Below are 56,590 nucleotides of genomic sequence, written 5' to 3' on the forward strand. Positions count from 1 at the left end.
CAGGAGAAATAAACGGTGCATACACAAATTTTGGGGCGCCAAAGTTACGGATTAATTAATCTGATCAGGGGTTCGGGCAAGGGTATAACGAAAACGACGGATGAAGAGCTGTGTCTTCATCCGTCGTAGGGAAAATTATTCCGTTATCCGTCGGTTTAGAGGTCACCGGGGACCATTACGGCGTTGATCAGGTGTACTACACCGTTGGTGCCCTGAATGTCCGTAAAGGTAATGTTGACCGTCTGGCCACTCGTGGTGGTAATGGTCGTGCCGGAGAAGCTCAGTTCCTCCCCATTGAGGGTCGGGGCCGAAGCGGGGATGGCGTCAGAACGCACGTTTCCGCTCACGACGTGGTAAAGCAGTACGTCGCGCAGTTGCTCGGCGCTCAGTCCGCTGGGAGCAGCGGCAAAGGCCGTATTATCGGGAGCAAACACCGTGAAGGGACCGTCACCACTCAGGGCGCCGGCAACGGTGGTACTGGCGTCAATGTCGGCGGCAGCACCAATGGCGTCCACCAGGGAAGACAGCGGCGTCACGCTGGCGGCCAGGTCCACTACCGTGGGGGGCAGCAATACGTTGTCAATCACGTGAATGACGCCATTAGAACCTTCAATATCGGCTTCGGTGACGTTCAGTCCGTTGACGTTGATGTCACTTCCCGTCCGCTCCACCAGCAGGGACAGCTGGGTGTCATTCGGACCCGTGGCGTTGGCGCTGGTTACGCTCGTGATGCCTTCCTGAATGTTGTTGGAAGGAAGAATGGCTCCGCTCACCACGTGGTAGAGCAGTACGTTACGCAGCTCATCCGTGCTCAGGGCCGTCAGGTCCACGCCGGAGGCCGTAAAGGCGGCGTCGGTGGGAGCAAAGACGGTGTAGGGCCCGGGTTGATTCAGCGTGAAATCCAGACCGGTGGATTCCAATGCTCCCAGCAGGGTGGTGAAGCGATCGTCGTCGGCCACCAGTTCGGAGAGCGTCTGAGGTTCGTTTACTACGGGGTCATCGTCATCACAAGCGGAAAATCCTAGCACGAAGAGACCGAGGATGGCAACCCATCCAAAAGATAGCTTAGTCATAATGCAGTTGGTTTTTGGGGCGGCATGGTTTCATTTGGTTAATTGGCCGCCTAATGCACAATTGGGTTTCTGCTCCCCTAACGGCCTTACCGGGGGGGAATGTTTGGAGCAAGTTCCACTTTCGCGGCCCGCCAACCAAGCAGTGTTAAAATCCGCCTTTTTGTGAACTTTTTTTCAGACCACCAGACTGGGTGCCTAGTCGTGCTGGAGGGCCGGCCGGTCCCAGTCGTAGCGGTTTTCGTCGCTATTAATGTAGTCCAGTGCCGCCTGGATGGACAGGAAGTGGCGATCCGCCCCCATTCGGGCCATCAGGCCCGATTTGTAGAGCATGTCCCGGACCGGACCGATCATACCGCACAGGTACAGGGGCGTTTTTCTGGCCTGGAGCGTTTCCTGGAACTGCTCCAGCGCAAACAGGCCACTGGTGTCCAGGTCATTGATGGTGTGGGCATCGATGATGACTGCCCGGAGTTCTTCTCCCCGTTGTTCTACGAGCTTTTCCAGTTCCTGCCGGAAGTAATCCGCATTCCCGAAGTAGAGCTCGGCGTCGAAGCGGACGATGAGCATCCGGGGGTCAATCTCCGCTTCGGGAAATCGCTTCCGGTTGCGGAAGGCGTGGGTGCCCGGAATGCGGCCGAGCTCGGCCAGGTGAGGTCTCGCCGCCCGGATGAACGTAAAGATGAGCGACAGCACCACGCCACCCAACACGCCATACTGCAGCCCCGCGAACAGGGTGAACAAACAGGTGATGAGGAGGATGACAAACTCCTTGCGCGACAAATGCCACAGCCGCCGCATTTCCCGCCAATCAAAAAGGTTGCGCACCGAATAAATGATGATCGCCGCCAGCACGGGAATCGGCAGGTACTCAAACAGGGGCGTAAGGAAAAGCAAGACCAATCCCAGTACCATCACCGCCACCATTCCGCTGAGGGGACTCTTCGCCCCGATACTTTCCACGACGGCAGAGCGGCTGAAACTGGCCGAGGTCGGAATCGCCTGAAAAAAGGCTCCCGCCAGCTTGCTCAGGCCCAGTGCCCACAATTCCCGGTTGGGCAGCACCCGGTAGTAATCGTAGCGCGGCCCGAAGGTCTTGCCGATCGAAAAGCTTTCGATGAAGCTAATCAGGGCCAGAACAATCGCCGTGGGGAGCAGCCCCCAGAACAGTCCCGCATCCGCCCGGGGCAGACTAAGGCCCGGAAATCCCGAGGGGACTTCCCCCACCGTAGCGATCCCCCACCGGCCACCGGACCACCACAGCGCCAGGGTCGTCACGGCAATGAGCACCAGCATCGTCGGGAAGCTGGCGGGTAGCCAGCGTTTACCCAGCAGGAGTACCCCCAGGCTACCAAACCCGAGGAACGCCGTGTTCCAGTCAACGGAACCAAGGTTAGTCACCAGGGCCCAAAGACTCTCGTGGAACATTGAACCCGAACCAAGTTCGATGCCCAAAAGGACGTCAATCTGGGAGAGCATAATCAACACCGCCGCGGCGGATACAAAGCCGGAGAGAACGGGCCGACTCAGCAGGCTTCCGATGGCCCCCAGCCGTAGCAACCCGAGTGCCGCCTGAATCAGTCCGGTCATCGCCGCCAGGACGATGGCGTAGCGGAGGTATTCCGTGGAGCCCGGCTCCGCCAGTCCGGAAAGCCCGTTGAGGCAGAGCAAGGACGCGAGGGCCGTTGGCCCGACGGATACGTGCGGCGTACTGGCCAGCAAGGTGTATACCAGCATGGGCACCAGGGCCGCATACAGTCCGTATACGGCCGGCACGCCGGCCAACATTCCGTAGGCCATGGCCTGGGGGACCAATAAAACACTAAGGGTTAGACCGGCGATGAAGTCGGCCCGAAATCCCTGGCGTCCGTACTGATCCGGAAAGGGTAGCCATCGGAAAATTCGCATAATACCAAGATCAGGAAGTGGCCTCCTGGGCCAGAATATCCGCTACCTTATCCTGTACGTTCACAATCTTGTGGTAGCCGCGGGCCTTCAGCAAACTACCGGCAATAGTGGAGCGGTACCCACTACCACAGTGGAGGTGGTAGGTGGTATCCTGATCGAGGGAGCCCATGGCTTCATTGAGGGTCGCCAGGGGAAGTGAGCGAGCGTCTTCCAGATGCCCCTTCTCAAATTCTCCCGGCTTCCGTACGTCGAGTATCGCCTCCACCTGGCCGTTGGCCAGCGCACGTCCGAAATTATCCGCCTTGATGGTCTCCATCGTTTCCAGCTCTCCGCCGTAAGCTTTCCAGGCTTCGATACCGCCTTCCAGGTATCCGAGCGTCTGGTCGTAGCCCACCCGGCTCAGGCGCTCCACGGCTTCGGCCTCCCGGCCTTCCGGGGCCACCAGTAAAATCGGCTGTTGCAGGTCGGGGATCAGCTCACCAACCCAGGGCGCAAAGCTTCCGTCCAGACCGATGAAGATGCTGTTCGGGACGAAGCCCTTCACGAAGTCCGCCTTGTCCCGGACGTCGAGAATCAGCGGTCGGTGTTCATTGGCCTGACGTTCAAAGTCTTCCGGGCTCAGCGCGACGGCCCCGCGGGCCATTACGGTGTCGAAGGATTCGTATCCATCCTTGTTCATGCGCACGTTCTCCGCAAAATAGCCCGGGGGGGGAAGCAGGCCTTCGGTAACCTCCTGGATGAATTCTTCCCGGGTCATGTCGGCGCGCAGGGCGTAGTTGGTTTCCTTCTGGTTCCCGAGCGTATCGGTGGTTTCGCGACTCATCTTTTTGCCGCAGGCCGACCCCGCCCCGTGGGCGGGATATACGATTACGTCATCCGGGAGCACCATGATCTTGCGGCGCAGGCTTTCGAAGAGGAGGCCCGCCAGGTCTTCCTTGGTCAGCTGCCCCTTCTTCTGGGCCAGGTCCGGGCGCCCCACATCACCGATGAAAAGGGTGTCACCGGTAAAGATGGCGTGCGGACGTCCATTTTCGTCCAGCAGCAAATAAGTCGTGCTTTCGAGGGTATGTCCGGGGGTGTGGAGCACCCGGATGGTCACCTTGCCGAGCTTGAATTCCTCGCCGTCGGTCGCCTCGTATTTGTCGTACTTGGTCCGGGCGCCGGGGCCATAAACGATTTGCGCTCCGGTTTGCTTGGCCAGATCCAGGTGCCCGCTGACGAAGTCCGCGTGAAAGTGGGTCTCAAAGATGTACTTAATGGTGTGCCCTTCCTGTTTGGCGCGCTTCACGTAGGGCTCGGGGCTGCGCAGCGGATCAATTACCGCCACTTCTCCTTCACTCTCGATGTAATAGGTTCCCTGAGCCAGGCAACCGGTGTAGATCTGATCAATGGTCATATGCCGAAAATATGAGGATTTCTTCATGTAAATAATTCACGGCACGCAAAATGGTTGATCTGCCCCGTTTTCCCGCCCGGATTATTGACGCTTGTTTAGACCAGGATGGGCCAAGCACTACCCGACCTTATTCCAGGCAACCAGCGTAGGTAAAACTCGTGGGCCCGCGCAGTACGCCGTAGCGGTAGTCCCGCAGGTAAGCGTCGGCATCAAAGGTAGCGGGACCGTAAGTTGGGGGGTACCGCGCCGTGTCCCAGAAGGGGGTTTGTGGCGTCTCCGTGCGGGGGTCTCCCGTTTCCGTCAATCGTCCGTTCAGGCGTTCCCGCAGGATGCCGAGTTGATCCGCGTAGCCGGGCAATGTAGCCACGTTCCGCAACTGCTGGGGGTCGGTGCTGAGGTCATATAATTCTTCCGCCGGACGCTTACCGAAAGCCAGGGAGTAGTAATCGGTTTCGTCGCCGGGGGGATGAACCCCCCGCAAAATGAGCACTTTCCCAATGGAGTTATCCACGTCTCCGTAGGCACCCACGCTGCGCACTACCTCCGGGTCTCCGGCCGGCCAGCGGTCCGGGTAGTAATTCCGGACGTAAAGAAAGCTGTCATTGCGCAGGCCCCGCATGGCGTAGCTGCCGGAGTCCGCCCGCACCTGGGCGTGCCGCTCCCGCTCAATAATGACGTCGGCAAATCCGGGATACCCCTCGTCCAGCAGCTGTGGCAGGAGGCTACGGTGGGTCATTTCCCGGGGGATGGCCAGCCCCGCCGCATCCAGGAAGGTGGGCGCCAGGGCCGCCAGGCTGACGTAGGAATCCCGCCGGGTGCCGGCGGGCACCCGCGCCGGCCAGTGCACCACGAAGGGCATCCGGCTCCCCGCATCGTAGAGGTTTGCCTTGGCGCGGGGGAAGGGCATCCCGTTGTCGCTGGTCACTACGATGAGGGTATTCTCCAGTTCCCCCCGCTCCCGGAGCAGCTCTACAACCAGCCCCACGTGGCGGTCAAACCGTTCCACTTCGGCAAAGTAATCCAGGATGTCGTTGCGGACGCAGGGCAGATCCGGCAGGAAGGGAGGCACCTTGACGGAATCTGGCTTGAGTCCCGTTTTCACCCCCAGGTTGGGTTCGTATACCCGGTGGGGGTCCGAACTCCCGAACCAGAAACAAAAGGGTTGCCCTGCTTCCTTTCCCTCCAGCATCTCCCTAATGTTGGCGTAGCGTTTACCCGCGGGGTTATGCTCCCGCCCGGGTGTTCGCCAGTCGCCCGGTGCCCAGCCTTTCTGGTCGTGCCCGACCAGATAGCCCGCCCGCTCCAGTTCTTCGGTATACGTGACCAACTCCCGGGGGAACTCACTCCACAGGTTCCCGGCCACGCCGTTCTGGTGGGGGTACCGCCCCGTGAGAATACTCGCTCGGGAGGGCGCACAGCTGGGAGCCGCACAGTAGGCATTGGTGAAGAGCATTCCTCCCGCCGCCAGGGCATCAAAAGCAGGGGTTCGCAGCGTGGTGTTCCCGTAGGCACCCGCGTGTGGGTAGGACCAATCATCGGCAATGAACAGTACGATATTGGGCGGAGTACCCGAAGCAGTATCCGCCGGGTCTGATTGTGCACACGAGCAAACCATCAGTACGGAGAATAGTAGAAAAAGACTACGCGGAAAGGAGATGGGTACCATACGGTCAAGACGCCCCGGCAGTCAGTTGCCATTACACCGCCCCCGTTGCCCCTAGGGTACTTCCACCACGTTAAGCACCCGGGCAATAATGTCTTCCTGGCGGATATTTTCCGCTTCCGCTTCGTAGGTGAGACCGATCCGGTGGCGCAGTACGTCTTCGCAAACCGAGCGAACGTCTTCCGGCGTGACGTAGCCCCGCTTTTCCAGAAAGGCATTCGCCTTGGCGGCCAGGGCCAGGTTGATGCTCGCCCGGGGGCTACCGCCGAAGCTGATGAGGGGTTTCAGGTCCGCCAGCCGGTAAGCCTCCGGTTCGCGGGTAGCGAAAACAATGTCAATGATGTAGCGCTCAATTTTATCGTCCATATAAATCTTACGGACGCTCTCGCGGGCCTTCAGAATTTCTTCCGTGGTGGCCACGGCGCTTACCTTTTCAAAACCCTGGCCCAGATTACGGCGAATAATTTCTCGCTCGTCTTCCCGTGTAGGGTAACCGATCTTCACTTTGAGCATGAAGCGGTCCGTCTGTGCCTCGGGTAACGGGTAGGTACCTTCTTGCTCAATGGGGTTCTGGGTGGCCAGCACGAGGAAAGGCTCTTCCAGCCGAAAACTCTCGTCTCCGATGGTCACCTGCCGCTCCTGCATGGCTTCCAGCAGGGCAGATTGCACCTTGGCCGGTGCCCGGTTGATCTCATCGGCCAGCACGAAGTTGGCGAATACGGGGCCCTTCCGGACGGTAAAGTCGTTTACCGACTGGTTGTAGATCATCGTACCTACGATGTCGGCGGGGAGCAGGTCGGGCGTAAACTGAATCCGGCTGAAGTCGGCGTTGATCGTCTTGGCCAGCGTATTGATGGCCAGGGTTTTTGCCAGTCCGGGCAGGCCTTCCAACAGAATGTGACCGCGACTCAGGAGCCCCAACAACAGCCGATCAACCATATACTGCTGACCGACGATCACCTTCCGGGTTTCTTCCTGAATCCGGGTAATCACCTCACTATCGATCCGAATCTGCTGATTGAGGGCTTCGATGTCAATGCTGGCCATGGGGTCTTATTGTTAGTCGGGGGTAATTAAACAAGCGCCGTTACGGGCGGCTAATATCGGTAGTTTTATGAAACTTCTCGGCTGGTGGCCGATTCCGGCTACCGGAACCCTGGCTCGCCGACTAAAAGAAGGCTTGCACCTGCGCCCGGCCGACGTGTACGGTACTGGCCGTACCCGTTTGCCGCCCCTCGTAACTCAGGGTCAGTTGGAGGTACTGTCCGAGTTGGCGGGTGGCCCCAAGATTCCAGAGAAGATTTCTGCCGGGCTGGAGCCCCTGCAGTAACGCAAAACCTACCGGGCTGCGGGCATCTCCCTCCAGGGCAATATCCACCCACCGGAAACGGGCCGTCAGCCACCGCCGGTAATTGGCCTCCAGCTGTAGTTCTAGCCGTTGAGTGTTTTCGCCTTCTCCTTCCGGGAGTACGTTGGTTTCTGTCCCCGCAATGAGCCGAGTGAGTAACCGAAAATTTTTGGGTTGCCAGTTGATACTGGGCTCAATCCGCCGCAGGTCAAACCGGAAGTCCTTGTTGTTGAAAAATTCGGAATCGGCGGACCGCTGCCCCGTGATCAAGGCCGTTTCCAGACTAAGCTGCGTATTGGGTCGGTAGCGGAAGCGCAGCGTCCAGTCGGCGGTCCGGTTCGATTCGTAGCCCGTCGTGAGTACCCGGCGATTACGGCGATCTCCGTTGCTGAGCTGAATGTCGTAGGTCGGACTCGTCCGGTTGAAGAAGAGGCCAATGCGTCGTTGTACGTTCAGGGCCACCAGGCTACTGTCCGGCACCGCCAATTGGAAGGGATTCCAGGACTGCACGGATTCATCCTCCCGCGTTTTCCGATCCACGATGAAGCTACTGTTTACGCTCAGGCGTTTCAGGAATTTTTTCAGCCCGGAAGCCTCCCGCCACAGCCGCACCGGGTCCCAGTTCAGCTTCTGATTCAGGGCCACGTTATTGGTACGGATAAAGTCATTGGTAAACACCGATACCCGCACGTAATCGGCGATATCCGCGAAGGGAGAAATCTCCATTTCGTTGGGCTGAATCTTTCCGTCGTTATTGTACAGGCTGTCCTGCCAGATATATTGCCCCAGGCCGGGGCCTACGTAGAGATACTGAAATTCCACCCGGGGTTCCTGCCCGCTGCCGACCTGATAGGTTGTCTGCCCGCGCAGGCTGCGCTGCAGGGCGTTAAAGCGAACGTCCATCCGCCCCAGGAAGGTCTGATTGGGCACATCATTGACCAGCAGCGGATCCGGTACCGCCAAGTCCCGGTAAGTGAAGTTGCCGCCCAGTTGGAAATTTTTGTTGCCGGTGTAATTTCCTTCCACGGCCACCTCCCGGGCCTCCGTACTGGTGGTCAGGGATTCATCCGAGGGGAGCTGATCGATTCTCTGGTTGGCCGAAATTCGCAGCCGGTACTCGTCGTTCGCCGGGGCACTCAGCCCCAGTCCGTAACGGTCGTACTGGAAGGAGAGGACCGAGAGCGTATCGGTGCCCGCCAGGTTACGAATCGATTGTTCTCCTTCGTAGGCGACGTCCACCGTCCAGCCGCCCAGTTTTTCGAAGGTTTTGTCCAGGCGTAGCCGCGGGCGGCGGAAGCTGCCCGTAGCCCCGGCCTCTTCGTTCGTCAGGAGGCTGATGGCCCCGTTGAGTTTCCAACCGGCGGCCGTCAGTTGGGTGGCGGCGGCGTGCCGCCGCCCCAGGTAACTCCCCCCTCGGGAAAATTGCTCGAAGTCATAGTCCAGCCGGAAGGCCCGACCACGTTCCAGTCCGAAGCCCGCCCCCAGGATACGCTCCCGTTCCCGCTCGGGCAGGCTGGTGCCCAGCCGGTTGCTGAGGTTCCAGTTCCGGAAAAATTCCGGCGAGCGGTAAGGGTTGATGAAGTTGAAGTTAGCGTCCAGCAACTCCAGGTGCCCGCGCGTGCTCAGCCGCCACCCCATAGAATCCACCCCCAGCCGAAACTCCCGATCGGCGTCCAACCGCAGCGCACTGCCGTTATCGTCGGCACTATCCTCCCGGCTGAAGCGGTTACGGTCCAGCCGACTGCGGCTGGCCTCCATGCGGATGCTCCCTCCGGACCGGAAAAGATAAGCTCCGCCCACCGCCAGGAGCTGCTGTTGCTCGGGGGCGACGAGGTCCACTTCGGGCAGAAATCGCCCCAGGGGCTCACAACTTACCGGGTCGCGGCCGACGTACTCGTAGACCCGTCCGTTGGCCTGCTGAGTGGAAAGCAGCACGTATTCTCCTCCTCCCGGACCACGGTCCGTGAAGGTGGCCACAAACCGCCCCGCGGGGTCCAGGCGGAGGAATTGTACCGGACCTTCGCAGGTCACCGTGTCCACCAGGGTGTAAGTTGCCCGTAACTCGGCCCGTCCGTCCAGGGTATCGATGCTGGACACCGCGATGCCGTTGCCGAGAACGTCTCCGGCGGCGGCGAGCGCCGCCCGCTGTTCGGGGGTGAGCTCCAGGTCTCCGGTGGCGGTGCGACTGTCCTGCTGGGAGTAAGCATTGAGGTAGGCCGTGAAGCGCTCGGTTTCGTAGCGGGTGCTTCCGGTGGTGAGGGTGCGCAGGTAGCGCTGGTCGGCAAATTCATATTCGGCGGTGATCCGGCTATCGCGGGTGATCAGGCGGCGGGGTGTGAAGGTGAGCTCGGCCAGGTTGTAGTCGATGACGTAGTCGCCGTCCAGTCCCCGCCGCAACAACTGACCGTCCAGAAAAATCCGTTCGGTCCCCGCCAGGATGATGAGGAATTGCTGACCGCCGTTGCCGGTCAATTTGTAGGGACCCTGATTGCCCTCTACGGGCTGAATTTGCTGGCGGATAAACTGTCCGCGGGCCACCGCAATGCTGGCCTGGTTGGTCCACCTGGCCTCACCCGCAGACTCGGCATCCTGCCCGCCGGGGCCGGGACTTCCGCTGCGCGTCCCGCCCCCCGCTACCGAGGTAAAGGTGGCTCCCTCCAGCTTTTTGAAGAAACGCAGGAAGTAGCCGTCCGGGTGGCGCAGTTCGTAGTCGCCCGCCGTCAGCTGACTGCGGTTCTTCCGCAGCTGGATGAAAATGCGGTCGAACTCCCGCAACTGCTGGGTCGTCCCTTCGGGCTGCACGGGAAGGCTTTCGTCGGTGATGGCCGCCGACACCTCAATGCCGTTGCCCAACTCACCGTCCAGTTGCAGATTAAAGGCCGAGTTCAGTACCAGATCCTGTCGGTTACCGAAACTGATGGCCCGGCTGAAGCTCCCGGCGGTGCGCACTTTGGTGTCGTTATCGAAAATTCCCGAGCGGACGTAATCGTCGTAACCACCGATGACCAGCCCCGCCTCTTCGCTCGTCAGCTGGCTGGAGTCAAGCATCGTCACCCGCCGATCCAGGCGGAAGGGTAAGACGCGGTAGCGCAGCCGGACCGAATCCGGCGGCAACGCCACCCAGCTCAGGAAGCGGCCATTGAGCTCGTAGCGATTGCCGGAGATTCGCCGCCCCGTTCCTTGATCATACACCTCCAGGGTTTTGGGGGCCACGGTCAGGGTATCCACCAGTTGTCCGGCGGGATTGGCCGCCACCACCCGGTCCCGCAGCGAAGAAGCCGGCGCCGTCTGGGCGCCCAGGGTTGCCCCCAGCCCCAGCAGCAGCAAACAGCAAAGCCCAATTGTCCGGGGGTAGAAGTGAATGATGGTTAATTGTTTTCGCCAGCGTAAAGACCGTGATGACCGCTCTCCCAGCCTCCGACCCTAGGTCAACGGAAAGGGAGCACTGATTCGGGATGGTGAAAAAGTCTCGGGGGAAATAACGGCCGAAGCACCTGGTTTGGTTCGTATCCGAGCGTGGGTCCATCGACGGCGGGGAGACGCAACCCGAGTTTTGTACTAGTTAGGATACGGTGAAGGACTAATTTGTGGGCGATCACCGCAGGTGCAATGCAATGGGATCCTCGCGCTCTGCCGGGGTGCAGTGAAATGGAATCCTCGCGCTCTGCCAGGAATTGAAAACCTGGGTCTAACTTTCAACAGCGGCAACCTTATACGTGCAAATTACGTTTTTGCACGTATAAGTAGTTTTATAATGCCAGCAACAAAGCTTACCCTAAGGATGGATGAAGAAGTGATTGAGCTAGGAAAATCCTATGCTAAGTCACAGGGCATAAGTCTCTCAAAATTGGTGGAAAGGTTTATTAAGGAGGCAATTTCGGGTAATAACAATAAACCGGGCAACCTCCATAACGACCTTGAGCTCATGCTGCTTTTTCCTCCCAGGGATCCAGATAATGCTACCATCAGCCAACCTCCATCCAAGGACCTAGAAGATTACTTCCTCGCTCACCAAAACACCTACTACTCAATTGAAGAGGAATGAAAACTGCCTTCCTAGATACCAACATCATCCTGGACTATGTCCTGGGTAGGGTTCCCTTTTATCATGATGCCCTGCAGATTCTCAGTCTGGCAAAAAGCGAACAACTTAGGTGTCTTGCTAATCCGAATTCATTTACCATCGCCTACTTCTACCTAAAAAAGGATGGGCACGACAGCTGGGAAATAAAACACAAGTTTGCACTATTAAGGCAAGTAATTGAATGTGCTTCCATTGACGCTGCTGTTCTTGATTCGGCGCTTACGCTAAAACGGCCGAAAGATTTGGAAGATGGTGTCCAGCTTGCTGCCGCACTTGCGGAAGGCGCAGATGTTCTAATCACCAGGGACGTAAAAGGATTTCCGAAAGACAAGCTATTAATCCAGACTCCCAAACAGTTCCTATCCGATTGGGATTATAGTTAGCCCATCACACCCCATCATCCATCCCGTCATCCTCCCCCAGCGGAAGGCGCGTTTCCATGTCCTGGGTGAAGCGGCACCACTCACAGTCGGGTTCCCCGCAGCCGGTAAATTCCTGATTCTGGATACCCTCCCAGGCGGTGGTCATGATGCCGCGCAGGGCGTCGGTGTCCCGCTTGGTGATGTCCAGTTGTTGTTCGGGTTGTTCGCCGGCGGGATTGACCAGCAGGAAGCTGATTTTCCCGTCCTTAACCCGGCGGAGGTTGCCGGGCTGATGATCGTAGAGGAGCTTGTAGAAGGTAAGCTGCCGCCAGTAGTCGCCGCCGTGGGGTTTGCTCCTGCTCGGCGGCTTGATTTTCGTCTGGTTCCGGGCAGCACTCGTTTTGTAGTCAACCACCCGGACGAAGGCATCGCTCAGGACGTCCACCCGGTCGATCATCCCCACCAGCGGGATGCCATCCACCTCGGCCTTGCCGAGGTAAAGCTCTACCTCCACGTCCGTAGTCCAGCTGGAGCGGTAGCGGTCGTGGTAGGCTCCGAGTTCGCGGATTCCCCGCCGCAGGCGCTGCTCGAAGGCTTTGGGCGTCAGGAGACCGCGGCGCTTGCCCAGCGCCAGTTCGAAGTAATAGAGTAATTCCTCCTTACTGGGGAAGGCCCGGTCGGGGTTTCTTTTCATCCGCAGGAAGTAATCCTGCAGGGCCTCGTGGAGGGCCGAGCCGTAGAGGGTGAATTCCCGTTCGTGGTCGGGAACCCGAAGCAGTTTTTCGTAGAAAAACCGCAGTGGACACTTGAGGTAGGCGTAAAGCCCACTCACGCTCAGCCGGTAGCCCGCGAGCAGCTCGACGATGGTGGCCGCTTCCAGTCCGGGCAGCAGGGAAAGGTCCCTTGCTCCCAGTTGCAGTTCCGTGAGTTCGGCCAGGCTACCGGCGGAGGGCTCCGGGCGCTCAAAGGTCAGCCCACAGCTTTCCACCAGTTCGTCCACGAAGCGCACCCGCTGCTGGGGTTTTCCCCGGGCGTCCTGTTCGGCACAGGCGATGACGACTTCGGACCTGGCCCGCGTCATGGCCACAAAAAAGAGCCGACGCCGGGCTTCCTCTTCGTTCTCGGTGCCCGTAAGCGTCACCGTGGGGGGGAAGGAAAACTTCTTTTGTCCGCTCCGGCCGGTGTCTCCCCAACTCTTTTCGGCGCAGTCCAGCATCCAGACCTTGTCAAATTCCAGCCCCTTGGCACTGTGGGCCGTCACGAGCAGTACGGCGTCGGCCTGCTCCAGGTGGGACCGCAGGGGAAGCTCCAGGCGGTTATCGTCCATTTGCCGGAGGGTTTCCAGCAGGCCGCCGAGCCGCAGGCGAGGCTTGCGGGCCACTTCGGCGAGGAGAAAATCGGTGAAGGTGCCGAGGTGCTGCAGCGCCTCGGCCCGGTCGGGTTGCCGGAGCGTATCGGCCAATAATCCGGAATCATTGAGCACCGATTCCACAAAATCGGGTAGGGTATCGTTGGGGAGCCGGGCGATGGTCGCTTCCAGGAAGTTGGCCGCCGCCACGATGGTTTCGGGTTGGTCCAGGTCTTCGGGCCAGAGGTCCGGTCGCTGGAGGAAAAGGCGCCAGCTCATCAGTTCGTCCGCTTCTCCCTTACGCTTGATCCGCGCCAGGTTGATCCGGGCCAGGTCCTGGGGTTGGGTGTTGAAGTAGCGGAAGTGGAGAATACGGTAGAGGAGGTGCTCCCCGCTCTCGGGCCTCTCCGCCTCGGCCTGCAGGTAGCGTAGCAGGTCCCGCAGCTGCCGGACGGGACGGCTGTCCAGCACGTTGGGCCGGCGCTTGCTGTGGTAGGGGATTTCCGCCCGCTGCAGGGCGTGCCGGAGCAGGGCAGCCTGGCGGTTGCGGGCGTAGATGACCGCCATCTCCGACCAGGGCACGCCCGCGGCGTGCCAGGCCCGGAGGGTCTCCAGCAGGTGGGATAATTCGTGGCGCTGACTGGGAAAGGTCAGTAGGCGAACCGGTGGGCATTGCTTTCCTGCGGCCGTACTTTGCACCCGCCCTCCGGGCCCCAGAGCCGGCACCAAACGCTTGGCCACCTCCAGGTCCTGCAGGCGATTCCCCACGCGAATGGTGTTGCGGGCGATCAGGGCGTTGGCGGCTTCAAGAATCGACGGAACGCTGCGGTAGCTCTCGTTGAGGGTAACGACCGTGCTGCCGGCGTACCGCTGGGGAAATTCCGCCATGGCCCGCAGACGCGCACCCTGAAATTCGTAAATCGCCTGGTCATCATCCCCGACAATGAATACATTGGGGGACTCCCAGTACTCCGTCAGTCGGCGGACGATCTCTTCCTGGGCGCCGTTGGTGTCCTGAAATTCGTCCACCAATAAATACTGAAAGCGCTCCTGATAGCTGCGCAGCAGGCTGGGAAAATCGTGGAAAGCCCGCAGCACCCAGCCGATCATGTCGCCGTAATCGTAGCGGCGGGCGCGCACCAGCGCCGCCTGATAATCGGGGAAGAGCGCCACCGCGGCCGCCAGCTTCTCCATCCGCAGGTTCTCCTGGTCGATGCTCCCTTGCTTCGGGTCCCCCTTGCGGTTGTTGGCGGTATTCCGCTGATAAAGGAAGTCCGGGTTCTCGGGCAAGCCCTCCCGGTACCGGGCGATTTTTTGTTCCAGTTCGTCCGTCGTCCAGTTCTCGGCTTTGATGGTGGCAAAGAGGTGGCGCAGGTGGGGCTCGTAGAAGTACTCCTGCTGCTGCCCCAGTCGCAGGGGGTGGGTTTGGGGCTGCTGGTCTAGGAGGTCACGAATGATGCGAATCTGCTCCAGCTCTCCGAGGGGTTCCATGCCCGGCCGACCGAAATAGTGCAGGTTCTGCTGGATGAGGTTGCTGCAAAATCCGTGGAAGGTGTAGATACCGATGCGGTGAGCTTCGGGGCCAATGAAGCGCAGCAGTCGTTCTCGCATGGCCTTCACGCCGGCTTCGGTGAAGGTCAGGCAGAGGATGTTGTGGGCGCCGGCGTCGGTCTTGAGCAGGATATTCCCGATCCGGGCCGCCAGCAGGTGGGTCTTCCCCGTTCCCGGCCCGGCCAGTACCATGACCGGTCCGTCGACCTGGTCCACGGCGGTGCGCTGGGCCTGGTTGAGGCCCTCCAGGATGCGCTGAAAAGAACGGTGGTAATCCTCGCGATGCATGCTACTTCACAAACAGCGCCGAGATGGATTCGTTGTGGTGAGTGTTCCGGATGGCCGTAGCGAAGAGCTGGGCCGAGGAAAGCACCTTGATCTTGGAGGAGATCTGTTTGAGGGGCACGGCGTCACAAACGATGAGGGTCTCCAGGGCCGATTTTTCAATTTTCTCGTAGGCGTTACCGCTCAGGATGGGGTGGGTGGCGATGGCCCGCACGCGGGTGGCGCCCTTTTCCATGATGAGGTCGGCGGCCCGGCAAAGGGTACCGGCCGTATCCACCAGATCATCCACCAGAATAACGTCGGCTCCTTCCACGTCGCCGATCAGCGTCATACCGGCCACTTCTCCGGCCCGCTTGCGGTATTTGTCGCAGATGACCAGATTCCGCTCGAAGTATTTTGCGTAGGCGCGGGCGCGCTTCACACCACCCATGTCCGGGCTGGCGAAGGTGACGTTGCTCATGTCCTGCTGCTCGAAGTAGGGCATGTAAATGGCCTGGCTCTGGAGGTGATCCACCGGGATGTCAAAGAAGCCCTGAATCTGATCGGCGTGAAAATCCATGGTCATGATCCGGTCCACCCCGGCTTCGGTGAGCAGGTTGGCAATCAGTTTAGCGGAGATGGGCACCCGGGGCTGATCTTTCCGATCCTGGCGGGCGTAGCCGAAGTAGGGAATGACCGCACAGATGTAGCCGGCCGAGGCGCGACGGGCGGCGTCGATCGTCAGCAGCATCTCCATCAGGTTATCGTGAGGCTGAAAGGTGCTGCCGATGATGAAGACGTACTCTCCGCGGATGCTTTGCTTGATGATGGGCTGCATTTCCCCGTCGTTAAAGCGGGAGACCATCATTTCGCCCAAATCCTGTCCGTAGGCGGTGGCAATTTTTTCGGAGAGGTAACGACTGCCGGTGGAAGACAGCAACGTTACGTGATCATTCATCGGAGTGAGGCGCGGCTTGTGGGACATGCTGCGAAGTTAACCCTTTCCCCGTCGGTGGCAAACTTGAAGTAACATTTGGAAAGCCGCCAAACGTCCGACGCGTAATGACCAACACCACAAAAGCATTCCGGCCAGAGGGGCAGAAGATCGGGGCAACGGCGTGCAGGTGCCAAGCTGTTTCGAATTAGAACAGTACCTGGCGCCGCCATCGGCAAGTCAGGGCTGGTCCGAACAGTGGACTCCTACCCCATCCTGCTCGACAAAAAGGATCCTTACAGTATTCGGACGTACTTTTCCTCGGCTACGCCTGCGTAAAACAGACTTCCGACCACTCTCCTGTCCTGGTCGAAGGCCTTTACAATAGGATTTTCAACGCGGTGAGGTTTTCAATGAGATAAATTTTGCTCCTCAGACTGGAAGTCCTCGACCGTACTGTCAATTTAGCGTCGTTTGGATAGGATGTACTCGACCGCAACCAGCAACCCGGCAACCTGCAACCAGCAACTGACTCCTCGGACTGGAAGTCCTCGACCAGGGCCGTGGAGGCCCAACTATAAATTGGCCTTGCCGGACAGGTAAGCCCGCAGGTCTTCAATCTGTTGGTTGCTCATCCGCTCCTCGGTATAGTGGGGCATGTAGGCCCGCTTTCCGGGAATGGGGCTGGTGCCGTATCGGCTGACCTGATAAATCGAATAGCGGGTGTAGCGCGGGAAGTGCTTGGTCATGAAGTTGTAGTCATACTGGGTCTCTCCCAGTTCAAAGAAGCTGTAGCGCTGGTTCTCGTGGCAGTGCAGACAGGCCCGCTCGTAGATCACCTGCCCGACTGCTGGTTGTCCGGGGTCCGTGGGATAGCCCGCCTTCCGGTCTTCGGGCGGCAGCACGAAGGTTGCCGGGCTGGCCAGGGCGTAATACGTCTTCAGCGTATTGATCATGGATCGCTTATTGTCGTCGCCCTGCCGTAGCACGCGATTGATTCTTTCGGCCCCAGGCGCTCCTTCCGGCAGATCGCTCAGGCGCAGGCCGATGGTGTGCAGAAAGGCCAGTACGGACTCCATTTCCAGGTCCGTCAGCGCCTCGCCCTGGGCGCATTCGGTGGCGCAAAGCTGGATGGCTTCCCGCAGGTCTTTACGGGCAGACTTCACCAGATCACCGTACTTTTTTTCGTAGTCTCCGTTGTAGTAGGACTCCCGGTTGACCGCCCCCCAGAGCGTGGTGCCCGGAAGGAAGGGCAGATCATGCTCTTCGGCGTAGGCCAGGCGGGCAGTGGGGTCCAGATCCGTGAGCACCGCATCTTCCCGCTCCAGGTTGTGGCAGCTGGTGCACTTGAAGTGGGCACTCTGCTGCCCGCCCCCGGCGGCGAGTCCCTCGATGACCAGTTGGCGGCCGATATCTGCCGAAGCTCCCTCCACCGGCCGTACCTTGACGTCGCTGCGTTCGGGCGCCCCCAGAGAACGGTAAACTTCGTAGAGGAGCGTATCGTCTTCCACTACGGGAAGGCGGTCCGGCCGGCCGGCAAAGGCCAGCAGGGTAATCAGCAAACAAAGGGTCAGTACATACTTCATTGGTCGCAATTCGTGCTGGTTTGATTAATAACCGTCGGGGCTCTCTCCGGCGCGGTAATCGACGGTGGGTTCGCCAAGCTTTTCGGCGGCGGCGTTCAGGATGGCCACGGTGGCCGTGGCCCCCACCCGGGTAACGCCCAGTGCCCGCACCCGCAGCAAATCGTCGAGGGTACGCACCCCGCCGGCGGCCTTCACTTCCACTTTCGGCCCCGAATGCTTGCGCATCAGCTTCAGGTCATGGTCGGTGGCTCCCCGGTATCCGTAGTGACCGTCCGCGCCCTTTACCATACCGTAACCGGTGGAAGTCTTGACGAAGTCTACGCCCAGGTCGGTGCAGATTTCGCAGAGGCGGATTTTGTGGTCGTCCTCGGGCAGAAAGTCATTCTCAAAGATCACTTTAAGGATGGCACCGTGTCGGTGCGTCATCGCCAGTACTTCGGAGATTTCATTTCGGACGTAGTCCCAGTCTCCGCCAAGTACCCGACCGATGTTGACCACCATATCGATTTCGGTGGCACCGTCCTGGCAGGCCCGTTCGGTCTCCATCACCTTTACGTCCACGCGGGAATTTCCCTGGGGGAATCCAATGACCGTTCCTACCTGAACGTCAGCGCCGGCCAGCCATTGCCGGGCATCGGCCACCGCGTAGGGTTTGATGCACACGGAAGCCACGTCAAAGGCTTTTGCCAACCGGCACCCCTCCCGCAAGTCGGCATCCGTCATGGTCGGGTGCAGCAGGGAGTGGTCGATCATTTTTGCCAGGTCTTTCACGGTCATGTCGGAGAAATTTTTGATGATGCTAGCGGACTAATCAGACGCCCATAAATTGCTTCAAATAATTGTGGCTTTGTCGCAGGGCGGCGATTCGTTTGTCCAGGCTTCCTTCGTAGGCACGGTCCTCTACCTCCACGCAAACGGGCCCATCGTAGCCCGCACTGGTGAGTATGGAAAAGAACTGCCCCCAGTCTACGCCCCCCATGCCCGGTAGCTTGGGCTCATGCCAGAGATTGGGCGGGGCCATGATGCCGTGCTGGTTCAACTTGTGCTGGTCCACCCGTACGTCTTTGGCGTGCACGTGAAACAGCCGATCGCTGAAGTCACGCATGGGGGCCAGGTAGTCCATGTGCTGCCAGATGAGGTGGGAAGGGTCGTAGTTCAGGCCGATATGGTCGCTGTCGAGATCGGCGAACATCTTCGTCCAGATGGCGGGGGTGGTCGCCAGATTCTTACCGCCGGGCCACTCGTCGTTGGTGAACAGCATGGGGCAGTTTTCGATACCAATCTTTACCCCCCGGGATTCGGCGTGCTCCACCAGTGGTTTCCACACCTCCAGGAAGCGGGGCCAGTTGTCTTCGACGGATTTCTTCGGGTCCCGGCCGATAAAGGTATTCACCCGGTCCAGCCCCAGAGTGGCCGCCGCATCGATGACGGCGCGGATATGGTCAATGTAAACCTGACCCTCCTCGGCGTCAGCAACCAACGGATTGGGGTAGTAGCCCAGCCCACTGATGGCCACTCCGTATTTTTCGGAAAGCGCCCGAATGTCCGCAGCCCGGGCCGGCGTGAATTCGGTGACGTCGATGTGGGTAACCCCCGCGTAGCGCCGCTCGGCTTTGCCGCGGGGCCAGCACATGACCTCCACGCAATCGTATCCGATGCTGGCGGCAATCCGGAAAACTTCTTCCAGTGATTGTTCCGGGAGAATGGCCGAGACAAAACCAAGTTGCATAGCGGGTAGAATTATTCGTTGAGGTAAACCCAGCGCTCTTCGCGGTGGCTCTGCAAAATGGCTTCGCAGAGCACCACCTCGTGGTGGCCGGCGTGAAAATCAGCAAACTGAGCCTCGCTGCGGGGGGTGCTGCCCAGAATGACGTCGTAGAAGTCCCGGAAGCACTGCTTGAAGGTATCCGGAAATCCTTCGTTATGCCCCCCGGGGTAATTGACGAAATGACCGACGCCTTCACTCACCAGCGAGGGATCTTTTTTCAGCAACTGGTTGGGTTGGTCCCGGTGACCGATGGACAGCTCGTTCGGGCGCTCGCTGTTCCACTGGTAAAAGGCGTCGGGCGTAGCGATCTCGTACCGCAGGCTGTTCTTCATCCCGGCACTCACCTGAGACACCCAGAGTTGTCCGCGGGCACCATCAGAGAATTTAAACAGGAGGCTGGCACAGTCTTCGGTGTCGATTTTGATGGTTTCCCGTTCCACCGGAGTATCGTCTCCGGAGAAGGATTTGACTTCTCCTTTCGGCCGTTTTCGCTCCTCGTGGATGATGTACAAATCCGCCAGGACGGCCGTGACCGACTGTCCGGTCAGGAAGCTCACCAGATCGATCCAGTGGGTGCCGATGTCGGCTACCGCACGTAATGCCCCTCCCTGATCGGAAAGGACCCGCCAGTTGTAGTCCGTATCGTAGAGCAACCAGTCCTGCTGGTAAGAACCAACGATGGAATAAACGTCTTCTGCCTTGCGCAGGCGCTGGCGGACCTCCAGGCTCAGGGGATAAAACCGCAGGTTATAGCAAACGCCGGCCACCAGGCCGGTGGATGCGGCGAGTGCCACCAGTTCGGCACTTTCTTCGGCGTTCATGGCCAGGGGCTTCTCACACATCACGTGCTTGCCCGCTTGCAGGGCCCGCTTGGTCATGGGGTAGTGCAGTACGTTGGGGACTGCCAGGTGCACGACGTCGACGTCTTTGTCCGCGAGTACGGCATCAAAATCAGGGTAGCTAACTTCAAGTTGAAGCGCCTTCCGGGCGGTCTCGGCTTCTTCCGCCGAGCTGGCGGCAACGCCCTTTACCCGCACGCCCAGGCGCTTAAGGGCTTCTACGTGAACGGGGCCGATGAATCCCGCTCCGACCACGACGGTGGTAATGGTATGGTACATATTAGATAGAGGTGATTAAAGGTTAAACCAGCGGCTGATCGTAAAACCGATCCGAAACTCTCCGTCTCCCCACTGTGTCGTCGTGTAGGGAATAAAATCCGTTTCAAAAATGCCCGTTGCGTTGGTCAGGTTGACCTGGAAGACGTGGCCTCCCGTATCAAACTCAAAGCCCACGCCCAGGGCGGGGCTGTAGCCATTTTCCTGGGTGAGGGTGCTGCTGAAGGTATAGTTATAATCCGCCAGGAGGGCCATCACTTTGGTCACCTGCAGGCGACCGGCCGCTCCCATGCTGAAGACGGTGTTCTCCCCCTCAAAGGGCACCAGATTGCGGTGGGTGATGCCGGGCACCAGTTGCATGCTGAAGGAAGGGGAAAATTTACGCGCCAGGACGAAGCTGCCGTTAAAGGCCAGCCGGTGGCTGAACTTGGGGAAGCTCCGGATGAGGTCGTCATTACCCTCAATTTTCTGGGCGGCACTGAAGGTAGTCGTTCCGGCAAAAGTGAAGGAGAACGGAAAACCGTTTTTCTCCTGGTGCAGCATTCTCAGCTTGATGATGGCGTTGAGGTTCTGCCGCAGTCCTTCCTGTCCGGAGGGCGTGGCCCCCGCGCCCTTAGCGCGGTAAATACCCAGGTTGAAGTTATCGGTGAATCCGTATTCGGCCCCGATGGCCACGTCTTCGGCGACCTCCAGTCCGTAGAAGGTGGGCCAGCCACCGAAGTCGCCCAGAAAGTCCCCGAACCGGTGACTGATCCTTACGTCCAGCTTGCCCTTCGGCAGGGTTTCCACACTGTGGAGGTTGACCACCCGGGTATCCTTAAAGGTGCGGTACACCCTTTCGCGCTGGGCCGAAAGCTGGCTGGTCAGGGCCAACAATAGCAAAATGCCAAGGAGATTTTTCATCGATACTTAATTCAGGGTGGTTCTTGTAAAGTCTGAGGGTGCTTTGCCGACCGGAATATCGGTCTAATCCATTTAGCGGGGGAATCCGGCGTCCAGCCAGCACCGGATCAGTTCGAGTTCCTCCGCGCTGAGGTCCTGAGGATTGGGCGGAGAGGTGTAATTGGGCGGCATGCCGCGCACGGCATCGTCGCGCTGATCGATTACCCGGTTCCGGAAGCTTCCGTTTTGAAGGTCGGGCAGCAGCCCGTCGTAGTCGTTGTAAATTCCCGGCGCTCCGCCCAGGTGGCAGCCTGCATAGGCACAGCTGCTTTCGACGATCGGGCGGATATCCACCTCGTAGGTAATCGTCTGACCGGTACAGGGTTCGCTACTCGGTTCGGGGAGCTGATCCGCCGTACAGGACTGGGTAGCAAGCAGCGACACCACAAAAAGGAATAGGAATAACCGGAATTTCATACTAATCATGCTGTGAGAATTGGGGAAGGCCAACTAAAACCGCTTCCCGCTTGTACCTAAATGCACCCGCTTGCCGGGCAAATCTCGTTAATCCGACGGAGAATCACGGACTTGCCGCGGCGGCTAATTGACAAAACTTTCAAAAACATCAAATATGTACCCGGTCGAACTGACAATTCCCATGGCCAAGGACCTGACCAACTTCGGTTTTACCAGCCTGACATCTTCCGACGCCGTTAATGAGGCCCTCAGCAAGGAAGAAGGCACTACGCTGTTGGTGGTCAATTCCGTTTGTGGTTGCGCGGCGGCCAACGCCCGCCCCGGTGCAAAAATGGCCATTCAGAACGAAAAGAAGCCGGATAACCTCTTCACCGTTTTTGCCGGTGTGGACCGGGAAGCAACCGCCACCGCCCGCGAGCACCTGCTCCCCTACCCGCCCAGCAGTCCCAGCATTGCCCTCTTCAAAGACGGCAAGTTGGTGCACTTCCTGGAGCGCCACCACATCGAAGGCCGTTCCGCCGAGATCATCGCCCAGAATCTCGTGATGGCCTTTGACCGCTACTGCTAGGTAGTGTAGTCCACCCCCAGGGGTAAAAAAAGCCCGTACCGGCCCCGGAACCGCAAGGTTTCGGGGCCGGCGTATTTTTGGACAAATTTTAGGAATCCCCTAACGGTGTTCGTGCATCCAACCCTCAGGCTGCGCGTTTACCTTCCGTCATCCATTTACGCTAAACACCACCGTTTTGTCCATGTTGCTATTGCTCTTCGGCCTGCTTGTTTCCGCTCCGGCACCCCAGACGGTCACCGTCAAAGTAGCCAGTAGTGCCCCCGAAGGTGGTGTGATCTACCTGGCCGTGTACGAGAACGCCGATCAGTTTGACGAGGAAGCGCCCGCCATTGGTTTTACCGAAAAGTCGGCGGCCGGCAAGGCTACCTTTTCGGTCAAACTTCCCGCTTCCGGCCAGTACGCGCTGGCTGCCTACCACGACGTGAACGAGAACGGGAAGCTCGACAAAAACTTCTGGGGAATCCCGACGGAACCCTACGGCTTCAGCGTGCTGCCGGAATCCAAGTGGCGCGCGCCGAAATTTTCCGACGTCTCCCGGGAATTCTCCCCCCAGGATACCCAGGCGAAACTGGAACTGAAGCGCTGGAAGGAGTATTAGGAGTTTCTAGGATTGATCGCGAGTCGTCAGACGAACTTTATATTGACTTCGTCAGAAATAAAGAATTCGTCGGACGACCGCTAAGCGAAAATTAGCAGGTGCATCCTTTGACTTATCACTTAGGATTCAGGATGCTTTCTTAAGCTCTAATCCTAAAGCCTTAATCCTCAGTCCTGAATCCTGATCCGGAGTTCCATAAAACCCGGAGGGCCATTACCTTGGGGCATGGCTGACACGATTTTTTCCACCATCATCGAAGCGGCGGACGTCCGGGACCTGCTTGAGTCGGGTGCCGCTCCGCTCATTTTTGACTGCCGCCATGAGCTGTCTGACCTCCAGGCCGGGCGGGAAGCCTACCTGGCCGGGCACCTGCCCGGCGCCCATCACCTGCACCTGGACGAGGACCTCTCCGGCCCCATCCGGCCCGGGGTCACCGGGCGACACCCCCTGCCGGATATGGACAATTTTGCCCGGCGGATGACCGCCCTGGGCCTGGGCCCAGGGACCCAGGTGGTGGTCTACGACGATAAGGGCGGCGGCATCGCCGCCCGCGCCTGGTGGATGCTTCGCCACCTAGGGCACGAGGCGGTGGCCGTTCTGAACGGCGGCATCGCCGCCTGGACCGCAGCGGGGGGAAGGCTGGAGGCGGGCGATCGCCCGCTGCCCACTGCGGGAACGGAGATCGCCGGGCACCTGGCTCCGGGAGGTATCCTTGGCACCCGCGCCCGCGCCCAAATCAATCGACTCCGCCACGACCCGGAATGGACCCTAGTCGACTCCCGCACCACGCCCCGTTACCGCGGCGAAGCCGAACCGATTGATCCCGTGGCGGGGCACATCGGGGGCGCCATCAACCTCCCCTGGCCGGACAATCTGGAAGACGGTAAACTCAGGCAACCGGAAGCCCTGCGTGCACGCTTTGCCCCCCTGGATCGGGGTGCGGACCACACCGTTTTTTACTGCGGGTCCGGCGTCACGGCCTGCCACAACATCCTAGCCTACACCGTGGCTTTCGGTGACATCCCACTGCTCTACCCCGGCAGCTGGAGCGACTGGATTACGGATCCGGAAGCGGAGGTCAGTACGGTCGTGGAATAGCACTCTGCCCGCCACCAGTCAGGTAGACTTCGCCTCCGGACCACCAGACACCATTTCCCCGATTAGCGCTCCCTACCATTCGCCAATCCTAACCCCCAACGGGATGAGAACACTACTCTACGCCTGGCTTTTCTTTCCCGCCCTGCTGGCGGCCCAGATCAACGAAAGCGATACCCTCGACTTTCGGGCGGACCTGTCCCTCACCGGTTTCTACCAGGGCGGTAACGTGGAAACGTTGATCTTCCGGGCCCAATCGGGACTGGCCTTCAAGCCCTGGAAAAACTGGGTTTTCAAAACCCAGAATTCCTACGTTTACCAGGCCTTTGGCCGGATGAAGGCCGACGAGGACATCCTGAGCCTGAACTTCCTCTACATCAACCCCGAGAAGAAATTCTACCCGCAACTGCTGGGCTTCGTCAGCACTAACTTCCGGCGAGCCATTGCGCTGCGCTACCTGCTGGGCAGCGGGGTCACGTATCGGGCGCTGGGCGAGAAGGACCACTGGCTAAAGGTGTCCCTTTCCGCGGAGTTTGAGCGGACCAACTTTGATCGGATGGACTTCAACCGGTCCGCCTACGACGGCAACGCCACGATCGAGACGGTGCGGGGAACGCTGTGGATGCACGGGCGGTATGCGCTCTTTGACGGCAAGACCATCTTCACCCACGTCAACTACTTTCAACCCTCCCTCCGCCAGAGTGATAACTTCCGCTGGCGGGCGGATTTCAGCCTGGATTTTCCCCTCTGGAAACACGTCAACTTTAAAATCAACTACCTGAGCACCTTCGAGAGCATCGTTGTTGCGGGGCAGGAGCAGCAGGACCGGCAACTGACCTTCGGGTTTACGGTGAAGAGTTACTGATTAGTACTTCCCGGTATCGTTACCGATCGGCATTTTTTGATATTTCAGGGCATAAACGGACTTGTAGCTTTTCGGATTCCGGAACAGCTCATCCAGTTCCTCCCTGGTCGCTACGTCAATAAATGGCATCAGGGGTTGCTCTACCGCAAACAACTTAACGATTGAACGCCGAATTTTTTCGTCCCATTCCTGATGGTAGTCATCAAAGTCCGAAGGTTTGATCTCTTTCCGGCAGTGTGGCTCCCCGCAGACCAGACTCATCGGCTGATCGAGGTTAAAGATCCCGTATTCGTCCGTGATTTGTTCCCCCTTCTTGATGTCCCTGATGGCAATTTCAAAACCGTAACCGGTGCTGATGGAATTGCAGTTGCAGCAGTGGTTGACGTACTTGGCAAAGTCCCAACTGATGATTCGGTCGCCTTTTTCGTCAATGTAGGAGTACTTTTCAATTACTTCCTTCATGTCCTCGGAATGCATCAGGTAATCCGTCGGACTCACCACTAATTCAAGGCTATCCTTCACGTAGACAATCGTTCCTTCCGGGATATCCAAGGTTGCGAAAACACCGTATCCAACCTGTTCACTGATGAACTTTAATTCGGTATTGGGATGTATCATTTTTCTTTTTTGTGTCGGGACCCGGCGCGGGTAAGTGGCCCGTCAAAACCTGACGGCGAAAACACTCCTAAAAAATTATACTTCAGGACATTACCCCAATTTCATTGATTGGTTGTTCGCCCCAATATTTCGCGTCGATCCCAACATCAAAAATACCACTGAATTCAGTAAATATTCCACTTATTTCGTCTGGAGAATGCCGGGTGGTTTTTGAAATTATTTCTCCGCCTCCCGCCCATAGATGGTCGTTTGCATTCCCGCGATACGCCAAGTCCCGTCGACCTTTTCCATCAGTCGGGTTTCCCGTTTTCTGCCGCGCAGGGCATCCCGTTGTTCGTAGGTGACCCAGGCACCGGTTTCGTAAAGGCGCACGTTGATGTCGCTCAGCATCTCCGGAACGGGCTCGGGCTCCGGATGGGAGGCGAAGTAGTCCACCACGAACTGGTTGATGGCTTCCCAGCCGATGGACTCCGAAAAGGTGCTGTCCGCGAAGTTCAGGTAGGTTTTGGTTACGCTGGGGTCATGGACCCACTTCGTTTGCCACAATTCGTAGTCCCGCTGGAAGGCCGCCCGAGTCTCGGCGTTGAGGGTGGCGAGGATGGCGGCTTTTTCCTGGTCGTGCGAAACCGTTACGTCCGCCTGATTTTCGGTGGCATCCGCGCACCCCACCAGAAAGGCCAGGGTGAGGGAGAGGAGCAAGACGGGCAGGGGTTGGGTGGGTTTTTGTGGCATGTTTTGTTTCGGTTGTGCGTAAAATAGCCATTGCCTTCGGCAATGTATCACCATGGTTGACACCTGATGCTCCAAACCATTTGCTTTGGGCACAAAAGCTCAAAAATGCAGCTTCATCCCCGCGTGCGAAGCCCGGAAGCCCAGCCTTTCGTAGAACCTCAGGGCGTCCGGTCGCTGCTTATCCGTGGTCAGTTGCAGCAGGTGGGCGCCCCGGGCTTTTGCCTGGGCGATGGCCCATGAAAACATCGCTTCCCCGATTTGCTGGCCCCGGTAGTCCCGATGAATGCGCACCGCTTCGATCTGCGCCCGAACGCCTCCCCGGTAGGTCAGGTACTGGATGAAGGATAGCTGAAGGGTGCCGATGATTTTTCCGTCCCCGTGCTCCACCACGATCAGTTCCTGGTTTTCGTCGCGCTGAATGTTGTCGAACGCCCGGTAGTATTCTTCCGGCAGGGGGTTTCGGTAGTCTTCCCTCGTGGCGCCCAGCTTATCGTCCGCAATCATCTCGACCAGGGCGGGAACATCCTGCCGCCGTGCTTCCCTAAACGTCATGGCTTTTAGAAGTCAAGGTACGCAGAAAGCCACGGCGGGGTCACTCATCATAATTGATGTCGAATCGCTTCAAATACACTTTTAGGGGCTCCAGGCCCATTTCCGCACGTCGTTCGTTGACGGTTTCGGGGTCCTGCAAATCATACAATTCGCCATTCTTGATTTGAGAACCGTATAGTTGTGGCTCGCCCTGGTCCATGAGGATGCGGTCCTTCATCAGGGCGTATTGGCTTTTGCCCAATTCCCCCCGATTGACGGCCTCCTCAATGAGTGGAAAATATTTTGCCCTAATCTGAGGCCGCGAATGCTGGAGGACCAGCCAAACGGTGTACAGTTCCTTCTTGGAAACCTCCTCCAGGGTGGGCATCCCGCATTTTTCCAGGATGCTCACGACCAGCTCCTGATTTTCGTGGTCCACCTGTGCAAATTCTTTAAAGGGAACCTTTTCTTTTCTAACCCTTTGATCTCGTTCAAAGACTTCTTCCAGCGTTTGTGCCTGTGTAGCGCAATCAACCTCGACAATGTCGATCGACCCTACGTAGGTAAACTTATCTCTATTGACGAAGAGGAATACCGCTAGGGCAGAAAACACGAGAAGTAGGGTAATCAGGAAAATCTTCTTCCAATTCCGGGTGGGGGTAACTTTCATAGTCGGTGTTTTACCCACGGCCTCCAAACTTCATTCCCATTGAGGAAGCCATTACAAAAAATGGAGCTGACATTTCCATGACAATTAGGCTGCTCCTCCGTCTATTTGTCACCAATATGCGGCTCACTACCGTCATTTCTACCGAAAATTGGTCCGGAGGGATTGAGGGAGCCTACGGTACTTCCGGAAATTTGGTCCCCAAAAAATAAAAATCCACTCCAGGCCGGAACACCAAAGAGTGGATTTTCATGTTTGCTGATGGCCGCTGAGCCCAGGAAGCGCTCCTTACTGAATTTCAAACTGCAGGAGGCCATCGGCCGAGCGTACCATGGTCGAACCGCCCGACATCACCACCCCTTTTGGGACACCCAGCAAGCGGGAAATCCGGTCAGACAGCACGAAGCCCTCCGGCATCACGAGTCGATCGACTTTTTGCTTCATCTGAATTTCAAATTGCAGCAGACCATCCACCCGTTTTAGACTGGCCCGGAACGTATTCTTGCCTTCCACCCCGTCCTTCGCCAGGACAATTTTGGTGATCCTGGCGGTTTTCAGTCCCCTGGCTCCAACTTTCACCGCGCTGATGTGGACAAACACGTTTACGGAAGCAGGAGCGGGATCTACCGCAATTTCCGCAGATGATGCGAGGGAAGAATCATTTACGCTGACGAAGGCGGAGCATACCGCGATGAGCGCAAGAGCAAAGAGTAACTGTTTCATGGAGTAAGGCGGATTGTTGGACGACGTGTAATGCCGTCCCTGGTCATTGATCGCCTTAGGGACGCAGGAGGAATACGGATTCCACAGCCACCATAAAAAATCCGCTCCGTAGCAGCACGCCACGGAGCGGATTGAGCTTTTGTATTCGACAAATTATTTAGTCAAACAGCGGACTCGGATAGGTATTCTCGGCCACCAGCAGGGCAAAAGCCTCCTGGACCTTGGGCTTATCCTCCTGATAGGTTACGCCGTACCAGCGGTCGTCGGAGACGAGCACCTTAACCTTGGCGGAACCTTCCTTGATCATACCGTCCACCAGTTCGGGGATGAGGTATTCGGCGCGGGGGTTGTCCTGATTGTCCCGGGCGAAATCCTGAAAGTCGGATTCAATACGGTCGAAGATGGAGGGGTGAAAGCCCCAGAAGTTCATGGAGACCACGGAATCGTCGGCCAGTTCGTAGCGGTGGCCGTCTTCGCCCAGGTAGGTTACCTTATTATCGTCACCGCGCTGAATCTTGAGTCGTTCGTTAACGTCCTGCAGGAGGTAGTCTTCCGCCACGACCGTTACGCCACGGTTCACCGTGCCGTGGTCCGAGAGCGTACGGTGCAGCACGTAGCCCACCATGCTGAAGAGTTCGGGACTGGCTTCGGCAACGAGGAAGGAGGCCATTTTCTGGAAGGCCTTGGTGCCGTAGTAGTCGTCGGCGTTGATGACCGCGAAGGGCTCGTTGACCACTTCCTTGGCCACAAGCATGGCGTGGCTGGTGCCCCAGGGCTTTTCCCGCTTGGTGTGGTCCACGTCAGCGGGCACGTAGCTGTCCATTCCTTGGAAGGCGTAGGCTACTTCGATTTTATCGCCAAACTTACCGTCGAACTTTTCGCGGAAGGGCGCCTCGATGTCTTTGCGAATGATGAAGACTACTTTTCCAAACCCGGCGCGGATGGCGTCATAAATGGAGTATTCAATGATGCCCTCTTCGCTGGGGCCAACGCCGTCAATCTGTTTGAGTCCGCCATAACGGCTTCCCATTCCGGCAGCGAGAATTACTAAAGTAGGTTTCATCTTGTGTGGGTGGTTTTTGGTTCTGTAATCACCAGCAAGTGCCGGCAGCTATTTGTTTGGTTGGCTACGCTGGAACTGATGGGCGTAGCGCTCTGCCCGAAAGTACGCATATCCGTAAGATCCTACCAGCAACAGGAGCCCGATGACCCACAGATCAATGGTGAGCCACTGCATGGCCTCCGTTCCGGCAGGATAAAAATGCTTCACCACCAGCAGGTCCAACGTAATGACCAGGGCCGTCATCAACATACAGAAAATAAAGGACGCCCGGCCGAACTGCAGGGTGGATTTTTGTTCCTTGAACAGCGCCGCCCGCAGAAAACGGACGTAAATTTCTTCTTCCGGACACATCCGGATCAACTCTTGGGCCACGTAGATGGCCGTGTCGTAGTCCTGCAAACGGTAGGCGCTGGCCGCCTTGCGAAACAGGAGATGATGGAAAACGTCCGGTTCGATACCGGGGACCCGACGGATGTTGTGGGCGATGGACGCCTGGATCACCAGATCCACCATCATTTGGTGCTGGCGATATGCCCCCGTGTGGAAGAGGGCATCCACGTAGTAGGTCGTTAGTTCAAAGTGTTCCACCACGTCCAACCGACCGATTTCGGTCTCCTTTTCCTCGTACATGCGGATGATCCGCTGGTAGTCGCGGGGGTCAACGTCCCGCAACCGCCGATAGAGCTGAGAGTAGTGGCGCGCTTGCATCGTTTATTTAATCGGAGGTGGCAAAAAATTGTTGGGGAGAAACGGGATTTTTTTGTCAGGCTCGGGTAAGCTTAGGGTGCTGGGGCTCAGCCGTCGCTCTGAATGTTATGGCGTCGCTTCAGCTGAGTATTTGGGCGCGGCGCGCGGGTGCCGGGAATTATCCTAAAGCCGTGTTGGGTTCGTTGTTCACCCCGTACTCTAGATCGAAATTTCGCTGTTTCCGTTTTGTGAGTAGATATGTAGAAGTACGACAGGGGCGAGATTTTCCCCCACGACGTAGATACGTAGAAGTACGACAAGAACGGGATGCTCTCCGCCAACGTAAATATGTAGAAGTACGACTTCCGCCCCTCTTTCCAAAAAATTTTATGTGCCGATTGATCGAGCGGCACCTGACGTACAGACGTATCTATACGTCAGGTTCAGCGCACGGCCGCCCGGCACATGATGCCTCTGCCTCCTAGTGCTCGTTAACGCAGCGGATGATCTTGCCGCTTTCGCGGTCCCCCGAATAATTAGTCCAGAAATAACTTCCCAATTCGCACTCTCCCGTCATTTTCTTCCTAATTTTCCTCAATGCTAATCGACCGCGTGATCGAGCTTGCCCTCGAAACCACCAATAAACTGCCCTTCCGCCGCCGGCCACCCTGGCCCGCCCAGCAGCGCACCCTGCGCAAGCTGCTCAAAAAGGCCCGTAAAACGGTCTTCGGACGCGCCTACGATTTTGTCGGTATGCTCGGGGAGACAGATCCTCTGGAACGGTTCCGGCGGGAGGTACCCATCGTCGATTACGAGGGGTTGTTTGAGCCCTGGTGGCGCCGGGTCTACGAGGGGAAAGCCAACATCACCTGGCCCGGAGGGACGGAATACTTCGCCCTCAGCAGTGGCACCAGCAACGCCCGGACGAAATACATCCCCATTACCGATGACATGCTCCGCCGCCTCAGTCGCGGCGCCTTTCGGATGTTCGCCAGTTTCCCAAACTACGGCCTCAGTGAAGACATCTACACCGGTTCCTGGCTAGCCATCGGCGGCACCACCAAACTGGCCCACGAAGGCAAGCGTCACCTCGGTTACCTCAGCGGCATCAACGCCCGCGAGCAGCCCCTCTGGGCCCGGGGGTTCTACAAACCCGGGCGGCGCATCGCCCACATCGAGAACTTCGACGACCGGATGGAAGAAATCGCCCGGCACGCGCCCGAGTGGAACATCTCCGTCCTCGTCGGCATCCCCCACTGGATTCAGTTGACGCTGGAGCGCATCTGCGAGCTGCACCAGCTGAAAACCATTTCCGAAATCTGGCCGGAGCTGGAGCTCCTCGTCAGCGGTGGCGTAGCCTACCAGCCCTACGTGAAAAGCTTCGAACGGCTCATCGGCCACCCGATCAAGTACATGAACACCTACCTGGCCAGCGAGGGCATGTTTGCCTTTCAGCGCTATCCGGAAGTAGACGGCATGCAGTTGCTGCTGGACAACGGCATCTTCTACGAATTCCTGCCCTTCAACGAAAGCAACTTCGACGACGAGGGTAACGTCCGTCCCGGCGCCCGGGCCCTCGTCCTTCCGGAGGTGGAAGCGGGCCATGACTACGCCATGGTCATCAGCTCCTGCAGCGGTGCCTGGCGCTACGTAATCGGCGATACGGTGCGCTTCACCGACGTGGACAATGCCGTCATCCAGATCAGCGGTCGCACCAAACACTACATCAACCTCGTCACGGAACACCTGACGGTCGACAACATGAACGCGGGCATCCTGGCCGTGGAAGAATCCCTGCAGGTCAGCATCCCCGAGTTCACCATCATCCCGGTCAAGGAAGACGAATACATCGCCCACGAATGGTACCTGGGCACCCAGGAGGATTCCCTGACCGCAGAAACCGTGCTTCCTCTCCTGGACGCGGCCCTCGGAGCCGTCAACGACGACTACCAGTCCGAACGCAAAACGGCCCTCCAAATTAAGGTGAAGGTGGTGCCCCTGTCCTATTTCTACGAATGGGTGCGTCGCAGCGGCCAGGTCAACGGACAGAGCAAAATCCCCCGCGTCCTCAAGGGCGAAGCCCGGGACCGGTGGTTGGCCCTGGTGGAAGAGCGGGAGAATTCACCCAATACTCCCTGACCGGGAAAGGCGTAGGCTGTTCGGGTTGATAAAACCTGGAATAGTTTTGCTATCTACGCCGAGACCTACGAGCAGCAAGCCGGGCCGATGGCCCAGTAAAGACTGCTCGGAGGACCGGCAAAACCACCTTTACCAATCCTGGCGCTAACATATGAGCCGTCGCGAGGATTCCATTACACTGCATCCCGGCAGAGCGCGAGGATTCCATTACATTGCACCTGCGGTGATCGCCCAAATTGTATGCTCCCCAAAAGTTACGTTCAGCTCGTGTCGCTTACCTTTGTCCGTACCTAAGGAATGTCCACCATGGCAAAGAAAGAAAGCTCGCCCAATACCCGATTGGTCCCCTTCATCATCGTTTCCCTGATCACCCTGATCTTCCTGATCTGGGCCATGCAGCAGTGTAACCGCAACAGCGGCGAATACGCTAATGCCGCCGAGCAGGCCGAGCGGGAATCTTACCTGGACAGCCTTTCGCGCATCGAGGAAGAACAACGCATCCAGGCCGAGGCCGAGGCCCGGGCGGAAGCCCTGCTGCGGGCCCGGACTCAACCCCTGCCGGGCGACAGCATTGTGCGGGTGCCCGCCGCCGAGAAGATTATCGAACGGGTGACGGTGCTGTACTCCACCATTGACGGCCTCAACGTGCGCCGCGGCCCCAGCCTCAAGAACAGCATAATCGCCCGCCTGCCCCTGTACGCGGAGGTGAAGTTTACCGGTGAGGTGACGGATTCCCTCTACGAGATCGACCTGGGGGAAATCACGCCCCGGGCTCCCTGGGTGCGCATCGAACTCCAGGACGGCAAAACGGGCTGGGTGTACGGTGCTGGTGTTTCCTATTACAAAACCCGCCTGGAAGGGGTAATCAACTAAAACTTATGCGCATTGCCCGCCCCCTCACGGCCGCCCAACTGGCCGAAAAAATCGGCGCCGACCTGGTGGGAGACGGCGAACAACTCATCACCGGACTCAACGAAGTGCACCACGTAGAAGCCGGTGACCTGAGCTTCGTGGATCATCCCCGTTACTACGACGCGGCCCTGCAGTCCGCGGCCACGGTGATCCTCATCGATCAGAAGCGGGAATGCCCTCCGGGCAAGGCCCTGCTCATCGTCCGGGAGCCCTTCCGGCACTACAACGATCTGGTCTGGCAAGAGCGGCCAATGCGTCCCTGGTCCGATCACGTGGACCCCACCGCACGGCTGGGCCGCAATGTCTCCATCGCTCCGGGAGCCATCGTGGGGGCCAATGCCATCATCGGCGACAACTGCCAGATCGGCCCCAATGCCGTCATCGGGGAGCGCTGTGAACTGGGCCGGGGGGTCATCGTCGGGCCGGGCGCCGTCATCGGTGGCGAAGCCTTCTACTACAAACGCACCTCCGAAGGCATGACGCCCTGGCGCAGCGGCGGAAACGTCATCCTCGAAGATGAGGTGGAAATCGGGCCCAATTGCACCATAGCGCGGGGCGTGTCGTCCTCCACCACCGTTGGGAAGGGCACCAAGATGGACGCGATGGTGCAAATCGGACACGACTGCCGCATCGGTCAGCACTGCCTCTTCGCCGCCCAGGTTGGAGTTGCCGGCAACTGCACCATCGGCGACTGGTGCGTCTTTCAGGGGCAGGCCGGACTGGCACAAAACCTGACCATCGGCGACCGCGTAACCGTCCTGGCCAAAACCGGGGTCTCCCACGACCTGGAAAGCGGCAAACGGTACTTCGGCATCCCCGCCCAGGAAGCCCGCGTGGCCTTCAAGGACCTAGCCATGCTGCGAAGCTTGAAGCGGAAGCAGGAAGAATAAAGAGCCGAAGAAGGAAGACCAAAGAGGGAAGAAGGAAGAATTGAGAAGGAAGAGACAAGACCGAAGAGAGAAGAAGGAAGGCTAAAGAGGGAAGAAAGCGGACCGAAGAATTGAGAAGGAAGACCGAGGTAGCCTCAGCTGGGACGCTAGCGAGAAAACGCATCCTCGATCAGGCGCCAGTATTGCCGTTTAATCCGTAGGTCAGTGATGGTCTGGTAACGTTCGTTTTGGTGAACGTAGCCAATGGATGACCGGCGCACCAGGATTTTCGCCACCGCCCTTTGGGGAATCCGGACATCCTCACCGACCAGCCACCGATCCATTAAAATCGAATCCTGGTCCCATACGAACACCAGCAATTCCTCCCCCTGCGGCGCATCGTGGACGCGCACCAGGGGTTCCCGAAAGTCAATCATGCGCGACGGGGAACAGGCAGGCAGGCAGAATACACCCCCGAGCAACAATCCCAGTACCAACGACCTTCGACGGATGCGCATTAATTTTTCTGGCACAATGGCACCACCAGCAACCAGCAACCAAATCACCGACTCTTAAAGAACCGGAGCAATTCCTTCACGTAATCTTCGGTGGTCTCGACGCTGAGGGTATCCGCTCCGCTTTTCTTGAAGGCATCCCGGAAATAGGCCATGTGCTGGTCGTACCACTCGGTGTACTTCCGGCGCACGCGCCGGCTGTCGGTGTCTACCCACTGCATGCGGCCGGTTTCGGCGTCGCGGGCGTGGATGAGTCCGACCGCCGGCAGCTCCCGCTCGCGGGGGTCAAACAGATGCAGGCCGACGAGATCGTGACGGCGGGCGGCAAGATTGAGCGGCGTTTCGTAGCCCTCGGCGAGAAAGTCGGAAACCAGGAAGCAGATACTGCGCTTCTTCACCATGTTGGTGAAATAGGTCAGGGCCTGGCCGATGTCCGTTCCTTCTCCCTCCGGGCGAGTATCCAGCAGCTCCCGGATAATCCGCAGGACGTGGCCCCGCCCCTTTTTCGGCGGCAGGAATTTTTCCACCCGGTCGCTGAAGAGCAGCAGGCCCACCTTATCGTTGTTGTTCGCCGCCGAAAAGGCCAGCACCGCACAGATTTCCGTGATGAGCTCGTTCTTCAGCTGACGGGTGGTGCCGAAGAAACTGGACTTACTGATGTCCACCAACAGCATCACCGTCAGTTCGCGCTCCTCCTCAAAGACCTTTACGTAGGGGTCGCCACTGCGGGCGGTCACGTTCCAGTCGATGTTGCGGACGTCGTCGCCATACTGATAATTCCGGACCTCCGAAAACGACATCCCGCGCCCCTTGAAGGCCGAATGGTACTCGCCACTAAATATCTGACGGCTGAGTCCCTTGGTCTTGATTTCGATCCGGCGGACGCGCTTGAGCAATTCGGTCGTTTCCATAGACGCTAAGGTACGGGATTGATAAGAGCTTGTTTGGGTTTTGGTTTTTGGTTTTATGGCCGGATTTGAGCATTTTTTGGTGCTGGCAAGGCGGGAATACTGGAGTCTAGCAGCGCTAAATGAGGATATTTCCAACGCAGCCAGCGCTAAAAAAGGCCAAATTTAGGTCGATTACTAAAATCCAAACAAGCTCTATAATTCCGGAAGGGGCCTACTTCCCCTTCCCCTGCAGCAACACCACGACAGTGTAGAACAGGATTTTGAAGTCGAGCTTCAGTGAGCGGTTCTCGATGTAGAGAATATCAAACTTGAGGCGCTGAATCATCTCTTCCACGTTGCTGGCGTAGCCGTATTTCACTTGCCCCCAACTGGTAATCCCGGGCCGAACCTTCAGCAGGTGACGATAGTGGGGTGCCCGGGCGCTGATCAGGTCGATGTAGTACTGTCGTTCCGGGCGAGGGCCCACGAGCGACATCTCCCCCCGCAGTACGTTCCAGAACTGGGGCAATTCGTCCAGCCTCCACTTGCGCATCGTGGCGCCCCAGGGCGTGCAGCGGCTGTCATTATCACTGCTCAGCTGGGGCCCGCCCGCTTCCGCATCGAGGTACATGGAGCGAAACTTGACGATGTTGAAGGGCGTGCCGTTGAGGCCAATTCGCTCCTGCTGGTAAAAAATGGGCCCTGGACTGGAGAGCCGCACCCGGATGGCGATGTAGGCCAGCAGCGGGCTCAATACAATGAGCATCACCAGGGACACGGCCAGATCGATGCCCCGCTTAACCATCCGCTGCCAGCGCGGCATCAGATGCTGCTTGATTTCGATGAGTACGGCCCCGAAAACGTGGTCCATCTTGACCGTCCCGAGCATGATGTCGTACATGTCCGGAATGATCTTCACCAACACCCGATCCTCGTAATCAAAAAGCACGTTGAGCAGTTCGCGCAGGCGGTTGTGCTGGCTCGTTTCAATGGCGATAATCGCTTCTTCGATGTGCTGCTCCTCAATCACCCGGCCCAGTTGCCGCAAATTCCCGAGCAGCGGAAGGTCTGCGGCCAGGGGCGGAACGGACTTCCGGCTGGAATCCACGAAGCCGACAAAGCGGTAGCCCAGTGCCTTGGGCTGCTCCTGAATGTCGCGGTACAGGTTGCGGGCGGGTTCTCCTCCCCCCACGATGAGGGTATTGAAGCTGACTTCCCCCCGCTTGAGGCGGCGGCTGGCCGCCGTCAGGAGGATCATCCGCACGCTCACCGTCAACAGAAAATGAATGCCGAGCAGCGTGAGCAGGCTCTGGTAATACTCCCGGTAGTTGTTCACCGCATCGTCCAGCAAAACGGTGAAGAACAACAGCATGACGCCCGCCAGCGACAGAAAGAAGGTCTGCACGAAGGTGCTCAGTCGGCTGAGGCGATAAATGTCCCGATACTGATCAAACAGGGCGTAGGCCAGTAACCACCCGGTGGGAATCATGATGGCCCCCCACAGGTAGTTGGGGTCCAGCAACAGCTCATACCAGGCGGAAGGATTGCCCTCCTGCTGACTACGATAGAGGAAGAAGATGGTCCAGGCCACCCCCGCAGCCAGGAAGTCGGCCAGGATGTATACACGGCGGTCTTTGGCCCGGCGGGCCACCGTGTCCGGCCGCAGGTCGGGCCTCGTGCTGGGGGTATTCTCGGACAAAAATTTAGAAATAAAGCAGCTTTACGTTATCCAGGTAAACCTCCGCATTTTCGCTGCCCTCCGGCAGCAGGGCAGAAAGCACGAGGCGGTATTCATCCAGGGTGGAACGGACGATTATTTCACTCAGATTGAAGTAGATTTTGGTCCATTCATTCCGGGGCTGAAAGCCCGGATCAAAGAGGCGCACGGGTTCAATCCCGATGTTTCCCTGGATACCCCAGACTACGGGAGCCGTACTCCGGAAATCCACTTCCAACCAGACGTAAGGACGCTTATCGGTGAGACCACTCAGGGGATCGGCCGTACCGAGTTCCACCAGGGGATCATCGGTGCTGAGTTGTAGTCGACCGCTGAAGCTTCCACTTCTTACGACATCCTGAACGGGGATTAACGTGGCTTCGCCCACCACCTGATCGGTAAAAACCCGCGAACTGTTCGTCTCGAAGCCCTCGATGAAGGCAAACTGGGCGTCGGTTCGGTAGGTGGTGGTCAGGGTCCCCAGATCGATGGTGTTTCCGGGCTGCAGGTCGAGATTGCGGGTGATGGGTGCGTAAAATTCGTAGATGTCGGGGGTGCGGCTGATGCCGTTTTGCCGGATGCCGGCCTCAAAGCGCAACTCGGTGCTGCCTACCCGGGCCACCGGAATACGGGCCGGCAGGGGAAAGGCACCGATGAAGGAGTTGTTGGCAAAAACCCACACCTCGGTGATGGCCGTGGTGTTGGCCCCCTCTCCGGAGTTGGTGCTCAGAGCAATGTCCTCCACTTCTACGAAGGCCGGCGCCACCTCGGCGTCCGGGGGGCAGGCCGTGAAACCCAGTAGGATAAAGGCAAAGGTGAGGACAAGCAAAAAACGGTTCATCGGGGAATCTTTACACATTAGGAGCGGGCAAGTCGCGTTGGTTCGCCGCAACGGCTTTCGAAATACGGTGTGCCAGTTCCAACGCCCGGTAGCCATCTTCGATGCTTACCGCAGCGGGTTTATTGTGGTTTATGCTGTCCGCCAGACTTTCCAGCTCCATCTGGATGGCGTTGATCGGTCCGCTATCGGGTTGATCAACGTGAATGATCCGGGGGCCTTTCGGGGTCTCCAGGGGGAATTGCTGCCCCTCGTCGGGGATGTTAGCCGCCCCGGCATCGAAGAGCCGGATGACCTGGCTCTCTTTTTCCAGCAGGTCCAGACTGATGTAGGCATCGGGCTGGAAGAGGCGGACTTTCCGCATATTCTTCAGACTGATCCGGGAGGCCGTCAGGTTGGCCACCGCACCACCGCGGAACTCGATGCGCGCGTTGACGATGTCGGGCTGCTCACTGACCACCGCCACGCCGCTGGCCCGTACGTCGGTCACTTCGTCGTTGGCCAATTTCAGGATGATGTCGAGGTCATGGATCATCAGGTCCAGCACCACACTCACGTCGACGCCCCGGGGATTGAACATGGCCAGGCGGTGCGCCTCGATGAAGTAGGGTTTTACCGTCAGATCGCCGAGGGACAACAGCGCCGGATTGAAGCGTTCCACGTGGCCCACCTGCACCAGCTTGTTCATTTTCCGGCTCAGCTCAATCAGTTCTTTTGCTTCCTCCAGGGTCTCCGTCAGGGGTTTTTCCACAAATACGTGGCAGCCTCCTTCGAGGGCCATCTTCACCATGCGGTAATGGCTGGGGGTGGGGGTGACGACGTCGATCACGTCCACCTCCGCAATCAGGGCCTCGGGAGTATCGAAGGCCTTCAGGTGAAACTCTTCCTCCACCCGACGGGCCACTTCCGGGTCCGTTTCGTAGAAACCCACCAGGTCATAGTGGTCCTTCGCCAGACGAATGCACTTCAAATGAATTTTACCCAGGTGGCCAACGCCAAATAATCCGATTTTCAGCATGGGGGCAAAGGTAAGGAGGCAAAACCTGAGGCCAGCGGAGATTTTTGAAATAGTACGGACATATTTTGGCAGCGCCATCCGTCAAATCTGGTGCGGCAGTGGTGTTATGGTGACCGCAAGCGACCTTGCTTCCGGGCACGATAGTAGCTTTCCCGGTGCGGTTTTGGGGTTATTCTGGCGCAGGCGCAGGTGCCGGCTCAGGGGGTCTGGCAGGGTAGTTCCGGCGGGATAAAGCCCCATAGCCTCGCTACCTTTACGCCATGCGTTATTCTTCCTTTCTGCTCCTGTTCTTGCTCCTCGCCTGCGGCGAGACCGATAATACTTTGCACCTGCGCGACGTCGCCCCCGCATCCGCCGTGGAACCGCCGCCGGATTTCGGTGACCCCAACGAGGAGTTCTACAACGTGGCCCTCCTCATCATGGACGGCGTCTACAATACCGAGCTGACGGCCCCCTACGACATCTTTCAGCACACCATCTTCCGGGAGGGCATCCGGCCGATGCGGACCTTCACCGTGGCCGCCGACCGTGCCCCCGTAACCACCTTCGAGGGGATGCGCATCTTGCCGGACCTCAGTTACCGGCAAGACTCCCTGCCCCGCATCGACATCCTCGTGGTGCCCAGTGCCGAACACCATTTGGATACCGACCTGGAGAATGAAGAGATGCTCGACTTCGTCCGTCGCGTCGACCGCGACGCCCAGTTCGTCACCAGCCACTGCGACGGTGCCTTCGTGCTGGCGGCCGCCGGACTCCTGGACGGCAAGGTCTCCACCACCTTCCCCAGTGACGTGGAGAAGATGCGGACCCGATTTCCGGACCTCGACGTCCGGGACGGAGTACTGTTCGTTCACGACGGCAAATACATCACCAGTGCGGGAGGGGCAAAATCCTTCGAGGCGGCCCTCTATCTGGCCGAACATTTATACGGCGACAGCATCGCCCGATCTCTGGCGGGAGGACTCGTCATCGACTGGGAGCTGGCTACCGTACCGCACCTGATTATCAGGTGATTCGGGGCGCTTTCCGGCAGTTCTGCATTCATACTTCGGATACCCGATGGGTATTGGATAGTATTCCTTTTACCCGGTCGAAACCAAACCGGGAATAAGGGTGTTACCTTTGTCCTTTGCATTACTATCGCGAACAGAAAATCTCATTTCATGGGCCAGCGCCTAATATATCTCGACAATAACGCTACTACGCCAACCGACCCCCGGGTAGTGGAAACCATGATTCCTTACTTCTACGAGAATCCCGGTAACGCGGCCAGCCGCAACCACCCCTTTGGTTGGGTAGCCGAGGAAGCCGTCGACACCGCCCGTCAGCAGATTGCGGATCTGATTAACGTTGACCCCCGCGAAATCATTTTCACGAGCGGCGCCACGGAATCCGACAACCTCGCCCTCAAGGGTGTATTTGAGATGTACAGCCGCAAGGGCAACCACATCATCACCGCGAAGACGGAGCACAAAGCCGTGCTGGATGCCTGTAAGAAGATTGAGAAGGACGGTGGTGAAGTCACTTACCTGGACGTTGACCGGGAGGGCCTCATCAACCTCGAGGAACTCGAGGCGGCCATCAAGGACAACACCATCCTCGTGTCCATCATGTGGGCCAACAACGAAACCGGCGTCATTCAACCGATGAAGGAAATCGGGGAGATCTGCGCCAAGCACGGCGTACTCTTCATGTCCGATGCCACGCAGGCCGTGGGTAAGATTCCCGTGGACCCCAAGGAACTCGGTATCCACCTGATGGCCTTCACGAGCCACAAGATGTATGGCCCCAAGGGTGTTGGTGCGCTTTTCGTCAACCGGAAGAATCCCCGGGTGAAGGTGACCAGCCAGATGGACGGTGGCGGCCACGAGCGCGGCATGCGCTCCGGAACACTCAACGTTCCCGGCATCGTTGGCTTCGGCAAAGCTGCGGCCATCGCCAAGGAACAAATGCACGAAGACGCTGCTCGTCTGAGCAAGCTCCGCGACAAGCTGGAAGCTGCGCTCCTCGAAAACCTCGAAGAAGCCTACGTTAACGGTAGTGTGGAGCACCGCATGCCCCACGTAACCAACATCAGCTTCAAGCACGTGGAGGGAGAAGGACTCATGATGACCTTCAACCAGAACATCGCCCTGTCTTCCGGCTCCGCCTGTACGTCGGCCAGCCTTGAGCCCAGCTACGTACTCGTAGCCCTCGGCCTCGGAGACGACCTGGCGCACTCCAGTCTTCGTTTCAGCCTCGGACGATTCACGACCGAAGAAGACATCGACGAAACCATCAAGCGGGTAACGGAAGGGGTAAACCACATGCGTGACCTCTCCCCCATTTGGGAAATGTACAAGGAAGGGGTTGACCTCGACGCCGTCGAGTGGAGCGAGCACTAAACCCGGTCATCGGGAAAGTGCATTAATCTTTCCTGCGGCTTCATACGTTACTTAACTAACAATTCTCCGCAAGCATTCAATTAAAAAATCATGGCTTACAGCGATAAACTACTGGATCATTTCAAGAACCCACGCAACGTAGGTACCCTTGACAAAAATGCCGAAACCGTTGGTACCGGCCTGGTAGGGGCTCCCGAATGTGGTGACGTGATGCGCCTCCAGATTCAGGTTGATCCCGAAACGCAAAAAATTACCGACGCCAAGTTCAAGACCTTTGGCTGTGGCTCTGCCATCGCCAGCTCCAGCCTGGCTACGGAGTGGCTCAAGGGCAAGAGTGTTGACGAAGCATTGGCCATCGACAATATGGCCATCGTGGAAGAACTGGCCCTGCCTCCGGTAAAAATCCACTGCTCCGTGCTGGCCGAAGACGCCATCAAGAGCGCCATCAAAGACTATCAGGAGAAGAACGGCATCACGGTTACCGTTCCCGCCGATGCCCACCACTAGTCTGGTACGGGCATCCGTATTTCTGAATTAAAACCACCTCCACCATGTTGTACGTAGCGGACAGCGCCAAACAGCGGCTGAACAGCATTCGGGAAGCCAAAGGGCTGACGGAAGACTATTTCCTACGGGCGACCATCACCAGCGGCGGTTGTTCCGGACTGACCTACCAACTCGACTTCGATAACGAACTGAAGGAAAGAGATCAGGTTTTTGAGGATAATGACGTTACGGTCGTTTGTGACCTGAAGTCCTTCCTCTACCTCTGTAATTCCACCCTGGAGTTCACCGGCGGGCTGAGCGGAACCGGTTTTGCCTTCAACAATCCGAATGCCAGCCGTGAATGCGGCTGTGGAGAAAGCTTCGCGGTCTGATCCCCTCCGGGAAAAACCCCGACACTGAAAACAAACTCCCCCCGAATCAGCGCGTCTGGTTCGGGGGATTTTTATGCTAGCGCACGCGTACCAACGCACTTATTCTGCATTCCTATGTCCGATAAGCCCCTCATCCGATTTTCCTTTTTCCTCGAGCAATTCCCCGAATTGGAATTACCGCTCAACCTCACCGAAGAAACGGTGCGGACCATCAGTCGGGAGACACCCCCACTCTCTCCCCGGCTGATCGAGCAGTTCATTCTTCCCATCGAACCCGGTCAGGTGACGGAATTAACCGAATTTGTTGCCTGTGCGCAACTCCCGGAATCTGACAACTTCGTGGGGGTCATTTACTGGCGGGCGGATTTAGCGCAGTATCACTACACCCTGGTCACCTTCGACCCCAAAACCGAGGAGTTGATTGACCGCTTGGTGATTGCCGGCACCAGTTTTGACGGAACGGAGCTCACCCAAACCAATGCCGTAGTTACCGATGCCCTCATGATCTATCAGGTAAGCGGCCAGGGCAATGGCGAAGACTACGATTACCGGGCCAGCAACAGTACCGCAAGACGCTTTCAGGTTGCCGACTCCGGCAAGATCATCGAGCTCTAGGCGTTCTTACCCCTTCGTTTTGCGGGTAATTCATGCGTGTAGAGGAATGTCTACTGGCGGATAAGTTCTACCCGCTCCCCACCGTTCCCCGTCAGGTGGTTACCGTAGCCAACTACCCGAAAGGCAGTGGCGGCAACGCCCTGTTCGGTCAGGTAATCCCGAATGGTCACGGCCCGCTCTTCACTGAGCAACTGGGCCACCCGTCGGTCCAGTTCGACCGCCACGTGCACTCGTACCTCCAGCGGTCCCCGCTGACTTCCGGAACGGAGGTAATTGACCAGCTGGTCCAGCCCATCGTAGCCCGCGGCGTTCGGATAGGCCGTGTTTGGGATGAAGGAAATACCCGCCGGGATTCCCGCCGCCGTTGATGGTGCCGCCACGGCGGCACGATTGTAGGTGGCCGGCGCGGGCTCCGGATTTGCGTAGTACGGGCTCTTTGCCGTAGTGGTGTTTGCCGGGGAAGGTACCGAACGATTCGTGCGGTAATCTTCGGGGTAGGGCTGCGTAGTCCTATGGTCGTAGGTTGCCGGAGCGGGTGCCTGTTTGGCCGTCCACTCCTGCTGGCGGTAGTCCTCCCGGGGAGCGTAGTAGTCCGATTGAGGTGCGGGGGTAGTACTCCGATTTTCCAGATTCCGGAGCTGTGTTTTCAAGGCTTCCAGCTCGGCCAGCTTCCGCTCATATTCGCGGTCCAGTCGGGCCGCTTCCGAGGCCGAGATCGGTTCGCGACGGGGCAGCGACTGGGAAAGCTGATTTTCCCAGGGTTCCCGTTCGTACACTTTCGGAGACTGATCGGGATACAGTCCGGACTGGATATTGGCCTCCATTCGCAGACTATCCTGGCGCAGTTGTTCCCGCTGATAGGGCGTAAGTTCTTCCTGTGGCTGGCGGTTCCCGTAGGCCGTAGCCAAGTCGGGCCGAGCGTAGGTATTAGGTTGCGTAGCGTTCTTCGGGTTGGTGACTTCCGGCTGTGACCAGTTGTAGTTATTCTGGCGGGTAGTGCCCCGAAGCTTTTCCTCCTGCTGTTTTCTGAATTTGGCCTTCATGCGCTCCAATTCGTTCAGCTCCTCCACGTAACGAGCCCGGGTAGAATTGGTGGTCGTGCCTTTTGCCGTTTGCCGCGGAGGGAGGGTATCCCGGGCGGACAAATAATCCGGTGCCATCAGGGCATCCGTATTGTTTTTGAGGTATTCCTGGTACAGACGACGCTCTTCTTCCATCCGCCGCAATTCCGCTTCCCGGTTGGCGATCCCCGTTTCCAAGGCCTTTCGGTCCGCGGAAGTTTCCCGAATGGTGGCGTTGGTCGAGGCCAATCCCCCTTCGGGCTCACCCGTTACGGGCAGGTTAGTGTATTCCGCATCGGGGTTGAGCAGTTCCCCCGGGCGAAGAAAGATGGCGTAGCGCTTAAGCACGTCCGGTCGGACCGCCAAACGGTGCACTCCGTTGATCTCGACCGTAGCCGTCAATTGTCCTTCGGGAAGGCCATGCACCAGGAAACCCCGGTGGACGGTACTGTAAAGGGGCAGGTCTCCCGCTTCCAGTTCGGTTTCGATAAGGACTTCACCCACACCGGGCGAAGAACTGGTGGCAATTACCGTAGTGCCCATGGCCGGGGTGGTCGCAAATTGCCGAATCCGGCGGGAGATGATCGTCTGAAAGGGTGCTTCTCCCGGATTGTCCTGCCGCCACCAGATGTCGTTATCCCGGCGGAAATACAGCGTTCGGCCGTCGGCGGCGTAGGAGGGATTCATTTCGTTGTCCGGTCCGTTAAGTCGATCTAGGGAAACGGCCTTCGTCCATTTACCGTTGCGGAGGGCCGTACGCTTCATCAAATCCAGACTGCCGTTCGGACCGTAGGTGCTGTACACCAGCTCCAGGCTGTTCGGGTTAAAGGTGAGGTCGTAACGTGGAGCAACGTCCGCCGGCAGGGGCCAACTGTTGATGATTCTCCAGTTTCGTCCCGTCGCTTCCAGTATTTCCAGGTGGTCACTTACTCCCGTACGCAAGACGGCCAGTCGCTGGCCGTCCGGGCTAATCCCGAGCGCCCGATCGTGGGCAAAGGTGTTGATGGGAGACCCGGGGTTCAGGGCGCGCTGCCACTCTCCGTTGGCGTCTCTTTCCCGAATCCAGATATCGGCGGCATCGTCGCTTCCCTTATTGCTCTCGTGGTCCAGTCGGGTAAAGAACAAAGTATTTCCCTCCGGACTCAGCACGGGGTCCTTGGCCCGCACCTCCGGTGCACTCACTACCGACTGTGCCTGCACCACAGAGATGCTCGCAAAAATCAAAATAAACGGTAGGATGATGTGTAGGGAATGACGTAGCATGTAGATCAACTTAGTCGCTTATTGGACGTCAAGATTGCCTTTTGGTCAATAAACCACTCCCTAAAAATACAAATCCAGCCCGTTTAGGGTTGTTTTCAAAACCTTACGGAAAGATTAAACATCAAAATCGATGCTCACCTCGGGGGTGGTGGGGTGACTTTGGCAGGTCAGTATATATCCCTCCGCGACCTCGTCTTCGTCAAGTGCGTAGCAGGCTTCCATCCGGACACCACCCTTCTCCACCTTGGCCATGCAGGTACTGCAGGCCCCGGCCAGACAACTGTAGGGAGGCGTGGCACCGTTCTCCAGCAGACCGTCGAGAATTGACTGCCCTGGCTTCAGGGTTACCGTAAGATCTTTTCCACTCAGCTTGACGCCAACCGTAGCGTGATCCACAGCTCCTCCACTCGGTTTTGCTTTTTTCACGTCGTTGGCGGACACGAAGCGTTCTGTGTGAATAGCCGCGAGGTCTACGCCCAGCCCCAGCAATGCCTGTTCGGTATTGTCGATCATTTGGCCGGGTCCGCAAATGAAGTAGATCTGGTTGTCGGACTGGCTGGGATTACGGTTCATGAAATCCTGTACCGCAGGGATGTCGACCCGACCGATCCGACCCTGCCACTTCGGCTTGGCCTTTTTGAACAGGCCCTTCAGTCCGCCCGGACCGTACTTCTTGGGTCGGGAGAGGGTGTGTTCTACGGTGAGTTGTCCGGCGTACTTGGCCTCCAACTCCCGGAGTTGGCCTTCGAAAATGATGTTGTCTTCGTCCCGGTTGCCGTAGAGCAGGTACACGTGAGATTTGGGTTCCTCTTCCAGCACCGTCCGGAGGATAGACATCAGGGGCGTAATCCCGCTACCCGCACCAAAAAGGTACACGTCCCTGCGGGCGGCGGCCTCCGGCTTCAGCAGGAAGCGCCCCGCCGGGGGCATGACTTCTACCGTATCTCCCTCCTCCAGGAAGTCGGGGATGTGGTTACTTACGATGCCTCCCTTTACGCGCTTCACCGTCACGGCGAGTTCTCCGTCGTGGGGAGCCGAGCACATACTGTAAGCGCGGCGTTCCTCCTTACCGTTAACGACAAATTTGAGCGTCAGGTACTGACCGGCTGCGTACGCAAAAGTCGCGGCGTGCTCGGCTGGGGGACGGAAAAAAACCGTAACCGCCTGGTCCGTTTCGGGGCGCATTTTGACGATGGGAAGGGAATAAAAGTTGGTATCACTCATGGCATCCGGGTCTCGGGGGGGCAAAAATCGTCATTTGAAATGACTTTCACCCGATATGGTTGCCAGATGATCGTCAGTTTACGCAAGAAATTGGGGCGAGGAGGCCGCCGACTGCGGAGATGATGTCGTACTTCTACATATTTACGCGGACGGCCAGGATTCACCAATTTTTTTCGGAATCGGGAAGAGAAGCACGAAGATATCAGCTGCTTTTGGCGATCACCGCAGGTGTAATGTAATGGAATCCTCGCGCTCTGCCGGGATGCAATGTATTGGAATCCTCGTGCTCTGCCGGGATGCAGTGAAACCAAATCCACCTACCCAATCAGGACGTCAGGAACGTACTTAGGGAGCCAAGAAAATACGTTTTTACCTGGCTTGCTCCTTCGGCGAAGGTTTGCACCTGCGGTGATCGCCAAAATATTCAAATGGAAAGGAGGAAGAATTAGCGAAAATTCGCTAAAATTGGCGTCGCGACTGATTTGCACTCCGCACGGTCGTAAAACAAGTCGTCATGCACAGAATTAAGGGACAGTTTGACCTGTCGGGAAAAGTGGCCATCGTAACCGGAGCCTCCAAGGGGATCGGGGAGAGCATCGCCCGGGGCCTGGCCGAATTTGGCGCCAGCGTAGTCGTCAGCAGCCGCAAGCAGGAAGCCGTAGATGCCGTAGCCGCGGCCTTCCGGGCTGACGGACTGGAAGCCACCGGTATTGCCTGCCACGTGGGTGATCCCGAACAACTGGACCAGCTGGTGGACGCCACCCTGGCCAAGTACGGTGGCGTGGATATCCTGGTGAATAACGCCGCCACGAACCCCACTTTCGGCCCCCTGGCCGAAGCCGATCCGGGTGCCTTTGATAAAATCATGAACGTGAACGTCAAAGCCCCCATGGTTCTGGCCAACCGCTGTAAGCCCATTATGGAGCAACGGGGCGGGGGCTCGGTGATTAACATCGCTTCCGTTGAGGGGATGAAGCCCTCGCCGGGTTTGGGTATGTACAGCGTCAGTAAGTCGGCCCTGATCATGCTCACCCAGAGCCAGGCCAAAGAATGGGGGGTGGACAACATCCGGGCAAACGCCATTTGCCCCGGACTGATTCAAACGAAATTCAGTGCGGCCCTGTGGCAAAATGAAGCCATCCTCAAGCAAGTAGAAGCCCACCTGCCCGCCGGCCGGATGGCCCAACCCGACGAGATGGCCGGCCTGGCCCTGTTCCTGGCCTCCGACGCCAGCGCCTACTGCACCGGTGGTGTGTTCACGGCCGACGGCGGACACATGATTGCGGGCTAATGCCAGCGGCCTATGACTACATCATCGTGGGTGCCGGCAGTGCCGGCTGCGTGCTGGCCCGCAGGCTCTCCGAAGACCCCGCCAATCGGGTCCTCTTGCTGGAAGCCGGTGGAGCACCAAACCACCTCAACATCCGGGTGCCCGCGGGATACATCAAACTCCACCGGAGCAAATTTGACTGGGCCTTCTGGTCGGAACCCCAGGAACAGCTCGGAGGCCGCCGGATATTCCTGCCCCGCGGCAAGGTGCTCGGGGGTTGCAGCTCCACTAACGCCATGGCCTACGTCCGGGGTAACCACGCCGACTACGACGACTGGGCCGGCATGGGAAACAGGGGCTGGAACTACGAAGCCATTCTCCCCTACTTCATCCGCTCCGAAAACAACGCGGACCTCACCAACGAATTTCACGGGCAGGAGGGACCTCTGCACGTAGAATTTCCCAAGCGGTTCCGGACGAAATTCTCCCAGGCCTTCATCGATAGTTGCATGGAGCGTGGGTTTACCGCCAACGAAGATTACAACGGCGCCCGGCAGGAGGGGGTCGGGCTTTTTCAATTCACCATCAAGGACGGGAGGCGCGACAGTGGCTACACCGCTTTCGTCAAACCCATTCGGGGGCGAAAAAACCTCGACGTCCGTACGGGAGTGCACGTCCACCGCGTGCTGCTGGAGCACGATCGGGCCATCGGGGTACTGGCCGCCCGGTCTGGCCGTCAGCCCGAAAGCATATTGGCCGCCAAAGAAGTGATTCTCGCCGCCGGGGGATTTGCCTCCCCCCAGTTACTTCAGCTGTCCGGCATCGGAGACCGGGAACAGCTGCGGACCCACGGCATCGAAAGCAGGCATCATTTGCCCGGCGTCGGGCGTAACCTGCAGGACCACCTGTTCGTGCCCGTGGGGGCCATTGCGAATCAGCGGGGTGGACACAACACCGCCGCCCGCCCCCTGAATCAGGCCATCGGCCTGCTGGACTATTTCTTACGGAACAAGGGCGTATTTAATATTGGTCCGCTGGAGGCAGTAGCCTTTGGCTCCTCCAGTATGAGCCCCGACCGGGTCGACTATCAATTTCATTTTTCCTCCTCTCACCTCGGCGAGGGCTACGGAACGGATTTTCACGACATCAGCACCTTTCCCAAAGACGAAGATGGATTCAGCATCCTGCCTACCCTGCTGCGTCCCCGGAGCCGCGGCACGGTGGGCTTACACGACGCGGACCCGTACCGCCCGCCAAAAATCGCGCCCAACTTTCTGGCGGAAGAGGCCGACCGGCGCGTCCTGGTCGAAGCGACCCGCAAGGCCATTGAGGTCTTGCGGGCCGACGCCTTCGGCGCCTACCGGAAGCGTATCATCAGTCCTCCCGACCAGCAGAGTGACGAGGGTATATTAGAGCACATTCGCCGACAGGTGGAAACGGTCTACCACCCCGTAGGCACCTGCAAAATGGGGAGCGACGAAGGAGCCGTGGTGGACGATCAGCTGCGCGTCCACGGACTGGGTGGGTTGCGCGTCATTGACGCGTCGATCATGCCGACGATCGTTTCCGGGAACACCAACGCTCCGGTGTACATGATCGCCGAAAAGGGGGCGGATCTGGTTTTGGGGAAGGTGGCCCCGCAGCCGATTTCGGTAGCCCGAGGAACGGAGTAGGCTAGTGCCCCATCAGGCCCGCCTGTTGCAGGAGGGCCAACTGCCCACCGAAGGCCTGCCGCAGGTTTTCCGGCTTGAAGATTTCCTCCGTGGGCCCCGCCGCGATGAGCCGTTGATTGAGCAGGATTACGTGATCAAAGTATTCCGGAACCGCTTGCAGATCGTGGTGCACCACCAGCAGGGTTTTTCCCGATTCGGAGAGGCTGCGTAGGACCGCAATGATTTTTTCTTCGGTGGGGATGTCCACCCCAACGAAGGGCTCGTCCAGCATCAGAATGTCCGCCCGTTGCGCCAGTGCGCGGGCCAGGAAGGTTCGTTGTTGCTGGCCGCCGGACAGCTCCCCGATCTGCCGGTCCTGCAGCTCCAGAATGTCGAGTTCTTCCATCGCTTCATTGGCAATCCGCCGGTCTTCGGCGTTGAGGCGCTGAAAAACCTTCTTGTGGGGGTAGCGTCCCATCAGGACAACGTCCTTCACCGTCGCGGGGAAGGTGAAGTCGATTTCACTGCGTTGGGGCACGTACACCACCTGTCGCCGGACCCGCTCGATGGATTGCCCCGAGATCAGGACCTGGCCGGAGTAGTCATCGATGAGGCCAAGCATGGCCTTGAGCAAGGTAGATTTACCGGAGCCGTTGGGGCCCAGGATGCCGTAGCGATGCCCCCGTTCGATTTCCAGAAAAACGTTACTGAGCACCCGCTTACGGTCGTAGGAAACGGAAAGGTCCTGGACGGAAATTACGGTAGACATGGGCGAGATATTTAATGGAGTTGCTTCAGGCAACGCCGCGATTGAGGCGATTAACCATGAAGAAAAAAGCGCCGAGCATTACGGAGAGAATCACGCTCAGAAGGATGGTCTTTTGCCGGAGATCGGGGCCCAGGCCGATGCCAACATCTTCGGTGCCGCCCCGCAGGGCGGCCACCAGGCTTTGGGTATTGTACCGCAGCATCCCCAGGTAGGTGCCGGCGGGATGGTCGGGATCGGCCAGAGAGTCGGCGTACAGATTACCGCCGATGATGACGTCGTTGTCCGTCGCCAGTTGGCGGATCAGTTTGGGGTTGATGGTGCTTTCCACAAAAATGGCCGGCACCCCGGATTCCTGAATGATCTTCGTTAGCCGGTTTACGTCTTCGGTCTGGACTTCGGCGTCCGTACTCGTACCCAACGCCGCCTCTACGCGAACGCCGTAGTACCGGCCATAATACCGAAAGGCATCATGACTGGTGATGAGCACCCGGCGGGATTCGGGGAGGGAGGATATTTTCCGGAAAATTTCTTTGTCCAGGTCCTCCAACTGCTGCTGATACAACTGAGCGTTGAAGTCGTACACATCCTTGTTGTAGGGGTCGAGATCCACCAGGGCCCGGCGGATATTTTCTACGTACAGCTGGCCGTTTTTTGCGGTCATCCAGGCGTGGGGATCGCTGGAATTGGCGTACTCTTCACTTTCGATGGTGCCGATGCCTTCGGTGATGGTGATCGTTCTGGCCCGCGTACCGCTGTTGGCGATCAGTTCGTTCATCCAGCCTTCGAAGGTGAGTCCGTTGACCAACACGAGATCAGCGCGGGCGACCAGACGGACGTCGGCGGGGGTCGGCTCGTAGATGTGCGGATCTCCCCCGATGGGCACCACGGACTGTACTTCCACCAGTCCTCCGGACACCACTTCAACCATGTCCCGGAAAATGGACGCCGAGGCGACCACTAAAGGACGGTCCTCCTCCTGGGCGGTTACCGGCAGGATTCCAAGCAGGCAAATGACGATAATAATCCAGCGCATAGGTCAGACAAGAAAGGGAGAGAATATTGCTGATATCAACAGTTCAACACCCCAAAGTTAGAAAAGTCTAACTTTTTTGCATTATTCCTTCCTTTTCTTGTCTGACCCTGTCGCAGGCCCCCTAATAATCGAGGCCCTCCGTATCATCCAGCCGGGCGACCAACCCCCATCCAAAAAAGAAGTTAGTCAGCCCGACCAGAATTTCGTTTTCTCCTTTCTGCAGGGGCAGGGGAATGCGAACATTTTCAATGGAGGCGCGCCCGCGGGGAGCCTTCATCATCGGGGAGTTGTAGAGATTCTTGTCCACGTAAAGGGGCTGCTGGTTGACGAATACGTAGACCTCGTCGCTGAAGCCAAAGTCCAACTGCCGAAGTTGATCCCGGTCCGAGGTGATGGTTTTTCGCAGCCAGACGACGCGGCGTTCTCCGCGGGGCGTAGGCCCGAAGCGGCGGCTGAGATTAACGATTCCGTGGTGCTCGGCCTGAATGGGGCTGAAGGTCGTAGCGGAAGTGGGTAAGTCCTCGGTGGTCAGTTCGGTGCCCGTGGGAAGCGATTGGGGGGTAGTGACCTCCCAGCTGCGCAAGTAGCGGGCGTCGTTGTGGGTGGGGTCCATCCCCTTGCTGCCCACTAAAGTTCCGGCATCACCGGGCCGGATTTCCAGATTGGCCACGTAGGCGTTACCGTCAAAGGCAATGGCACCTTCACTCCAGTCACCGTCCATTTCGGGCACGTAGAGTGCCGGGGATTCCATATCGTTGACGTAGGCGAGGAGCTGCTGGTCCTTAACGACCAACTTCACGTGGTTCCAACCCGTCTTGCGGAGGGGAGCAGCGGATTGGTAGCCATCGCTCAAATCCCAGATGTTGACACCGTTCAGGATGGCCGAATACTGGATGGCCGTATTGATCCGGGGGTGTCCGGCCCAGAATGCCCGGAGGTAAAAGTGTTCGGAATTTTTGGCGTCCGCCCGCCGAAAGTGGATACTGGTGAAGCGGGTAGTTTCCTCAAAGGCGATGTCGTATTCAATGGTTCCGTTGCGGAAAGTATAGTCTTTCAGGCTGACCATATTGCCGCCGGTGGCGGAGGGATCCGCGCCGCCCAGGTGCATGGCGGTAGTGCCCAGGTGCTGGACGAAGGCCGGTGCATTACCCTCGGCGGACCAGGCGTCGCTGCGCAGGGGTGCCCGGTAGGTTTGAGCCGAAAGGCCTACACTTACCACCATGAACATCAGGAAGGAAAGGAGATATTGGTACATGAATCATTTGGTTTTTGTTACCCCCAAAAGTGCTCCTGCCCCCGGAAACGTCCCGTTCAAGTCCGATACAAATCCGTACAAAAGCGTTCCAGGGCCCCATTCGACCGATCACGAGGGGTTTGCGCCAATACTCCTGGCTGGCGGTACCCAAAAGCACGGCACCTGCGTTTCGCCAGCAGCTTAGTCCGCCGCCACAAACAAAAGCGGCCACGCAGCGGAGTGCTGCGTGGCCGACAATAATTTCAGGTGCTCATGGGAAAAGGCTCCTGCAATTGGCCCGGGGGCCTTTCCGGGGTCAGCTTTCCGGTGTTGTGCACCAGGATGACGGTCCGGGGTTAATCCCGTTTCGGGGATTGGCTAACGTTCTCCCAACGTGCGATGCCACTGATGGAAGTCCGTCAATGGCATCGATGTTCTTTTAGACGGGCCTTTTTTAACCGGGTCACATCCGCGTGGAGATGCCGTATTTTGCGAAAAATTTTCCGTGCGCTTCCTTTACTGCTTCATCCCGTTTTTACTTTCCGTCGTCGGCCACGCCCAGGACGATTTCGGATGGTGGAACGAGGCGAATAACTGGGACGGAGCGACCGACTGGCGGGAATACATCATCATTTCTCCCGGCTTTATGGGCCCCAATGCCCTGCCCGTACCGGAAATTTTTACGGGGCAAATGGACAGCACCTTCGTGGCAGAACTGGGAATTGCCGGTCATCGCAGCCCGGGTGACGACACGGACAACCTGTTCACCCGACTCTTCACCCCCCTTTTTTCCGAGCGCGTAGGTTTTGACCTCCGGTTCGTTCCTCTGGAGCGGTACCAAATGACCACGGCGACGCGAGACGAGCGTAGGTCCCGGGATTTTGACGGACGGGGCACCGCCGTCGGCGACGTCTACCTGGCCACCCTGGTGCAACTGGTGGAGGAACAAAAGCAGCGCCCGGGAGTGCTGCTCGGCGTGCATTTACGCACGGCCTCGGGCACCAATCTCGGGGGCGCACGCTTTACGGATTCCCCCGGATACCATTTCGACCTTTCGGCCGGTAAGACCTATCGGCCGCAAGGGGGTTGGATTCGCTCCGTGCGCCCGTACCTTATGGCCGGCTTCCTGGTCTTCCAGGTCAGCAACCGGGGTAACGACCAGCGGCAAAACGACTGCTTTCTTTTTGGCGGCGGGGTGGACCTGGGGTTCACCCGGGTGATGCTACGCCAGCAGATCGGTGGCTACCTGGGGTATCTGGACAACCGGGATAAACCCATCGTTTACCGGTTGCGGGTAGAAAGCCGCTTCGGTGGGCGGCTGAACCTGGCCGCCGGCCTGCAGGCCGGGCTGAACGACTGGGCCTACACTACCGGACAGCTGTCGGTGATTTATCGCGGCAGATAACCGGATGCAGGGGGGAGAACATCCGGCCTGACTTCCTTACTCCAATTCAAAAAGCCAACGTACGGCGGGCATGAACTGCCGGTTCCAGAAGGCTTCGTTGTGCTCCCCCTGGGGATCGACCGTCAGGACGAGGTTATCGTCCGGATGGCCGGTTTTCCGGATGGTTTGTTCCATGCGTTCGGCGTAATCTACCATCTCTCCTTCCCCCCGGCCCACAGTGAGGTACAGCCGGGTGCTGTCGGGCACCGGGAAGTCTCGCGTGAAGGTGAACACACTATCCGAGTACCAGTAGGACGGGGAGAAAATACCCGCCCTCCCGAAGACCTCCGGGTAGGCGTACACGCCGTAGTGGGAGATGAGTCCGCCCATCGAGCTGCCCATGATTGCCGTGTAGGCCGGCCCCGTCTGGGTGCGATAGGTGGCGTCCACCAGGGGCTTGACCGTGCGGACGATGAACTCCAGGTAGGCCTCTCCCTCGGCGGGACCGTAGTCTTCGTTTACCCAGGGGCTCAACTCCCGCATCCGGAGTTCCTGCCCGTTGTCAACGCCCACAACGATGAGCCGGAAGTCGCTTTCTTCAGCCATTTCGTTCAGCATCTCGTCCACGCCCCATTCTCCGACGAAGGACGTGGAATCGTCGAAAAGGTTCTGTCCGTCGTGCATGTACAGTACGGGGTAGCGGTCATCAGACTCCACGTAGTCCGGTGGAAGGTAGATGCGGATTTGCCGATCCCGGTCCAGGCCGGGCATCGGCAGCGGATTTTCGAGAATCGTCACGTTGGGCTGCAGGGTGGAGGGGCGAGGAGCGGGCGGGCGGGGTGGAGGCTCCGTAGAACAGCTGAGGAATAGAAACGCTAAGGCAGTGGCTAAGAAAAAGGGAGTCGGAGATAGTTCAGCAGCAAGACTGTAGAAGGAAGAGGGGAGTCGGAACATATTGGGTGGTGTGATGGTCTTTGGGAAGGACGAGATGACGGTGAAAAGGTAGCATCAATCTACCGGGGGATTTCAGTTGATGTCCGGTAAATAGCGGACGAGCACCCGGTACTTGGCCGGTGCCGTAGTGATCCTACGCGGGGGAAAAGAGAATGCTAACGGGCTTGGGTCGCAAGGCCCTAACCGTTCTGCGAACGGACCGCAGACCTTGCTCCGCAGGAAGGAACGGCCTTCCAGGCCGAGGGCGGGGAGTTATTATCTAAACTGGGAAAGTCAAACTTCTATAACTAGTTTTCCTCCTGATTGCCCCACAAAAGCTAGGTTGCCTTTATCGTAGCCTCTTTTGCCAACTCCCATTTCTCCTGGTGTCGCAAGGCCCTAACCGTTCTGCGAACGGACCGCAGACCTTGCTCCGCAGGAAGGAACGGCCTTCCAGGCCGCAGGCGGGAAAGTCAACCCCTGAGCCATAGCCTCCAATCAAAAACGCCCTCCACCAAACCGGCGGAGGGCGTTCCTCTTACTCAATCGTTGCTGGCTTATCCCTTCAGGGCTTTCACCATCGTCGTGCCGATATCGGCGGGGCTCTTCACTACGTGAATGCCACATTCGGCCATGATCTTCATCTTGGCTTCGGCGGTGTCTTCGTGACCACCCACGATGGCACCCGCGTGGCCCATGGTGCGGCCCTTGGGGGCCGTCTGTCCGGCGATGAAGCCAACTACGGGCTTGGTGCCGTGCTCTTTGACGTAGTGCGCGGCCTCGGCCTCCATCGTACCGCCGATCTCACCGATCATGATGATACCGTCGGTGTCGGGGTCATTCATCAGCAGTTCCACGGCGTCCTTGGTCGTCGTGCCAATGATGGGGTCACCGCCAATACCGATACAGGTGCTCTGCCCCATGCCGGCTTTGGTTACCTGGTCTACGGCTTCGTAGGTCAGCGTACCGGAGCGGGACACGATGCCGATGCGGCCGGGATTGTGGATGAAGCCGGGCATGATGCCACACTTGGCTTCACCCGGAGTGATGACACCGGGGCAGTTGGGGCCCACCAAACGGCAATCATAATCTTTGATGTAGGAACGCACCTTCACCATATCCTGAACGGGAATACCTTCGGTGATACAGATGATCACCTTGATGCCCGCCGTGGCGGCCTCCATGATCGCATCACCGGCAAAAGCCGGGGGAACGAAGATCACGGATACGTCCGCACCGGCTTCCTGCACGGCTTCGGCGACGGTATTGAAAACGGGCTTCCCGAGGTGAACTTGTCCTCCCTTTCCGGGAGTAACGCCACCCACCAGGTTAGTGCCATATTCGAGCATCTGCTCGGCGTGGAAGCTGCCTTCCTTACCCGTGATGCCCTGTACGATAATGTTGGAATCCTTGTGGACTAAAACTGCCATTTGATGTTGAGAGGTTAGAATGTGTTAGGGGCCTACTCATCGACGAGGATGAACACATCCTCATCGTCTTTCTGCATGAAATAACTCTCTCGGGCAAATCGCTCCCGATTGACCTCCATGTCCAGCTTTTCGGCTTCGGCGGCGTCAATGCGCTCGTCAAAACTTTCCAGCTCGGTCTCGAGCCGCTGGACGGTATTGTGCAATCGGTACTGCGTAGCTACGTCGTGGCGGTCAATGAAAACCATCAGGAACGTGAAGGCCACGAGCGTGAGGAAATAGCGATTCCGCAGGTAGGGCGGAATCTTATTCCAAAGCTTCAGCAACGGGTCCTGTGATTTTTTGGCGGCCATAGCGTAGGGCAATTTGCCCGGAAGTTAATGGTTTTTAAGGGAACGGAGACTACGCTCCAGGGTTGAATGATTACCGACCAATCTTCCGCAGCAGGTCTTTTCCGGGGAAGTAAGCCGTAGAACCAAGCTCTTCCTCGATGCGAAGCAGCTGGTTGTACTTGGCGATCCGGTCGGAGCGGCTGGCGGAACCGGTCTTGATCTGTCCGGTGTTCAGGGCCACGGCCAGGTCGGCGATGGTCACGTCTTCGGTTTCTCCGGAACGGTGGCTCATCACGCTGGTGTAGCCCGCGCGGTGGGCCATGGTCACCG

General features: G+C 58.2%; 53 protein-coding genes (2 of these 53 only partly in view). 17 read left to right on the forward strand and 36 right to left on the reverse strand.

Annotation, left to right across the window (positions count from 1 at the left end; translation table 11 throughout):
- The 7 genes from E1J53_RS15615 to E1J53_RS15645 all read right to left on the reverse strand — a co-directional run.
- Window positions 1-21, reverse strand: partial view of a fasciclin domain-containing protein gene (locus E1J53_RS15615; RefSeq protein WP_134273304.1) — the 5' end (the start) only. Its footprint begins 897 nt before the window's first position; only the first 21 of its 918 coding nucleotides appear in the window; it begins with the start codon at window positions 19-21; its stop codon lies beyond the left edge, outside the window.
- 134 nt (window positions 22-155) lie between these two features.
- A complete protein-coding gene (locus E1J53_RS15620) occupies window positions 156-1,073 on the reverse strand; it encodes a fasciclin domain-containing protein (protein WP_134273305.1) in 918 nt (305 codons plus the stop codon).
- A gap of 195 nt (window positions 1,074-1,268) precedes the next feature.
- Entirely contained in the window at window positions 1,269-2,978 is a 1,710-nt protein-coding gene (locus tag E1J53_RS15625) for a SulP family inorganic anion transporter (protein WP_134273306.1), read from the reverse strand.
- A gap of 10 nt (window positions 2,979-2,988) precedes the next feature.
- Entirely contained in the window at window positions 2,989-4,374 is a 1,386-nt protein-coding gene (locus E1J53_RS15630; RefSeq protein ID WP_134273307.1) for a rhodanese-like domain-containing protein, read from the reverse strand.
- A gap of 127 nt (window positions 4,375-4,501) precedes the next feature.
- A complete protein-coding gene (locus tag E1J53_RS15635) occupies window positions 4,502-5,989 on the reverse strand; it encodes a sulfatase (RefSeq protein ID WP_216650062.1) in 1,488 nt (495 codons plus the stop codon).
- A gap of 102 nt (window positions 5,990-6,091) precedes the next feature.
- Window positions 6,092-7,084, reverse strand: a complete 993-nt coding sequence (locus tag E1J53_RS15640; protein WP_134273309.1) for a MoxR family ATPase — start codon at window positions 7,082-7,084, stop codon at window positions 6,092-6,094.
- A 121-nt stretch (window positions 7,085-7,205) separates the two neighbouring features.
- Entirely contained in the window at window positions 7,206-10,712 is a 3,507-nt protein-coding gene (locus E1J53_RS15645) for a hypothetical protein (RefSeq protein ID WP_134273310.1), read from the reverse strand.
- Between the two features lie 427 nt (window positions 10,713-11,139).
- On the opposite strand from E1J53_RS15645, the gene E1J53_RS15650 reads away from it, so the two are divergent.
- Both E1J53_RS15650 and E1J53_RS15655 read left to right on the forward strand, forming a co-directional pair.
- The gene (locus E1J53_RS15650; RefSeq protein ID WP_134273311.1) at window positions 11,140-11,430 is read left to right on the forward strand and encodes a DUF6364 family protein; all 291 of its coding nucleotides are present in this window, start codon (window positions 11,140-11,142) and stop codon (window positions 11,428-11,430) included.
- Window positions 11,427-11,852 carry a PIN domain-containing protein gene (locus E1J53_RS15655; protein ID WP_134273312.1) on the forward strand — a complete coding sequence of 142 codons (426 nt, stop codon included), beginning with the start codon at window positions 11,427-11,429 and terminating at the stop codon, window positions 11,850-11,852. Before E1J53_RS15650 ends, E1J53_RS15655 begins: the two co-directional genes overlap by 4 nt.
- A 4-nt stretch (window positions 11,853-11,856) precedes the next feature.
- Here the strand turns inward: E1J53_RS15655 and E1J53_RS15660 are convergent, their stop codons facing one another.
- From E1J53_RS15660 to E1J53_RS15695, 8 genes are all read right to left on the reverse strand, one after another.
- Window positions 11,857-15,018 (reverse strand): ATP-dependent DNA helicase, encoded by a 3,162-nt coding sequence (locus E1J53_RS15660; protein WP_134273313.1) that lies wholly within the window; start codon window positions 15,016-15,018, stop codon window positions 11,857-11,859.
- Window position 15,019: 1 nt separating this feature from the next.
- Entirely contained in the window at window positions 15,020-15,952 is a 933-nt protein-coding gene (locus E1J53_RS15665; RefSeq protein ID WP_134273405.1) for a ribose-phosphate pyrophosphokinase, read from the reverse strand.
- A gap of 551 nt (window positions 15,953-16,503) precedes the next feature.
- Complete coding sequence (locus tag E1J53_RS15670) at window positions 16,504-17,514, reverse strand: c-type cytochrome (RefSeq protein ID WP_134273314.1); 1,011 nt, start codon at window positions 17,512-17,514, stop codon at window positions 16,504-16,506.
- A gap of 24 nt (window positions 17,515-17,538) precedes the next feature.
- Window positions 17,539-18,291, reverse strand: a complete 753-nt coding sequence (gene deoC / locus E1J53_RS15675; protein ID WP_134273315.1) for a deoxyribose-phosphate aldolase — start codon at window positions 18,289-18,291, stop codon at window positions 17,539-17,541.
- Between the two features lie 34 nt (window positions 18,292-18,325).
- Window positions 18,326-19,243 carry a sugar phosphate isomerase/epimerase gene (locus E1J53_RS15680; RefSeq protein WP_134273316.1) on the reverse strand — a complete coding sequence of 306 codons (918 nt, stop codon included), beginning with the start codon at window positions 19,241-19,243 and terminating at the stop codon, window positions 18,326-18,328.
- Between the two features lie 11 nt (window positions 19,244-19,254).
- Window positions 19,255-20,400, reverse strand: coding sequence for a Gfo/Idh/MocA family protein (locus tag E1J53_RS15685; RefSeq protein ID WP_134273317.1), 1,146 nt, complete (start codon window positions 20,398-20,400; stop codon window positions 19,255-19,257).
- Window positions 20,401-20,415: 15 nt separating this feature from the next.
- Complete coding sequence (locus tag E1J53_RS15690; protein ID WP_134273318.1) at window positions 20,416-21,300, reverse strand: DUF5777 family beta-barrel protein; 885 nt, start codon at window positions 21,298-21,300, stop codon at window positions 20,416-20,418.
- A gap of 72 nt (window positions 21,301-21,372) precedes the next feature.
- Window positions 21,373-21,765 (reverse strand): hypothetical protein, encoded by a 393-nt coding sequence (locus E1J53_RS15695; RefSeq protein ID WP_134273319.1) that lies wholly within the window; start codon window positions 21,763-21,765, stop codon window positions 21,373-21,375.
- 145 nt (window positions 21,766-21,910) lie between these two features.
- Between E1J53_RS15695 and E1J53_RS15700 the strand changes: the two genes are divergently transcribed.
- The 4 genes from E1J53_RS15700 (at window position 21,911) to E1J53_RS15715 (ending at window position 24,882) form a co-directional block, all read left to right on the forward strand.
- The gene (locus E1J53_RS15700) at window positions 21,911-22,324 is read left to right on the forward strand and encodes a BrxA/BrxB family bacilliredoxin (RefSeq protein WP_134273320.1); all 414 of its coding nucleotides are present in this window, start codon (window positions 21,911-21,913) and stop codon (window positions 22,322-22,324) included.
- A gap of 181 nt (window positions 22,325-22,505) precedes the next feature.
- Window positions 22,506-22,922 (forward strand): DUF2141 domain-containing protein, encoded by a 417-nt coding sequence (locus E1J53_RS15705; protein ID WP_134273321.1) that lies wholly within the window; start codon window positions 22,506-22,508, stop codon window positions 22,920-22,922.
- 225 nt (window positions 22,923-23,147) lie between these two features.
- Entirely contained in the window at window positions 23,148-24,020 is an 873-nt protein-coding gene (locus E1J53_RS15710; protein WP_134273322.1) for a sulfurtransferase, read from the forward strand.
- A gap of 103 nt (window positions 24,021-24,123) precedes the next feature.
- Window positions 24,124-24,882, forward strand: a complete 759-nt coding sequence (locus E1J53_RS15715; RefSeq protein WP_134273323.1) for a DUF481 domain-containing protein — start codon at window positions 24,124-24,126, stop codon at window positions 24,880-24,882.
- Here E1J53_RS15715 and E1J53_RS15720 read toward each other — a convergent pair whose 3' ends face one another.
- The 7 genes from E1J53_RS15720 to E1J53_RS15750 all read right to left on the reverse strand — a co-directional run bounded on the left by E1J53_RS15720 (window position 24,883) and on the right by E1J53_RS15750 (window position 29,924).
- Complete coding sequence (locus tag E1J53_RS15720; RefSeq protein ID WP_134273324.1) at window positions 24,883-25,500, reverse strand: SET domain-containing protein; 618 nt, start codon at window positions 25,498-25,500, stop codon at window positions 24,883-24,885. It lies immediately after the preceding gene.
- A 216-nt stretch (window positions 25,501-25,716) separates the two neighbouring features.
- Complete coding sequence (locus E1J53_RS15725) at window positions 25,717-26,232, reverse strand: hypothetical protein (RefSeq protein WP_134273325.1); 516 nt, start codon at window positions 26,230-26,232, stop codon at window positions 25,717-25,719.
- A 99-nt stretch (window positions 26,233-26,331) separates the two neighbouring features.
- Entirely contained in the window at window positions 26,332-26,784 is a 453-nt protein-coding gene (locus E1J53_RS15730) for a GNAT family N-acetyltransferase (protein WP_134273326.1), read from the reverse strand.
- Window positions 26,785-26,824: 40 nt separating this feature from the next.
- Window positions 26,825-27,433 (reverse strand): DUF6624 domain-containing protein, encoded by a 609-nt coding sequence (locus tag E1J53_RS15735; RefSeq protein ID WP_134273327.1) that lies wholly within the window; start codon window positions 27,431-27,433, stop codon window positions 26,825-26,827.
- A gap of 285 nt (window positions 27,434-27,718) precedes the next feature.
- Window positions 27,719-28,153, reverse strand: coding sequence for a hypothetical protein (locus E1J53_RS15740; RefSeq protein ID WP_134273328.1), 435 nt, complete (start codon window positions 28,151-28,153; stop codon window positions 27,719-27,721).
- Window positions 28,154-28,310: 157 nt separating this feature from the next.
- Complete coding sequence (locus E1J53_RS15745) at window positions 28,311-29,216, reverse strand: sugar phosphate nucleotidyltransferase (RefSeq protein WP_134273329.1); 906 nt, start codon at window positions 29,214-29,216, stop codon at window positions 28,311-28,313.
- A gap of 48 nt (window positions 29,217-29,264) precedes the next feature.
- Window positions 29,265-29,924, reverse strand: coding sequence for a hypothetical protein (locus E1J53_RS15750; RefSeq protein WP_134273330.1), 660 nt, complete (start codon window positions 29,922-29,924; stop codon window positions 29,265-29,267).
- 576 nt (window positions 29,925-30,500) lie between these two features.
- On the opposite strand from E1J53_RS15750, the gene E1J53_RS15755 reads away from it, so the two are divergent.
- From E1J53_RS15755 to E1J53_RS15765, 3 genes are all read left to right on the forward strand, one after another.
- Window positions 30,501-32,042 (forward strand): GH3 auxin-responsive promoter family protein, encoded by a 1,542-nt coding sequence (locus E1J53_RS15755; RefSeq protein ID WP_134273331.1) that lies wholly within the window; start codon window positions 30,501-30,503, stop codon window positions 32,040-32,042.
- Window positions 32,043-32,348: 306 nt separating this feature from the next.
- Window positions 32,349-32,915: an SH3 domain-containing protein gene (locus tag E1J53_RS15760; RefSeq protein WP_173021518.1), complete on the forward strand. Its 567-nt coding sequence runs from the start codon at window positions 32,349-32,351 to the stop codon at window positions 32,913-32,915.
- A 5-nt stretch (window positions 32,916-32,920) separates the two neighbouring features.
- Window positions 32,921-33,844 (forward strand): UDP-3-O-(3-hydroxymyristoyl)glucosamine N-acyltransferase, encoded by a 924-nt coding sequence (locus E1J53_RS15765; RefSeq protein WP_134273333.1) that lies wholly within the window; start codon window positions 32,921-32,923, stop codon window positions 33,842-33,844.
- A 146-nt stretch (window positions 33,845-33,990) separates the two neighbouring features.
- Here E1J53_RS15765 and E1J53_RS15770 read toward each other — a convergent pair whose 3' ends face one another.
- The 5 genes from E1J53_RS15770 to E1J53_RS15790 all read right to left on the reverse strand — a co-directional run bounded on the left by E1J53_RS15770 (window position 33,991) and on the right by E1J53_RS15790 (window position 38,801).
- Window positions 33,991-34,341, reverse strand: coding sequence for a hypothetical protein (locus E1J53_RS15770; RefSeq protein WP_134273334.1), 351 nt, complete (start codon window positions 34,339-34,341; stop codon window positions 33,991-33,993).
- 44 nt (window positions 34,342-34,385) lie between these two features.
- Window positions 34,386-35,249 (reverse strand): DUF58 domain-containing protein, encoded by an 864-nt coding sequence (locus tag E1J53_RS15775; RefSeq protein WP_134273335.1) that lies wholly within the window; start codon window positions 35,247-35,249, stop codon window positions 34,386-34,388.
- Window positions 35,250-35,460: 211 nt separating this feature from the next.
- Window positions 35,461-36,927: a sugar transferase gene (locus tag E1J53_RS15780; RefSeq protein ID WP_253931877.1), complete on the reverse strand. Its 1,467-nt coding sequence runs from the start codon at window positions 36,925-36,927 to the stop codon at window positions 35,461-35,463.
- A 4-nt stretch (window positions 36,928-36,931) separates the two neighbouring features.
- Window positions 36,932-37,786: a hypothetical protein gene (locus E1J53_RS15785; RefSeq protein ID WP_134273336.1), complete on the reverse strand. Its 855-nt coding sequence runs from the start codon at window positions 37,784-37,786 to the stop codon at window positions 36,932-36,934.
- Between the two features lie 10 nt (window positions 37,787-37,796).
- Complete coding sequence (locus E1J53_RS15790) at window positions 37,797-38,801, reverse strand: Gfo/Idh/MocA family protein (protein WP_134273337.1); 1,005 nt, start codon at window positions 38,799-38,801, stop codon at window positions 37,797-37,799.
- 260 nt (window positions 38,802-39,061) lie between these two features.
- On the opposite strand from E1J53_RS15790, the gene E1J53_RS15795 reads away from it, so the two are divergent.
- From E1J53_RS15795 to E1J53_RS15815, 5 genes are all read left to right on the forward strand, one after another.
- On the forward strand, window positions 39,062-39,814 hold the full coding sequence (locus E1J53_RS15795; RefSeq protein ID WP_134273338.1) for a DJ-1/PfpI family protein: 753 nt from the start codon (window positions 39,062-39,064) through the stop codon (window positions 39,812-39,814).
- A gap of 150 nt (window positions 39,815-39,964) precedes the next feature.
- A complete protein-coding gene (locus E1J53_RS15800; protein WP_134273339.1) occupies window positions 39,965-41,185 on the forward strand; it encodes an IscS subfamily cysteine desulfurase in 1,221 nt (406 codons plus the stop codon).
- 90 nt (window positions 41,186-41,275) lie between these two features.
- The gene (gene iscU / locus E1J53_RS15805; protein WP_134273340.1) at window positions 41,276-41,692 is read left to right on the forward strand and encodes a Fe-S cluster assembly scaffold IscU; all 417 of its coding nucleotides are present in this window, start codon (window positions 41,276-41,278) and stop codon (window positions 41,690-41,692) included.
- Between the two features lie 44 nt (window positions 41,693-41,736).
- Window positions 41,737-42,063: an iron-sulfur cluster assembly accessory protein gene (locus E1J53_RS15810; protein ID WP_134273341.1), complete on the forward strand. Its 327-nt coding sequence runs from the start codon at window positions 41,737-41,739 to the stop codon at window positions 42,061-42,063.
- A 114-nt stretch (window positions 42,064-42,177) separates the two neighbouring features.
- Entirely contained in the window at window positions 42,178-42,678 is a 501-nt protein-coding gene (locus E1J53_RS15815; protein WP_134273342.1) for a hypothetical protein, read from the forward strand.
- Window positions 42,679-42,728: 50 nt separating this feature from the next.
- Here E1J53_RS15815 and E1J53_RS15820 read toward each other — a convergent pair whose 3' ends face one another.
- On the reverse strand, window positions 42,729-45,002 hold the full coding sequence (locus tag E1J53_RS15820) for an OmpA family protein (protein ID WP_134273343.1): 2,274 nt from the start codon (window positions 45,000-45,002) through the stop codon (window positions 42,729-42,731).
- A gap of 114 nt (window positions 45,003-45,116) precedes the next feature.
- A complete protein-coding gene (locus tag E1J53_RS15825; protein WP_134273344.1) occupies window positions 45,117-46,226 on the reverse strand; it encodes a ferredoxin--NADP reductase in 1,110 nt (369 codons plus the stop codon).
- 514 nt (window positions 46,227-46,740) lie between these two features.
- Between E1J53_RS15825 and E1J53_RS15830 the strand changes: the two genes are divergently transcribed.
- Window positions 46,741-47,517 carry a glucose 1-dehydrogenase gene (locus E1J53_RS15830; RefSeq protein ID WP_134273345.1) on the forward strand — a complete coding sequence of 259 codons (777 nt, stop codon included), beginning with the start codon at window positions 46,741-46,743 and terminating at the stop codon, window positions 47,515-47,517.
- Complete coding sequence (locus tag E1J53_RS15835; protein ID WP_134273346.1) at window positions 47,517-49,169, forward strand: GMC family oxidoreductase; 1,653 nt, start codon at window positions 47,517-47,519, stop codon at window positions 49,167-49,169. The genes E1J53_RS15830 and E1J53_RS15835 overlap by 1 nt, the downstream gene beginning before the upstream one ends.
- Before the next feature lies 1 nt (window position 49,170).
- Here E1J53_RS15835 and E1J53_RS15840 read toward each other — a convergent pair whose 3' ends face one another.
- The 3 genes from E1J53_RS15840 to E1J53_RS15850 form a co-directional block, all read right to left on the reverse strand.
- Window positions 49,171-49,917: a metal ABC transporter ATP-binding protein gene (locus tag E1J53_RS15840; protein WP_134273347.1), complete on the reverse strand. Its 747-nt coding sequence runs from the start codon at window positions 49,915-49,917 to the stop codon at window positions 49,171-49,173.
- A 25-nt stretch (window positions 49,918-49,942) separates the two neighbouring features.
- Window positions 49,943-50,950 carry a metal ABC transporter solute-binding protein, Zn/Mn family gene (locus tag E1J53_RS15845; protein WP_134273348.1) on the reverse strand — a complete coding sequence of 336 codons (1,008 nt, stop codon included), beginning with the start codon at window positions 50,948-50,950 and terminating at the stop codon, window positions 49,943-49,945.
- Between the two features lie 121 nt (window positions 50,951-51,071).
- Entirely contained in the window at window positions 51,072-52,205 is a 1,134-nt protein-coding gene (locus E1J53_RS15850; RefSeq protein ID WP_134273349.1) for a hypothetical protein, read from the reverse strand.
- A gap of 484 nt (window positions 52,206-52,689) precedes the next feature.
- Here E1J53_RS15850 and E1J53_RS15855 point away from each other — a divergent pair, with 484 nt between their 5' ends.
- Complete coding sequence (locus E1J53_RS15855) at window positions 52,690-53,589, forward strand: hypothetical protein (protein ID WP_134273350.1); 900 nt, start codon at window positions 52,690-52,692, stop codon at window positions 53,587-53,589.
- A 36-nt stretch (window positions 53,590-53,625) separates the two neighbouring features.
- Here the strand turns inward: E1J53_RS15855 and E1J53_RS15860 are convergent, their stop codons facing one another.
- The 4 genes from E1J53_RS15860 to eno form a co-directional block, all read right to left on the reverse strand.
- Window positions 53,626-54,522, reverse strand: coding sequence for an alpha/beta hydrolase (locus E1J53_RS15860; RefSeq protein ID WP_134273351.1), 897 nt, complete (start codon window positions 54,520-54,522; stop codon window positions 53,626-53,628).
- A gap of 536 nt (window positions 54,523-55,058) precedes the next feature.
- Complete coding sequence (sucD, locus tag E1J53_RS15865) at window positions 55,059-55,931, reverse strand: succinate--CoA ligase subunit alpha (protein WP_134273352.1); 873 nt, start codon at window positions 55,929-55,931, stop codon at window positions 55,059-55,061.
- Window positions 55,932-55,963: 32 nt separating this feature from the next.
- The gene (locus E1J53_RS15870; RefSeq protein ID WP_253931880.1) at window positions 55,964-56,293 is read right to left on the reverse strand and encodes a septum formation initiator family protein; all 330 of its coding nucleotides are present in this window, start codon (window positions 56,291-56,293) and stop codon (window positions 55,964-55,966) included.
- A gap of 58 nt (window positions 56,294-56,351) precedes the next feature.
- Window positions 56,352-56,590, reverse strand: the 3' end of a protein-coding gene (gene eno, locus E1J53_RS15875) for a phosphopyruvate hydratase (protein WP_134273353.1). 1,057 nt of this gene lie beyond the right edge of the window; the window shows 239 of its 1,296 coding nt (coding positions 1,058-1,296); its start codon lies beyond the right edge, outside the window; its stop codon occupies window positions 56,352-56,354.

The organism is Lewinella sp. W8 (genome assembly GCF_004375085.3).
Lineage (GTDB): Bacteria > Bacteroidota > Bacteroidia > Chitinophagales > Saprospiraceae > Neolewinella.

What these genes read in the sequence shown, in the direction of transcription:
- E1J53_RS15845 (WP_134273348.1), bottom strand. Translation starts at nt 50,950, where the DNA reads ATGCGCTGGATTATTATCGTCATTTGCCTGCTTGGAATCCTGCCGGTA.
- E1J53_RS15695 (WP_134273319.1), bottom strand. Translation starts at nt 21,765, where the DNA reads ATGATTAGTATGAAATTCCGGTTATTCCTATTCCTTTTTGTGGTGTCG.
- E1J53_RS15740 (WP_134273328.1), bottom strand. Translation starts at nt 28,153, where the DNA reads ATGAAACAGTTACTCTTTGCTCTTGCGCTCATCGCGGTATGCTCCGCC.
- E1J53_RS15690 (WP_134273318.1), bottom strand. Translation starts at nt 21,300, where the DNA reads ATGAAAAATCTCCTTGGCATTTTGCTATTGTTGGCCCTGACCAGCCAG.
- E1J53_RS15765 (WP_134273333.1), top strand. Translation starts at nt 32,921, where the DNA reads ATGCGCATTGCCCGCCCCCTCACGGCCGCCCAACTGGCCGAAAAAATC.
- E1J53_RS15665 (WP_134273405.1), bottom strand. Translation starts at nt 15,952, where the DNA reads ATGAATGATCACGTAACGTTGCTGTCTTCCACCGGCAGTCGTTACCTC.
- sucD (WP_134273352.1), bottom strand. Translation starts at nt 55,931, where the DNA reads ATGGCAGTTTTAGTCCACAAGGATTCCAACATTATCGTACAGGGCATC.
- E1J53_RS15860 (WP_134273351.1), bottom strand. Translation starts at nt 54,522, where the DNA reads ATGTTCCGACTCCCCTCTTCCTTCTACAGTCTTGCTGCTGAACTATCT.
- E1J53_RS15735 (WP_134273327.1), bottom strand. Translation starts at nt 27,433, where the DNA reads ATGAAAGTTACCCCCACCCGGAATTGGAAGAAGATTTTCCTGATTACC.
- E1J53_RS15835 (WP_134273346.1), top strand. Translation starts at nt 47,517, where the DNA reads ATGCCAGCGGCCTATGACTACATCATCGTGGGTGCCGGCAGTGCCGGC.
- E1J53_RS15620 (WP_134273305.1), bottom strand. Translation starts at nt 1,073, where the DNA reads ATGACTAAGCTATCTTTTGGATGGGTTGCCATCCTCGGTCTCTTCGTG.
- E1J53_RS15720 (WP_134273324.1), bottom strand. Translation starts at nt 25,500, where the DNA reads ATGATACATCCCAATACCGAATTAAAGTTCATCAGTGAACAGGTTGGA.
- E1J53_RS15710 (WP_134273322.1), top strand. Translation starts at nt 23,148, where the DNA reads ATGGCTGACACGATTTTTTCCACCATCATCGAAGCGGCGGACGTCCGG.
- iscU (WP_134273340.1), top strand. Translation starts at nt 41,276, where the DNA reads ATGGCTTACAGCGATAAACTACTGGATCATTTCAAGAACCCACGCAAC.
- E1J53_RS15810 (WP_134273341.1), top strand. Translation starts at nt 41,737, where the DNA reads ATGTTGTACGTAGCGGACAGCGCCAAACAGCGGCTGAACAGCATTCGG.
- E1J53_RS15715 (WP_134273323.1), top strand. Translation starts at nt 24,124, where the DNA reads ATGAGAACACTACTCTACGCCTGGCTTTTCTTTCCCGCCCTGCTGGCG.
- E1J53_RS15770 (WP_134273334.1), bottom strand. Translation starts at nt 34,341, where the DNA reads ATGCGCATCCGTCGAAGGTCGTTGGTACTGGGATTGTTGCTCGGGGGT.
- E1J53_RS15760 (WP_173021518.1), top strand. Translation starts at nt 32,349, where the DNA reads ATGGCAAAGAAAGAAAGCTCGCCCAATACCCGATTGGTCCCCTTCATC.
- E1J53_RS15815 (WP_134273342.1), top strand. Translation starts at nt 42,178, where the DNA reads ATGTCCGATAAGCCCCTCATCCGATTTTCCTTTTTCCTCGAGCAATTC.
- E1J53_RS15650 (WP_134273311.1), top strand. Translation starts at nt 11,140, where the DNA reads ATGCCAGCAACAAAGCTTACCCTAAGGATGGATGAAGAAGTGATTGAG.
- E1J53_RS15825 (WP_134273344.1), bottom strand. Translation starts at nt 46,226, where the DNA reads ATGAGTGATACCAACTTTTATTCCCTTCCCATCGTCAAAATGCGCCCC.
- E1J53_RS15660 (WP_134273313.1), bottom strand. Translation starts at nt 15,018, where the DNA reads ATGCATCGCGAGGATTACCACCGTTCTTTTCAGCGCATCCTGGAGGGC.
- E1J53_RS15800 (WP_134273339.1), top strand. Translation starts at nt 39,965, where the DNA reads ATGGGCCAGCGCCTAATATATCTCGACAATAACGCTACTACGCCAACC.
- E1J53_RS15830 (WP_134273345.1), top strand. Translation starts at nt 46,741, where the DNA reads ATGCACAGAATTAAGGGACAGTTTGACCTGTCGGGAAAAGTGGCCATC.
- E1J53_RS15705 (WP_134273321.1), top strand. Translation starts at nt 22,506, where the DNA reads ATGTTGCTATTGCTCTTCGGCCTGCTTGTTTCCGCTCCGGCACCCCAG.
- E1J53_RS15755 (WP_134273331.1), top strand. Translation starts at nt 30,501, where the DNA reads ATGCTAATCGACCGCGTGATCGAGCTTGCCCTCGAAACCACCAATAAA.
- E1J53_RS15750 (WP_134273330.1), bottom strand. Translation starts at nt 29,924, where the DNA reads ATGCAAGCGCGCCACTACTCTCAGCTCTATCGGCGGTTGCGGGACGTT.
- E1J53_RS15670 (WP_134273314.1), bottom strand. Translation starts at nt 17,514, where the DNA reads ATGAAGTATGTACTGACCCTTTGTTTGCTGATTACCCTGCTGGCCTTT.
- E1J53_RS15685 (WP_134273317.1), bottom strand. Translation starts at nt 20,400, where the DNA reads ATGTACCATACCATTACCACCGTCGTGGTCGGAGCGGGATTCATCGGC.
- E1J53_RS15745 (WP_134273329.1), bottom strand. Translation starts at nt 29,216, where the DNA reads ATGAAACCTACTTTAGTAATTCTCGCTGCCGGAATGGGAAGCCGTTAT.
- E1J53_RS15635 (WP_216650062.1), bottom strand. Translation starts at nt 5,989, where the DNA reads ATGGTTTGCTCGTGTGCACAATCAGACCCGGCGGATACTGCTTCGGGT.
- E1J53_RS15630 (WP_134273307.1), bottom strand. Translation starts at nt 4,374, where the DNA reads ATGACCATTGATCAGATCTACACCGGTTGCCTGGCTCAGGGAACCTAT.
- E1J53_RS15730 (WP_134273326.1), bottom strand. Translation starts at nt 26,784, where the DNA reads ATGACGTTTAGGGAAGCACGGCGGCAGGATGTTCCCGCCCTGGTCGAG.
- E1J53_RS15725 (WP_134273325.1), bottom strand. Translation starts at nt 26,232, where the DNA reads ATGCCACAAAAACCCACCCAACCCCTGCCCGTCTTGCTCCTCTCCCTC.
- E1J53_RS15850 (WP_134273349.1), bottom strand. Translation starts at nt 52,205, where the DNA reads ATGTACCAATATCTCCTTTCCTTCCTGATGTTCATGGTGGTAAGTGTA.
- E1J53_RS15640 (WP_134273309.1), bottom strand. Translation starts at nt 7,084, where the DNA reads ATGGCCAGCATTGACATCGAAGCCCTCAATCAGCAGATTCGGATCGAT.
- E1J53_RS15790 (WP_134273337.1), bottom strand. Translation starts at nt 38,801, where the DNA reads ATGCTGAAAATCGGATTATTTGGCGTTGGCCACCTGGGTAAAATTCAT.
- E1J53_RS15840 (WP_134273347.1), bottom strand. Translation starts at nt 49,917, where the DNA reads ATGTCTACCGTAATTTCCGTCCAGGACCTTTCCGTTTCCTACGACCGT.
- E1J53_RS15700 (WP_134273320.1), top strand. Translation starts at nt 21,911, where the DNA reads ATGTACCCGGTCGAACTGACAATTCCCATGGCCAAGGACCTGACCAAC.
- deoC (WP_134273315.1), bottom strand. Translation starts at nt 18,291, where the DNA reads ATGACCGTGAAAGACCTGGCAAAAATGATCGACCACTCCCTGCTGCAC.
- E1J53_RS15625 (WP_134273306.1), bottom strand. Translation starts at nt 2,978, where the DNA reads ATGCGAATTTTCCGATGGCTACCCTTTCCGGATCAGTACGGACGCCAG.
- E1J53_RS15785 (WP_134273336.1), bottom strand. Translation starts at nt 37,786, where the DNA reads ATGAACCGTTTTTTGCTTGTCCTCACCTTTGCCTTTATCCTACTGGGT.
- E1J53_RS15680 (WP_134273316.1), bottom strand. Translation starts at nt 19,243, where the DNA reads ATGCAACTTGGTTTTGTCTCGGCCATTCTCCCGGAACAATCACTGGAA.
- E1J53_RS15820 (WP_134273343.1), bottom strand. Translation starts at nt 45,002, where the DNA reads ATGCTACGTCATTCCCTACACATCATCCTACCGTTTATTTTGATTTTT.
- E1J53_RS15655 (WP_134273312.1), top strand. Translation starts at nt 11,427, where the DNA reads ATGAAAACTGCCTTCCTAGATACCAACATCATCCTGGACTATGTCCTG.
- E1J53_RS15775 (WP_134273335.1), bottom strand. Translation starts at nt 35,249, where the DNA reads ATGGAAACGACCGAATTGCTCAAGCGCGTCCGCCGGATCGAAATCAAG.
- E1J53_RS15795 (WP_134273338.1), top strand. Translation starts at nt 39,062, where the DNA reads ATGCGTTATTCTTCCTTTCTGCTCCTGTTCTTGCTCCTCGCCTGCGGC.